This window comes from Sanguibacter sp. 25GB23B1, assembly GCF_040012415.1.
GTDB lineage: Bacteria > Actinomycetota > Actinomycetes > Actinomycetales > Cellulomonadaceae > Sanguibacter.
The window spans coordinates 1-57671 of sequence record NZ_JBDYKL010000027.1; the positions used below are offsets into that span (position 1 = coordinate 1).

Annotated in this window: 54 protein-coding genes (1 of these 54 running past the window's edge); 39 read left to right on the top strand and 15 right to left on the bottom strand. The window is 70.9% G+C overall.

The features are described from left to right. The first annotated feature begins 168 nt into the window (after positions 1-168). From ABKW26_RS14270 to ABKW26_RS14290, 5 genes are all read left to right on the top strand, one after another. Entirely contained in the window at positions 169-792 is a 624-nt protein-coding gene (locus tag ABKW26_RS14270; RefSeq protein WP_348594444.1) for an ATP-dependent Clp protease proteolytic subunit, read from the top strand. Positions 793-834: 42 nt separating this feature from the next. Continuing rightward, positions 835-1536 carry an ATP-dependent Clp protease proteolytic subunit gene (locus ABKW26_RS14275; protein ID WP_348594445.1) on the top strand — a complete coding sequence of 234 codons (702 nt, stop codon included), beginning with the start codon at positions 835-837 and terminating at the stop codon, positions 1534-1536. A gap of 175 nt (positions 1537-1711) precedes the next feature. After that, entirely contained in the window at positions 1712-2995 is a 1284-nt protein-coding gene (gene clpX / locus ABKW26_RS14280; protein WP_348594446.1) for an ATP-dependent Clp protease ATP-binding subunit ClpX, read from the top strand. A gap of 5 nt (positions 2996-3000) precedes the next feature. Next, the gene (locus ABKW26_RS14285; protein ID WP_348594447.1) at positions 3001-3366 is read left to right on the top strand and encodes a chorismate mutase; all 366 of its coding nucleotides are present in this window, start codon (positions 3001-3003) and stop codon (positions 3364-3366) included. A gap of 113 nt (positions 3367-3479) precedes the next feature. Beyond that, positions 3480-4679, top strand: a complete 1200-nt coding sequence (locus tag ABKW26_RS14290; protein ID WP_348594448.1) for a Vms1/Ankzf1 family peptidyl-tRNA hydrolase — start codon at positions 3480-3482, stop codon at positions 4677-4679. A gap of 99 nt (positions 4680-4778) precedes the next feature. Here ABKW26_RS14290 and ABKW26_RS14295 read toward each other — a convergent pair whose 3' ends face one another. The 6 genes from ABKW26_RS14295 to ABKW26_RS14320 all read right to left on the bottom strand — a co-directional run bounded on the left by ABKW26_RS14295 (position 4779) and on the right by ABKW26_RS14320 (position 13379). Next, positions 4779-5582, bottom strand: a complete 804-nt coding sequence (locus ABKW26_RS14295; RefSeq protein ID WP_348594449.1) for an amino acid ABC transporter ATP-binding protein — start codon at positions 5580-5582, stop codon at positions 4779-4781. Continuing rightward, on the bottom strand, positions 5579-6421 hold the full coding sequence (locus ABKW26_RS14300) for an amino acid ABC transporter permease (protein ID WP_348594450.1): 843 nt from the start codon (positions 6419-6421) through the stop codon (positions 5579-5581). Before ABKW26_RS14300 ends, ABKW26_RS14295 begins: the two co-directional genes overlap by 4 nt. A gap of 5 nt (positions 6422-6426) precedes the next feature. Then, positions 6427-7209, bottom strand: a complete 783-nt coding sequence (locus ABKW26_RS14305; protein WP_348594451.1) for a transporter substrate-binding domain-containing protein — start codon at positions 7207-7209, stop codon at positions 6427-6429. A gap of 198 nt (positions 7210-7407) precedes the next feature. Continuing rightward, positions 7408-9237 (bottom strand): AMP-dependent synthetase/ligase, encoded by a 1830-nt coding sequence (locus ABKW26_RS14310; RefSeq protein ID WP_348594452.1) that lies wholly within the window; start codon positions 9235-9237, stop codon positions 7408-7410. Continuing rightward, the gene (valS, locus tag ABKW26_RS14315; RefSeq protein ID WP_348594453.1) at positions 9230-11941 is read right to left on the bottom strand and encodes a valine--tRNA ligase; all 2712 of its coding nucleotides are present in this window, start codon (positions 11939-11941) and stop codon (positions 9230-9232) included. The genes ABKW26_RS14310 and valS overlap by 8 nt, the downstream gene beginning before the upstream one ends. 61 nt (positions 11942-12002) lie before the next feature. After that, positions 12003-13379, bottom strand: coding sequence for an aminotransferase class I/II-fold pyridoxal phosphate-dependent enzyme (locus tag ABKW26_RS14320; protein ID WP_348594454.1), 1377 nt, complete (start codon positions 13377-13379; stop codon positions 12003-12005). Positions 13380-13435: 56 nt separating this feature from the next. Here ABKW26_RS14320 and ABKW26_RS14325 point away from each other — a divergent pair, with 56 nt between their 5' ends. The 13 genes from ABKW26_RS14325 (at position 13436) to ABKW26_RS14385 (ending at position 25494) form a co-directional block, all read left to right on the top strand. Next, a complete protein-coding gene (locus tag ABKW26_RS14325) occupies positions 13436-13564 on the top strand; it encodes a hypothetical protein (RefSeq protein WP_348594455.1) in 129 nt (42 codons plus the stop codon). After that, positions 13561-14409, top strand: coding sequence for a nitrilase-related carbon-nitrogen hydrolase (locus ABKW26_RS14330; RefSeq protein ID WP_348594456.1), 849 nt, complete (start codon positions 13561-13563; stop codon positions 14407-14409). Before ABKW26_RS14325 ends, ABKW26_RS14330 begins: the two co-directional genes overlap by 4 nt. A gap of 58 nt (positions 14410-14467) precedes the next feature. Further along, on the top strand, positions 14468-15883 hold the full coding sequence (gene hydA / locus ABKW26_RS14335) for a dihydropyrimidinase (RefSeq protein ID WP_348594457.1): 1416 nt from the start codon (positions 14468-14470) through the stop codon (positions 15881-15883). Between the two features lie 72 nt (positions 15884-15955). Further along, positions 15956-16987: a TIGR03842 family LLM class F420-dependent oxidoreductase gene (locus tag ABKW26_RS14340; protein ID WP_348594458.1), complete on the top strand. Its 1032-nt coding sequence runs from the start codon at positions 15956-15958 to the stop codon at positions 16985-16987. Next, positions 16984-17862 carry an ABC transporter permease subunit gene (locus ABKW26_RS14345; protein WP_348594459.1) on the top strand — a complete coding sequence of 293 codons (879 nt, stop codon included), beginning with the start codon at positions 16984-16986 and terminating at the stop codon, positions 17860-17862. The genes ABKW26_RS14340 and ABKW26_RS14345 overlap by 4 nt, the downstream gene beginning before the upstream one ends. Then, positions 17859-18737: an ABC transporter ATP-binding protein gene (locus tag ABKW26_RS14350; protein WP_348594460.1), complete on the top strand. Its 879-nt coding sequence runs from the start codon at positions 17859-17861 to the stop codon at positions 18735-18737. The genes ABKW26_RS14345 and ABKW26_RS14350 overlap by 4 nt, the downstream gene beginning before the upstream one ends. Further along, the gene (locus ABKW26_RS14355) at positions 18734-19510 is read left to right on the top strand and encodes an ABC transporter permease subunit (protein ID WP_348594461.1); all 777 of its coding nucleotides are present in this window, start codon (positions 18734-18736) and stop codon (positions 19508-19510) included. The genes ABKW26_RS14350 and ABKW26_RS14355 overlap by 4 nt, the downstream gene beginning before the upstream one ends. A 73-nt stretch (positions 19511-19583) precedes the next feature. Then, positions 19584-20741, top strand: a complete 1158-nt coding sequence (locus tag ABKW26_RS14360) for an ABC transporter substrate-binding protein (protein ID WP_348594462.1) — start codon at positions 19584-19586, stop codon at positions 20739-20741. A gap of 6 nt (positions 20742-20747) precedes the next feature. Then, positions 20748-22067, top strand: coding sequence for an aspartate aminotransferase family protein (locus ABKW26_RS14365; protein ID WP_348594463.1), 1320 nt, complete (start codon positions 20748-20750; stop codon positions 22065-22067). Further along, a complete protein-coding gene (locus tag ABKW26_RS14370; protein ID WP_348594464.1) occupies positions 22064-22852 on the top strand; it encodes an SDR family oxidoreductase in 789 nt (262 codons plus the stop codon). Before ABKW26_RS14365 ends, ABKW26_RS14370 begins: the two co-directional genes overlap by 4 nt. Positions 22853-22958: 106 nt before the next feature. Then, complete coding sequence (locus tag ABKW26_RS14375) at positions 22959-23243, top strand: hypothetical protein (RefSeq protein WP_348594465.1); 285 nt, start codon at positions 22959-22961, stop codon at positions 23241-23243. Beyond that, positions 23240-24838, top strand: a complete 1599-nt coding sequence (locus tag ABKW26_RS14380; protein WP_348594466.1) for a WXG100 family type VII secretion target — start codon at positions 23240-23242, stop codon at positions 24836-24838. Before ABKW26_RS14375 ends, ABKW26_RS14380 begins: the two co-directional genes overlap by 4 nt. Continuing rightward, on the top strand, positions 24835-25494 hold the full coding sequence (locus ABKW26_RS14385; protein ID WP_348594467.1) for a hypothetical protein: 660 nt from the start codon (positions 24835-24837) through the stop codon (positions 25492-25494). The genes ABKW26_RS14380 and ABKW26_RS14385 overlap by 4 nt, the downstream gene beginning before the upstream one ends. A 22-nt stretch (positions 25495-25516) precedes the next feature. Here ABKW26_RS14385 and ABKW26_RS14390 read toward each other — a convergent pair whose 3' ends face one another. After that, the gene (locus ABKW26_RS14390; protein WP_348594468.1) at positions 25517-27529 is read right to left on the bottom strand and encodes a DEAD/DEAH box helicase; all 2013 of its coding nucleotides are present in this window, start codon (positions 27527-27529) and stop codon (positions 25517-25519) included. A gap of 126 nt (positions 27530-27655) precedes the next feature. Here ABKW26_RS14390 and ABKW26_RS14395 point away from each other — a divergent pair, with 126 nt between their 5' ends. Genes ABKW26_RS14395 through cofC form a run of 3 tightly spaced genes read left to right on the top strand, consistent with a single transcriptional unit; the run spans position 27656 to position 30131 of the window. Beyond that, complete coding sequence (locus ABKW26_RS14395; RefSeq protein WP_348594469.1) at positions 27656-28654, top strand: TIGR03557 family F420-dependent LLM class oxidoreductase; 999 nt, start codon at positions 27656-27658, stop codon at positions 28652-28654. Further along, a complete protein-coding gene (locus ABKW26_RS14400) occupies positions 28651-29481 on the top strand; it encodes a coenzyme F420-0:L-glutamate ligase (protein ID WP_348594470.1) in 831 nt (276 codons plus the stop codon). Before ABKW26_RS14395 ends, ABKW26_RS14400 begins: the two co-directional genes overlap by 4 nt. Continuing rightward, on the top strand, positions 29478-30131 hold the full coding sequence (gene cofC / locus ABKW26_RS14405; protein ID WP_348594471.1) for a 2-phospho-L-lactate guanylyltransferase: 654 nt from the start codon (positions 29478-29480) through the stop codon (positions 30129-30131). Before ABKW26_RS14400 ends, cofC begins: the two co-directional genes overlap by 4 nt. 3 nt (positions 30132-30134) lie before the next feature. Here cofC and cofD read toward each other — a convergent pair whose 3' ends face one another. From cofD to ABKW26_RS14425, 4 genes are all read right to left on the bottom strand, one after another. Further along, on the bottom strand, positions 30135-31139 hold the full coding sequence (gene cofD / locus ABKW26_RS14410; RefSeq protein ID WP_348594472.1) for a 2-phospho-L-lactate transferase: 1005 nt from the start codon (positions 31137-31139) through the stop codon (positions 30135-30137). Positions 31140-31212: 73 nt separating this feature from the next. Next, the gene (locus ABKW26_RS14415) at positions 31213-31662 is read right to left on the bottom strand and encodes a hypothetical protein (RefSeq protein ID WP_348594473.1); all 450 of its coding nucleotides are present in this window, start codon (positions 31660-31662) and stop codon (positions 31213-31215) included. 84 nt (positions 31663-31746) lie between these two features. Then, positions 31747-32031 carry a hypothetical protein gene (locus ABKW26_RS14420; protein ID WP_348594474.1) on the bottom strand — a complete coding sequence of 95 codons (285 nt, stop codon included), beginning with the start codon at positions 32029-32031 and terminating at the stop codon, positions 31747-31749. Between the two features lie 91 nt (positions 32032-32122). Continuing rightward, positions 32123-32713: an HhH-GPD-type base excision DNA repair protein gene (locus ABKW26_RS14425; protein WP_348594475.1), complete on the bottom strand. Its 591-nt coding sequence runs from the start codon at positions 32711-32713 to the stop codon at positions 32123-32125. 153 nt (positions 32714-32866) lie between these two features. On the opposite strand from ABKW26_RS14425, the gene ABKW26_RS14430 reads away from it, so the two are divergent. Beyond that, positions 32867-33286, top strand: a complete 420-nt coding sequence (locus ABKW26_RS14430) for a CoA-binding protein (RefSeq protein WP_348594476.1) — start codon at positions 32867-32869, stop codon at positions 33284-33286. 24 nt (positions 33287-33310) lie between these two features. On the opposite strand, the gene ABKW26_RS14435 is transcribed toward ABKW26_RS14430, so the two are convergent. From ABKW26_RS14435 to proC, 4 genes are all read right to left on the bottom strand, one after another. Then, on the bottom strand, positions 33311-34099 hold the full coding sequence (locus ABKW26_RS14435; protein ID WP_348594477.1) for a putative F420-0 ABC transporter ATP-binding protein: 789 nt from the start codon (positions 34097-34099) through the stop codon (positions 33311-33313). Then, positions 34096-35259, bottom strand: coding sequence for a putative F420-0 ABC transporter permease subunit (locus tag ABKW26_RS14440; RefSeq protein ID WP_348594478.1), 1164 nt, complete (start codon positions 35257-35259; stop codon positions 34096-34098). Before ABKW26_RS14440 ends, ABKW26_RS14435 begins: the two co-directional genes overlap by 4 nt. Before the next feature lie 15 nt (positions 35260-35274). Next, entirely contained in the window at positions 35275-36276 is a 1002-nt protein-coding gene (locus ABKW26_RS14445; RefSeq protein WP_348594501.1) for a putative F420-0 ABC transporter substrate-binding protein, read from the bottom strand. 246 nt (positions 36277-36522) lie between these two features. After that, positions 36523-37359, bottom strand: a complete 837-nt coding sequence (gene proC / locus ABKW26_RS14450) for a pyrroline-5-carboxylate reductase (protein WP_348594479.1) — start codon at positions 37357-37359, stop codon at positions 36523-36525. A gap of 291 nt (positions 37360-37650) precedes the next feature. On the opposite strand from proC, the gene ABKW26_RS14455 reads away from it, so the two are divergent. The 17 genes from ABKW26_RS14455 to ffh all read left to right on the top strand — a co-directional run. Next, the gene (locus ABKW26_RS14455) at positions 37651-37842 is read left to right on the top strand and encodes a hypothetical protein (protein WP_348594480.1); all 192 of its coding nucleotides are present in this window, start codon (positions 37651-37653) and stop codon (positions 37840-37842) included. Positions 37843-38006: 164 nt separating this feature from the next. Next, positions 38007-41291 (top strand): isoleucine--tRNA ligase, encoded by a 3285-nt coding sequence (gene ileS, locus ABKW26_RS14460; RefSeq protein WP_348594481.1) that lies wholly within the window; start codon positions 38007-38009, stop codon positions 41289-41291. After that, positions 41288-42688: a folylpolyglutamate synthase/dihydrofolate synthase family protein gene (locus ABKW26_RS14465; protein ID WP_348594482.1), complete on the top strand. Its 1401-nt coding sequence runs from the start codon at positions 41288-41290 to the stop codon at positions 42686-42688. Before ileS ends, ABKW26_RS14465 begins: the two co-directional genes overlap by 4 nt. Before the next feature lie 83 nt (positions 42689-42771). Beyond that, on the top strand, positions 42772-43767 hold the full coding sequence (dhaK, locus tag ABKW26_RS14470; protein ID WP_348594483.1) for a dihydroxyacetone kinase subunit DhaK: 996 nt from the start codon (positions 42772-42774) through the stop codon (positions 43765-43767). 29 nt (positions 43768-43796) lie between these two features. After that, entirely contained in the window at positions 43797-44468 is a 672-nt protein-coding gene (gene dhaL / locus ABKW26_RS14475) for a dihydroxyacetone kinase subunit DhaL (protein WP_348594484.1), read from the top strand. Next, on the top strand, positions 44465-45163 hold the full coding sequence (gene dhaM, locus ABKW26_RS14480; RefSeq protein WP_348594485.1) for a dihydroxyacetone kinase phosphoryl donor subunit DhaM: 699 nt from the start codon (positions 44465-44467) through the stop codon (positions 45161-45163). Before dhaL ends, dhaM begins: the two co-directional genes overlap by 4 nt. A gap of 69 nt (positions 45164-45232) precedes the next feature. Then, positions 45233-45853 carry a TetR/AcrR family transcriptional regulator gene (locus tag ABKW26_RS14485; protein WP_348594486.1) on the top strand — a complete coding sequence of 207 codons (621 nt, stop codon included), beginning with the start codon at positions 45233-45235 and terminating at the stop codon, positions 45851-45853. A gap of 29 nt (positions 45854-45882) precedes the next feature. Then, positions 45883-47601, top strand: coding sequence for an MDR family MFS transporter (locus tag ABKW26_RS14490; RefSeq protein WP_348594487.1), 1719 nt, complete (start codon positions 45883-45885; stop codon positions 47599-47601). 4 nt (positions 47602-47605) lie between these two features. Beyond that, positions 47606-48058, top strand: a complete 453-nt coding sequence (locus ABKW26_RS14495) for a DUF4233 domain-containing protein (RefSeq protein WP_348594488.1) — start codon at positions 47606-47608, stop codon at positions 48056-48058. 37 nt (positions 48059-48095) lie between these two features. Next, positions 48096-48536: a nucleoside-diphosphate kinase gene (ndk, locus tag ABKW26_RS14500; protein WP_348594489.1), complete on the top strand. Its 441-nt coding sequence runs from the start codon at positions 48096-48098 to the stop codon at positions 48534-48536. Between the two features lie 26 nt (positions 48537-48562). Then, positions 48563-52114, top strand: coding sequence for a chromosome segregation protein SMC (gene smc, locus ABKW26_RS14505; RefSeq protein WP_348594490.1), 3552 nt, complete (start codon positions 48563-48565; stop codon positions 52112-52114). 95 nt (positions 52115-52209) lie between these two features. Beyond that, positions 52210-52674, top strand: coding sequence for a hypothetical protein (locus ABKW26_RS14510; RefSeq protein ID WP_348594491.1), 465 nt, complete (start codon positions 52210-52212; stop codon positions 52672-52674). Between the two features lie 59 nt (positions 52675-52733). Beyond that, entirely contained in the window at positions 52734-53933 is a 1200-nt protein-coding gene (gene ftsY, locus ABKW26_RS14515; RefSeq protein ID WP_348594492.1) for a signal recognition particle-docking protein FtsY, read from the top strand. A gap of 136 nt (positions 53934-54069) precedes the next feature. After that, on the top strand, positions 54070-55380 hold the full coding sequence (locus ABKW26_RS14520) for an ammonium transporter (protein WP_348594493.1): 1311 nt from the start codon (positions 54070-54072) through the stop codon (positions 55378-55380). After that, positions 55377-55715, top strand: coding sequence for a P-II family nitrogen regulator (locus ABKW26_RS14525; RefSeq protein ID WP_348594494.1), 339 nt, complete (start codon positions 55377-55379; stop codon positions 55713-55715). Before ABKW26_RS14520 ends, ABKW26_RS14525 begins: the two co-directional genes overlap by 4 nt. A 30-nt stretch (positions 55716-55745) precedes the next feature. Then, positions 55746-57593 (top strand): [protein-PII] uridylyltransferase, encoded by a 1848-nt coding sequence (locus ABKW26_RS14530; RefSeq protein WP_348594495.1) that lies wholly within the window; start codon positions 55746-55748, stop codon positions 57591-57593. Positions 57594-57646: 53 nt separating this feature from the next. Further along, positions 57647-57671, top strand: the 5' end (the start) of a protein-coding gene (gene ffh, locus ABKW26_RS14535) for a signal recognition particle protein (RefSeq protein ID WP_348594496.1). The gene runs 1553 nt beyond the window's last position; the window shows 25 of its 1578 coding nt (coding positions 1-25); the start codon lies at positions 57647-57649; its stop codon lies off the right edge, out of view.

Consider the following 57671-nt stretch of genomic DNA (forward strand, 5'->3'; position numbering starts at 1 on the left):
CGCCTCTCGAGGCGGGGGCCGGCGTCGTCTGTCCCCGCGTGCGGCAGGGGAGCGGTGCGCACCGACTGCGCCCAAAGCGAAACACCGCAGTTCAGGGACGATCCAAGGGTGTGCGGCGCGTTAGGGTCACTGCAACGCACAGCAAGCAGTGAAGCGATGGGAGATGGCGTGAACGAGCAGATGCCGATGGCAGCACGCGGTGATGTGGCCGGACTGGGTTTGAACGACAGCATCTACAACAGGCTCCTCAAGGAGCGGATCATCTGGCTCGGGTCAGAGGTCCGTGACGAGAACGCGAACGCCATCTGCGCACAGATGATGCTGCTCGCGGCCGAGGACCCCGACAAGGACATCTACCTCTACATCAACTCCCCGGGCGGCTCGATCACCGCCGGCATGGCCATCTACGACACGATGCAGTTCATCCAGCCGGACGTCGCCACCGTCGCGATGGGCATGGCGGCCTCGATGGGCCAGTTCCTGCTCTCCTCGGGTGCCAAGGGCAAGCGTTACGCGACCCCGCACGCCCGCGTCATGATGCACCAGCCCTCCGGCGGCATCGGCGGGACCGCGACCGACGTGCGCATCAACGCCGAGCTCATCCTCCACATGAAGCGCGTTCTCGCCGAGCTCATCGCGAGCCAGACCGGCAAGAGCGTCGAGCAGATCCACACCGACTCCGACCGTGACCGCTGGTTCACGGCCCCCGAGGCTCTCGAGTACGGCTTCATCGACCACGTGGTGACCCACGCGGGCTCGGTGGCCGGCGGTGGCGGCACCGCGACGTCCTGAGCCCGCGCGTACGCAACCGTTGAGACATCGAGGAGCAACCACATGAGCAGCATTGAGTCCCAGTTCATCTCGACCGCACAGCGCCTCGCCGGCGCGGGTGGACGCGCGATGCCCTACGGTGCGCCGTCGTCCCGCTACGTCCTCCCGCAGTTCGAGGAGCGCACGGCGTACGGCTTCAAGCGCCAGGACCCCTACACGAAGCTCTTCGAGGACCGCATCATCTTCCTCGGGGTCCAGGTCGACGACGCGTCCGCGGACGACGTCATGGCCCAGCTTCTCGTGCTGGAGAGCCAGGAGCCGAACCGCGACATCATCCTCTACATCAACTCGCCCGGTGGCTCCTTCACCGCGATGACGGCGATCTACGACACGATGCAGTACATCACCTCGCAGATCCAGACCGTCTGCCTCGGCCAGGCGGCCTCGGCCGCGGCGGTGCTCCTTGCTGCGGGTGCTCCCGGCAAGCGGCTCGCGCTCCCCAACGCCCGGGTGCTCATCCACCAGCCGGCGATGGAGGGTGGCGGCTACGCGCAGGCGTCCGACATCGAGATCCACGCCAACGAGCTCATCCGCATGCGGGAGTGGCTCGAGGGCACGATCGCGCTCCACACGGGACGCGACGAGGCACAGGTCCGCAAGGACATCGAGCGCGACAAGATCCTCAGCGCCAAGCAGGCCGTGGAATACGGTCTCGTCGACCAGGTGCTCGAGAGCCGCAAGGCGCTCACCCTCACCAAGCCCTGATCCACCTTTCGCCCGGGGGTGATTCGGGTACCATCGGAGCGCCATGCTGACATCGGCGTTCCGGTGGTGTGGAATGGATGCAACGAACATCTCTCCGTAGTGCGCGCCCACAGGGCGCGCACAGCGCGAGGTGTCGATCCGGCCCATCCGGGGGCGGACCGGGAGGAGATCTACAGTGACCCGAATCGGTGACGGCGCAGACCTGCTGAAGTGCTCTTTCTGCGGGAAGTCCCAGAAGCAGGTCAAGAAGCTCATCGCTGGGCCGGGCGTGTACATCTGCGACGAGTGCATCGACCTCTGCAACGAGATCATCGAGGAAGAGCTCACCGAGGCCGCCGAGATCGGCATGGTCGAGCTGCCGAAGCCGAAGGCGATCTTCGACTTCCTCGAGCAGTACATCATCGGCCAGGACGGAGCCAAGAGGTCCCTGTCCGTCGCGGTGTACAACCACTACAAGCGGATCCAGGCAGGCGAGGGCGTCCGGTCCGTCGGTGAGGACTCGAGCCAGGTCGAGATCGCGAAGTCGAACATCCTGCTCATCGGCCCGACGGGCTGCGGCAAGACGTATCTCGCCCAGACGCTCGCGAAGATGCTCAACGTGCCCTTCGCGATCGCCGACGCCACGGCGCTCACCGAGGCCGGGTACGTCGGCGAGGACGTCGAGAACATCCTCCTCAAGCTCATCCAGGCGGCCGACTACGACGTCAAGAAGGCCGAGACGGGCATCATCTACATCGACGAGGTCGACAAGATCGCCCGGAAGTCCGAGAACCCGTCGATCACCCGTGACGTGTCCGGCGAGGGCGTGCAGCAGGCGCTCCTGAAGATCCTCGAGGGGACAACGGCGTCGGTCCCACCGCAGGGCGGTCGCAAGCACCCGCACCAGGAGTTCATCCAGATCGACACGACGAACGTCCTGTTCATCGTGGCCGGTGCCTTCGCCGGCCTCGAGGACATCATCTCCTCGCGCGCCGGCAAGCACGGGATCGGCTTCGGTGCCCCCCTGCACTCCGCGTCGGACGAGACGGGCGTCTACGAGGACGTCATGCCCGAGGACCTCCTGAAGTTCGGACTCATCCCCGAGTTCATCGGCCGCGTCCCGATCATCACGACGGTGACGCCCCTGGACCAGAGCGCCCTCGTGCGGATCCTCACCGAGCCCCGCAACGCGCTCGTCAAGCAGTACCAGCGGATGTTCGAGATCGACGGGGTCGAGCTCGAGTTCACCGAGGATGCCGTCACCGCGATCGCCGACCAGGCGCTCCTGCGGGGCACCGGGGCGCGTGGGCTGCGCGCCATCATGGAAGAGGTCCTCCAGCAGGTGATGTTCGAGGTGCCGAGCCGTGACGACGTCGAGAAGGTCGTCATCTCCGGTGCGGTCGTCCTCGAGAACGTCTACCCGACGCTCGTGCCGCGTGCGTCGAGGTCCAAGGACACGCCGCGCGAGAAGAGCGCCTGAGCACCGTGGGACCGTCCGCCCACCCAGAGCAGAGCACAGACCCGACCCAGGACCCGGAGATCCGCGAAGAGATCCTGCGGTTGAGATCGAGCATCGACAACGTCGACGGGGCGATCGTCTACCTGCTCGCGGAACGGTTCAAGTTCACGCAGCGCGTCGGTGAGCTCAAGGCCGAGGGCGGCGTCGCGCCGGCGGACCCGCTGCGGGAGAAGATGCAGATCGAGCGGCTGACGTCGATCGCCACCGAGGCCGGGCTCGACCCGGCGTTCGCCGAGAAGTTCCGGGAGTTCATCGTCTCGGAGGTCATCCGGCACCACGAGCGCATCGCCGCAGCCCACGGTGACGCCGGAGTGCTCGACACCTACTTCTGAGGTGAGCCCACCGGTACGCGGTGGCGGTCGGGTGGCATGTGGCAGAGACTGGAGTGCCAGCGGTCGACCCGCGAGGGCCGACCGTCCCTCGACGGAAGGCACAAGGTGTCTGCATGAAGATTGACTGGCTCAAGCCCCTGCTCGGGACCCCCGGTCCGTTCGTCACCGTCTACATCGACGCGACCCGGTCCGGCGACGGCAGCGGGGAGGTGGAGAACAGGTGGAAAGGGCTGCGTCGCTCCCTCGAGAAGGACGGGGTCGACGCAGCTGCGATCGACGTCATCGAAGACGAGATCGTCCGGCCCACCCGTGTCGGAGGCCCCCACGGCAGAGTCGTCATCGCGACCGCCGACGAAGGCATCCTCGTCGACCGGATCATCAAAGACCCTCCCGCGGTTCAGAAGGCCGCCTACGGGCCGGTTCCGGAGCTGCTGCAGGCCGCTCGCGCAGCGGACGACTCCGTGGACTACCTCCGGGTGGTCGTCGACCGGCTCGGCGCGGACCTCACGTGGTCCGAGGCCGGAGGTCACATGCCCTACCACGAGGCCGAGGCCGTCGAAGGCGGCCATGACGTCGTGAACAAGGTGAACACCGGTGGACTCTCGCACAAGCGCCTCGAGTCCCGGGCGGAGGACTCCTGGGAGCGCAACGCCGAGATCGTCGCGGCGGAGATCGAGCGGCAGGTCGTCGGCCACCGCCCCGAGCTCATCCTGCTGACCGGAGACGTCCGGGCCGTGGCGCTGCTGCGCGGAGCGCTCGGAAAGAAGACCCTGGAGCTCACCGTCGACGTCGCGGGCGGCGCACGCGGTCCGGGCGTCAACGAAGGCGCGTTCGAGGCGCAGGTCACGCAGGCGCTCGACGAGTTCCGCGAACGGCGCCGCAGCGAAGCGCTCGAGGAGTTCCGTGAGGAGCGTGGCCGCAACACCGGCGGGGTCAGCGGGCTGCAGAACGTCGCCGACGTCCTCGCCAGGGGCCAGGTGCGTGAGCTGCTCCTCGCCGACGAGTACGGACCGGACACGGACCTCGGCCTGCAGCAGGTCTGGGTGGGTCCGGACCCTCTCCAGATGTCTGTCACGGCGGAGGGGCTGGCCCAGCTCGGTGTCGTCGAGGGCGCGTACCAGCTCGCAGCCACGGTCGCTCTCATCCGTGCTGCGCTCGGCCAGGACGCTGGCCTGACCTTCGTCCCGGCAGACTCGGTCAGCCTCATGGACGGCGTCGGAGCCGTCCTGCGGTGGCACGACGAGAGCACGCCGAGCGACGGTGGTGCACCCAGCCTGTCCTCCGACGCGGGGCGGCTGCGCACGGTGGGTTGAGGCACCGTGGTCTGAACCACGGTGGATCGAGCCGGAGACGCACGATCGGGGGACGGAGCCACGAGGCTCCGCCCCCCGATCGTGTGCTCCTCGTCGTGGCTAGAGGTCGCCGGGGTGCTGGTGCGTCGGGTCGAGGACGCGCTCGAGGAACGAGCGGGTCCTCTCGTGGGTCGGTGCGCCGATGACCTGCTCGGGCGGACCCTGCTCGACGATCATGCCGTCGTCCATGAACACCACGCGGTCGGCGACCTCACGGGCGAACGCCATCTCGTGCGTGACGACGAGCATCGTCATGCCCTTCTCGGCGAGGGCGCGCATGACTGACAAGACGTCTCCGACGAGCTCGGGGTCGAGAGCCGACGTGGGCTCGTCGAAGAGCATGAGCTCCGGGTCCATGCTCAGTGCGCGAGCGATCGCCACGCGCTGCTGCTGACCTCCCGAGAGCTGTGCGGGCATGGCGCTCGCGCGGTCCTCGAGACCGACGTGCGCGAGGTTCGCCTGGGCGATCTTCTCCGCGTCGGCACGGGAGCGCTTGAGCACCCGGCGCTGGGCGATGGTGCAGTTCTCCAGGACCGACTGGTGGGTGAAGAGGTTGAACTGCTGGAAGACCATCCCGACCTTCTGGCGCACGGCGTCGATGTCGACGTCCGGGTCGGTCGTCTCGGTCCCGAGCACGGTGACGGTCCCGGCGGTGGCGACCTCGAGCTGGTTGACGCAGCGCAGCAGGGTCGACTTCCCTGACCCTGAGGGACCGATGACACAGACGACCTCACCGGCGGCGACATCGAGGTCGATGCCCTTGAGGACCTCGCGTGCGCCGAAGCTCTTGCGCAGGCCTCTGATCTCGACGACCGCTCCGGCGTCGGTGTCCACGTGCAGCTCCTTCGTCTCGGGCACGCTCATCGGCGTGACCCCTTGCCGGTGCGGTTCTCGAGCCACCGTGCGAGCAGGCCGAGCGGGATGGTGATGCACAGGTACCCGAAGCCGGCCACGAACAGGCCGGTCGTGCCGCCGCCCGATGCGCTGACGAGGGCGTCTCGACCGATCTTGGTGAGGTCGAACTGCGACGCGGCCAGCCCGAGGACGAAGATGAGCGAGGTGTCCTTGGTGAGGAGGATGATCTCGTTGGTCATCGGGGGCAGGACGATGCGGAACGCCTGGGGGATGACGACGGTCGCGAGGGTGCGGCCGCTCGACATGCCGAGCGACCGGGCCGCTTCGACCTGGCCCTTGGGTACGGCCTGGATCCCTGCCCGCAGGGTCTCGGCGATGTACGCCGCCGAGACGAGCCCGAGGGCGAGCGCCGCCTTGAGGGTGAGCGAGTCGATCCGGACGCCGAGGGCGATGGGGACCGCGTAGCCGAAGGAGAAGACGACAAGGAGCGCGGGGATGCCGCGGAAGAACTCGATGTACGCCGTCGCGATCCATCGGTACGGCGCGACGGACGAGAGCTTCATGAGCGCGAGCACCGTGCCGAGGCTCAGCCCGATCGCGAACGACGCCGCCGTGTACACGAGGGTGTTCTTGAAGGCCAGCGGCACGCGCGGCAGCAGATCCTTCGCGGCCTCGATGTTGAAGACGCTCTGGCTGATGCGTTCCCAGTCGATGAGGAGGAAGAGCGTCACGACTGCGGCGACGAGGATGGCGTACTGGACCCCGCGGAAGATGCGCGCCCGCCGTCGCGGGCTCATGCGTGCCCGGTGGGGTGCCGGCCGCGCGACGGCGGGTGCTGGGGAAGTCATGATCGTCAGCCCTCGGACGGGGTGATGCCGATCCACTCGGCGTAGATGTCGTCGTACGTGCCGTCGTCCTTGATCCGCGTGAGCGTGGCGTTGACGGACTCGAGGAGCTCGGTGTTGCCCTTCTGCACGCCGAGGCCGTAGACCTCGCCGGTCGCGAAGTTGTTGGCGATCTCGAAGCCTTGCTCGACGTACGGCAGGAGGGACGCGACGTCGTTGATGACCGCGTCGACCTGGTCGGCCTCGAGCGCCTGGATCTGCGTGCCGAGGTCGTCGTACTCGGTGGTGGTGAGGCCGTTCTCCTGCGCCCACGTGGCGCCTGTCGTCGCGACCATGACGGAGATCCGCTGGCCGGCGAGGGACTCGACGGAGGACAGCTCGGAGCCGGCCGGCACGAGGAGGCCCTGGTCGGCGTCGAAGTACGGGTCGGAGAAGTCGATGTTCAGGGCACGCTCGTCGGTGATGGTGATGCCCGAGGCGACGATGTCGCACTGGCCGGCGCTGAGCGCCGCACCGGACTGGATGCCCTCGAACGGGGTGCTGACGGTCGTGAGCTCGAGCTCGAGGTCGGCGGCGATCTCCGCGACGATGTCGATGTCGAGGCCGACGACCTCGCCGTCGCGCTCGAACTCGAAGGGCTCGTACGGCGGGTTGGTGCACAGCGTGAGCGTGCCCTCCTCGACGAGCGGGATGCCGCCTTCGCTGTCGGAGCCGGTGTCCGTCGAGCTGCAGCCTGCGATGAGCAGGACGGCGATGGCTGCGGCCGGGATGATCGATCGTGACGTGTTCATGAGCCCCTCGAACCGTAGGAAGGCCGTCTGCCGAGCCGGGGAGCAGAGCCCCGCGGTCGGCGGACGACGGTCACGCACGCCCCGTCGGCGTGCGAGAAATCGACAAGTGGTCGGCGTCGTCTCGCATTCGAGTGTTGTCGATGGCTTCGACGATCGCGACCGGAGAGCGCACCATAGCAGGGTGCTTGGTCAGTCGTGTTACACGCTTCCGGCCACCGCGCTCGGCTCGTTCGTCGTGTAGAGCGCGGTGATGTCGGCGGCGAAGTCCCTGACGACGAGAGCGCGGCGGACCTTGAGCGACGGCGTGAGGTAGCCGTTCTGCTCGGTGAAGTCCGTCGTGAGGACGCGGACCTTGCGGATGGACTCGGCCCGGGAGACGACCTCGCTCGCTCGTGCGGCGGCCCGGTCGAGGGCCTCGAGGACGACGGGGTGCACGGCGGCGGTGGCGACGTCCATGGTCGGCAGCCCGTGCGTGCGCAACCAGCCGGGGAGCATCTCGTCGTCGAGCGTGACGAGTGCGGCGATGAACGGTTGCTGGTCGCCGACGACGATGCACTGGCTCACGAGCGGGTGCCCGCGGAACCTGTCCTCGAGGAGTGCGGGTGCCACGTTCTTGCCGCCGGCGGTGACGATGATCTCCTTCTTGCGGCCGGTGATGCGCAGGAAGCCGTCGTCGTCGAGCGTGCCGAGGTCTCCGGTGCGGAACCATCCGTCGACGAGGGCCTCGGCGGTCGCCTCGGGGGCGTTGCGGTACCCGCGGAACACGTGCTCGCCGCGGACGAGGATCTCGCCGTCGTCAGCGACCCGGATGGTCGCCCCGGGGAACGGTGGTCCGACCGTGCCGACCCGGGTGCTGCCGGGCCGTCCGACGGTCGTCGCGGACGTGGTCTCGGTGAGCCCGTAGCCCTCGAGGACGGTGAGCCCGATGCCACGGTAGAAGTGTCCGAGACGCTCCCCGAGCGGCGCGCCGCCGGAGATCGCGTACCGCGCCCGACCACCGAGCGCGCCGCGGAGCTTGCCGTAGACGAGGGCGTCGGCCACCTTGTGCTGCGCACGCAGCGCGAGCGAGGGCGGAGCCGGGGTGTCCCAGGCGGTCGAGACGTCGACGGCGACCTTCGCGGCCCAGCGGAAGAGCTTGAGACGGGCTCCGGTGCCGGCCTTCTGCTCGGAGGAGTTGTAGACCTTCTCGAACACGCGCGGGACCGCGAGGAGGAACGTCGGACCGAAGGAGGCGAGGTCCGGCAGGAGGGTGCGGGTGTCCGACGTGTGCCCGATCACGGCTCCGGAGGTGACGCACAGGACCTCGATGAAGCGCGCGAAGACGTGGGCGAGAGGCATGAACAAGAGCGTGCGCGAGCCGGGCGCTGCGCACACGTCCCGCAGGCCCTCGACGCCGTTGCGGGTGAGGAAGACGAAGTTGCGGTGCGTGAGCTCGGCGCCCTTGGGCCGCCCGGTCGTGCCCGACGTGTAGATGATCGTCGCGAGGTCGTCGCCGCGGACGGCGGTGCTGCGCGCTGCGATCTCGGCGTCGTCGACCCCGAGACCTGCGGTGCGCAGCGCGCCGACTGCGTCCTCGTCGATGACGAGGACGTCGCTCAGGTCGGGGAGAGCCGTGCGTGCGTCGGCGACGATCGCTGCATGGGCGGCCGTCTCGACGAGCGCGAGGCGTGCGCCGGAGTCCTCGAGGATCCAGCGGACCTGCTCGACCGAGCTCGTCTCGTACACAGGGACGGGGATGCCGCCGACCGCCCAGACGGCGAAGTCGAGGAGCGTCCACTCGTACCGCGTCCGAGACATGATCGCGACCCGGTCGCCGACCGCGGTCCCACGCGCGATGAGGCCCTTCGCGACGGCGGTGACCTCGTCGGCGAAGGACTGGGCGGACATCGCGGTCCACGTCGAGCCGTCGTCGACCTTGCGCTCGACGAGGGTGCCCGGCCCCGCCGAGCGTACGCGGTCGGCGAGCAGAGTGTTGATGGACGTCTCGGGCGGGATGTCGACGAGGCTCGGCGACGCCTGCTCACGCATTGCGGGCCGGCTTCGGCTCGGCCTCGCCGAGCTCCGAGCGCACCACGACGATCCCGCCCTGGACGGACGGGTCACCCTGGTCGGGGCTCGCGACGGTCAGCGTCAGAGGGCCGGTGACCCGCCCGGCGCCGAGGATGTCGACGCGCGCCGACTCGATCGCGGGGAGGTACGCGTCGGGGACGGCGAGGTCCACGAGGACGATCGGGGTGCGCATGGACACCTTCGCCCCGGACTTGATCTTGCGCAGGGACGCGAGCGCGTGCCCGGCGGCCGTGAGGACGGTGACGTCCGCGTCGCCGGCGGCGGTGCGGAGCCCGTCCGAGACGGGCCATGCCGCGTGGTGCACCGAGCCCTGGCGCCACCAGGACCACACCTCTTCGGTCGCGAAGGGCAGGACCGGGGCGAAGAGACGCAGGAGCGTGTCGAGCGCGATCGCGAGGCCGGTGCGGGCGGAGAGCGTCGCGGCGGACACGCTCGCGTCACCGGCGCCGTAGGCGCGGTCCTTGACGAGCTCGAGGTAGTCGTCGCAGAAGGTCCAGAAGAAGGTCTCGGACACCTCGAGCGCCCGCGTGTGGTCGTAGGACTCGAGGGCGGCCGTGGCCTTGTCCACGACGTCCGCGAGGCCCGCGAGCATCGCACGGTCGATCGGCTCGGTGACGAGCGACGGGTCGAGCGAGAGGTCGTCGTCGCCGGCGAAGGACAGCGCGAACTTGCTCGCGTTGAGGACCTTGATCGCGAGGCGTCGGCCGATCTTCATCTGCCCGACCTCGAACGCCGCGTCGGTGCCCAGGCGTGCCGAGGCAGCCCAGTAGCGGACGGCGTCGGAACCGTGCTCCTCGAGCAGGCCCATGGGCGTGACGACGTTGCCCTTGGACTTGCTCATCTTCTTGCGGTCCGGGTCGAGGATCCAGCCGGAGATCGCGGCGTTGGCCCAGGGGAGCGACCCGTGCTCGAGGTGGGCGCGGACGACGGTCGAGAAGAGCCACGTACGGATGATGTCCTGGCCCTGGGGACGCAGGTCCATGGGGAACACGCGGGCGAAGAGGTCGGGGTCGGTCAGCCAGCCGCCGGCGATCTGCGGGGTGAGCGACGACGTCGCCCACGTGTCCATGATGTCGGGGTCGCCGATGAAGCCGCCGGCCTGCCCACGCTGGTCGGCGGTGTAGCCGGCCGGGGTGTCGGAGGACGGGTCGATCGGCAACGAGGCCTCGTCCGGGATGATCGGCGCGTCCCACTGCGGCTCGCCGTGGGCGTCGACCGGGAACCAGACCGGGATGGGCACGCCGAAGAAGCGCTGGCGGGAGACGAGCCAGTCGCCGTTGAGGCCGCCGACCCAGTTGGAGTAGCGCACGGCCATGAACTCGGGGTGGAACGTCAGCTCGTCGCCGCGAGCGAGGAGGGCCGCGTTGAGGTCGGCGTCACGACCGCCGTTGCGGATGTACCACTGGCGGCTCGTGACGATCTCGAGGGGCTTGTCGCCCTTCTCGAAGAAGTTCGCCTTGCGCTGCGTCGCGACGGGCTCGCCGTGGAGGTCGCCGGACTCCCGGAGGGCGTCGACGACCGCTGTGCGTGCGGAGAAGGTCGTCTTGCCGAGCATCTCGCCGAAGAGCGCCACGCCCTGCTCCGACGTGATCCAGTCCGGCGTCTCGCGGGTGATGCGCCCGTCTCGGACGAGGATGGAACGGGTGGGCAGCTGGAGCTCGCGCCACCACTGGACGTCCGTGAGGTCACCGAAGGTGCAGCACATCGCGATGCCGGCGCCCTTGTCCGGCTCGGCCATCGTGTGCGCGAGGACGGGGACCTCGACGCCGAAGAGGGGCGAGGTGACGGTCGTGCCGAAGAGGTGCTGGTACCGCTCGTCGTCCGGGTGCGCGATGAGCGCGACGCAGGCGGGGAGCAGCTCGGGGCGCGTCGTCTCGATGACGACGTCCGTGCCGTCCGGCGCGTGGAACGCGATCGTGTGGAAGTGCCCCGGGTAGTCGCGCGCCTCGAGCTCGGCCTGCGCGACGGCGGTCTGGAACGTCACGTCCCACAGGCCCGGTGCCTCGGCCTGGTACGCCTCGCCGCGGGCGAGGTTGCGCAGGAACGCGGTCTGGGCCGTGGCCTGCGCTGTGCGGCCGATGGTCTGGTAGTGGTGCTGCCAGTCGACCGAGAGGCCGAGGTAGCGCCACAGCGACTCGAACTCCTTCTCGTCCTCGGCGGTGAGGCGCTCGCAGAGCTCGACGAAGTTCTTGCGGCCGATCGGCTGCTGGTCCGCTGCCTTGACGCTCTTGCCCTCAGCACCCTGCAGCGGCGGCTCGTAGCCCTCGACGTAGGGGAGCGACGGGTCGCAGCGGACACCGTAGTAGTTCTGCACGCGACGCTCGGTGGGCAGACCGTTGTCGTCCCAGCCCATCGGGTAGAAGACCGACTTGCCGCGCATGCGCTGGAAGCGGGCGACGACGTCCGTGTGGGTGTAGCTGAAGACGTGCCCCACGTGCAGGGAGCCGGAGACGGTCGGCGGCGGTGTGTCGATCGAGTAGACGTCCGCGCGGCTCGCCGAGCGGTCGAACGTGTACGTGCCCGACTCGGTCCACGCGGAGTCCCAGCGGGTCTCGAGGCCGTCGAGGCTGACCTTGTCGGGGACGGTCCCGACCCGGGCCACCAGCGACGCGTCGGGCTCGGAACCGGTGGTGGGCGTGGGGAGACCAGCAGATGCGCTCATGGGTCAACATCTTCCCAGATGTCGGGGCTCGGCACGCACACCGGGCAACCGGGCCTGCCGGTCAGGGCGACGACGTCGAGGCGGCAGCGAGCGTGGCCCCGAGCGCGGCGTAGGAGTCACGGACCGGCCCGAGGCTGATGCGCAGGTGCGGTGACGACGGGACGCGGTGCCCACCCGCGGGGGTCGGGCCGTCGGTGAGAGCGCTGAACGGTGCGCCGGGAGCCGCTCGGATGCCGGTGGCGGCGAGATGGAGGAGCGCGGCACGCTCGTCGGCCACCGGCAGCCACATGTTCAGACCGTCTCCAGCGCGCAAGGTCCCGCCCGCGCCGGAGACCGCCCGCGCGAGCTCGCGCTGGCGCACGCGATACGTCTCGCGGGCGAGGGCGACGGCCGCGCGGGCGCTCGTGTCGGTGAGGAGCTCGAGGAGGACAGACTGGAGCATCCGGCTCGTCCAGCCGGGCCCGAGCATGCGCCGGGCGATGATCTTGCGCAGGACGGGCGCAGGCCCGCCGACCGCGGCGATCCGCAGGTCGGGTCCGTGGGACTTGGAGTAGCTGCGGACGTGCACCACCCGGCCGGGCAGGTGCGGACCCAGGCTCACGGCCGTCGCCCTCGAGATCCCGGCGCTGTGGTCGTCCTCGAGGACCATGACGTCCGCGCCGTCGCGGTGGGTGCGCAGCACGTGCGCGAGCTCCTCGGCGCGGTCCTGCGTGAGGGACGCACTCGTCGGGTTCTGTGCCCGAGGCTGGAGCAGGACGACCGCAGGGCGGGAGTCGAGCGCGGCGGCGAGGAGCTCGGGACGCATGCCGTGCTCGTCGACCTGGACGGGGACGCGCTCGGCACCGAGGAGATCGAGCAGGTCGAAGAACGGCGGGAAGCCGGGGTCCTCGACGACGACGCGCGTGCCCAGGCCGGCGAGCACCTCGAGCGTGCGTGCGACACCGTCCATCGCGCCGTCGACGACGGTGAGCTCCTCCGGCTCGAACGGCCACTCCGCCCGCAGACGTCGCTCGAGCGGCGCGACGACGGCAGGCCCGAGGTAGCTCGACGTCGTCGCCGCGTGCGTCCGGCGTGCGAGGTGGGCGAACGCGGCACCCACGGGCGGGAGCAGCAGAGGGTCGGGCGTCCCCGAGGAGAGGTCGAGGCGGTAGGGGACCTGGTCGCTCGCCGCGAGGTCCTGGTAGCGCGGCGGGAGCCAGGCCGAGGTCTGGTCGAGCACGTACGTCCCCGCCCGGCCGCGAGAGCGGACGAGCCCTGCCTCGGAGAGCGCGTGCCACGCACCGCTGACGGTCGCCGGGCTGACGTGGAGCTGGGCCGCCACGTCACGGACCGTCGGGATGCGAGAGCCGGGGCGCAGCTCGCCCGAACGGATGAGGCGACCGACCGTCGCGGCGATGCCGGCAGGGCTGCGGTCGACGACGAGCTCGGAGAGGTCCATCGCCCGAGTCTGGGACCTCGGACGACGTCCCTGAGGCCGAGCACCAGGGAATTTACGTGACCGACATCAGCGCGGTCGACAACAGCCCGCACGGTAACCCGAGCGAAATGTTCAAGCCCCAGGGTGACACCAACGACGCGGAAGCCACCACCCCCGCAGCAGCCCGACCCGAGGAGCGACGTTGAGCATCGTCAGAACAGCACTGACCCAGACCCCGTGGACCGGCGACAAGGAGTCGATGATCGCCCGGCACGAGGAGTTCACACGCCAGGCGGCCGCCGAGGGTGCCCAGATCATCTGCTACCAGGAGCTCTTCTACGGCCCCTACTTCGGCATCACGCAGGACCCGAGGTACTACGAGTACGCGGAGTCCGTCCCCGGACCGACCGTCGAGCGCTTCCAGGCTCTCGCCAAGGAGCTCTCGATCGTCATCGTCCTGCCCGTGTACGAGGAGGACCAGCCCGGCGTCCTCTACAACACGGCCGCCGTCATCGACGCCGACGGCACCTACCTCGGCAAGTACCGCAAGCACCACATCCCGCACCTGCCGAAGTTCTGGGAGAAGTTCTACTTCCGTCCCGGCAACCTCGGGTACCCGGTGTTCGACACCGCCGTCGGGAAGGTCGGCGTGAACATCTGCTACGACCGCCACTTCCCCGAAGGATGGCGCGCGCTCGCCCTCAACGGTGCGCAGATCGTGTTCAACCCCAACGCGACCGCACCCGGCATCTCCAACCGTCTCTGGGAGATCGAGCAGCCCGCAGCAGCCGTCGCGAACGGGTACTTCGTCGTCGCGACCAACCGCGTGGGGCTCGAGGACAACGAGTACGGCGACGAGGCCGTGAACTTCTACGGCAGCTCCTACGTCGTCGGGCCCGACGGCGCCTTCGTCGGCGAGGTCGGCTCGTCCACCGAGGCCCAGATGTTCGTGCGGGACATCGACCTCGACCAGATCCGCGTCGTGCGTGAACGCTGGCAGTTCTTCCGTGACCGTCGACCCGACGCGTACGGGCCGCTCGTCGCCCCCTGACGGCCACGACCCACCGCGCCGGCGCCCGCCGGGCACCCGCTGACGAGAAGGAGAACGCATGTACACGCTCATCACCGGCGGCACCGTCGTCAGCTCGACGGGCTCCGGCCTCGCGGACGTCCTCGTCGAGGACGAGACGATCGCCGCCGTCCTCGCGCCCGGCTCAGCCGTGCTCGGGGAGACGTTCCTCGCCGGGATCGACCGCGTCATCGACGCGACCGGCAAGTACGTGGTCCCGGGTGGCATCGACGCGCACACCCACATGGAGATGCCGTTCGGCGGCACGTCCGCCTCTGACACCTTCGAGACCGGCACCCGCGCGGCGGCGTGGGGCGGCACGACGACGATCATCGACTTCTCCGTCCAGTACGCCGGCCAGGACGTCCTCACGCAGTTCGCGGCCTGGCACGAGAAGGCCGCGGGGAAGTGCGCGATCGACTACGCCTTCCACCAGATCCTCGGCGGCGTCGACGACGTCTCCCTCGCCGCGATGGACACGCTCATCGACGAGGGCGTCTCGAGCTTCAAGCTCTTCATGGCCTACAAGGACGTGTTCCTCTCCGACGACGGCCAGATCGTCCGTGCCATGCAGCGCGCCGCCCACAACGGGGGGCTGCTCATGATGCACGCCGAGAACGGCAGCGTCATCGACCTCCTCCAGCACCAGGCGCTCCAGCGCGGGGAGACCGGACCGCTGCACCACGGCCTCACGCGACCGTGGCAGACCGAGGAGGAGGCCACCTACCGGGCGATCCGCCTCGCCGACCTCACCGGGGCGCCCCTCTACGTCGTCCACGTCTCGGCGAAGCAGGCCGTCCAGCGGATCGCCGAGGCCCGGGACACCGGGCAGAACGTCTTCGGCGAGACGTGCCCGCAGTACCTGTGGCTCTCCCTCGAGGAACAGCTCGGCGCCCCCGGTTTCGACGGCGCCAAGTGGGTGTGCTCCACGCCGCTGCGCTCGCGGGCGGAAGGTCACCAGGAGCACATGTGGCAGGCGCTGCGGACGAACGACCTCCAGCTCGTGAGCACCGACCACTGCCCGTTCTGCATGAAAGGGCAGAAGGAGCTCGGCGTCGGGGACTTCACGAAGATCCCCAACGGCATCGGTTCGGTCGAGCACCGGCTCGACCTCGTCTACCAGGGCGTCGTCACCGGCAAGATCTCGCTCGAGCGGTGGGTCGAGATCTGCTGCACCACCCCCGCGCGGATGTTCGGCATCTATGGCACCAAGGGAGTCATCCAGCCGGGCGCGGACGCTGACATCGTCGTGTACGACCCCGCCGGGCACACGAGCATCTCCGTCGACACCCACCACATGAACCTCGACTACTCCGCCTGGGAGGGCTTCGAGATCGACGGCCACGTCGACACGGTTCTCTCCCGCGGCTCCGTGATCGTCGACGCCGGTGAGTACCACGGCCGCGCCGGGCACGGCCGCTACCTCAAGCGCGGACTGTCGCAGTACCTCCTCTGAGCGTCCCCTCACCTGAGCAACCCCTCGCTCGAGCCCTCCACGCTCGAGCACCCCACGTCGAAAGGCCCCCGCATGGACTTCGGTGTCGTCCTGCAGACCAACCCGCCCGCCTCGCGGACGATCGAGCTGACCCGGCTGGCCGAGACCCACGGCTTCTCGCACGCGTGGACGTTCGACTCCCACCTGCTGTGGCAGGAGCCGTTCGTCATCTACGCGCAGATGCTCGCCGCGACGCGCAAGATCGTCGTCGGTCCGATGGTCACGAACCCGTCCACGCGCGACTGGACCGTCCTCGCCTCGCTCTTCGCGACGCTCAACGAGATGTACGGCAACCGGACCGTCTGCGGCATCGGGCGCGGCGACTCGGCCGTGCGCGTCCTCAACGGGCGTCCCTCGAACCTGGCGACCCTGCGCGAGTCGATCCACGTCATCCGCGAGCTCGCGAACAGTCGCAGCGTCGAGGTCAACGGCGCCACCCTGCAGTTCCCGTGGAGCAAGGGCTCCGAGCTGGAGATGTGGGTCGCGGCCTACGGCCCGCTCGCGCTCAAGCTCACCGGCGAGGTGGGCGACGGCTTCATCCTCCAGCTCGCCGACCCGGACATCGCCGCGTGGATGATCAAGGCCGTCAAGGACTCGGCCGAGAAGGCCGGGCGGGACCCGGACGCCATCCGCTTCTGCGTCGCGGCTCCCATGTACGTCGGCAACGGCGACTCGCCCGCCGAGCGCGCCCACATGCGTGAGCAGTGCCGGTGGTTCGGCGGCATGGTGGGCAACCACGTCGCGGACATCGTCACCAAGTACGGGGCGGACGCAGTCGTGCCGAAGGCGCTCACCGACTACATCGCCGACCGCCAGGGCTACGACTACAACGAGCACGGGCGCTCGGGGAACACCCACGCGGCCTTCGTCCCGGACGAGATCGTCGAGCGGTTCTGCCTCCTCGGCAGCCCGCGCGAGCACATCGAGAAGCTCGAGGCCCTGCGCGACCTCGGTGTCCACCAGTTCGCCGGCTACCTCCAGCACGACAACAAGGAGGAGACGCTGCGCCAGTACGGCGAGCGGATCATCCCGAACCTGTCCGACCACGTCGTGGCCAAGGCATGACGACCGGGGGCCGTGGCCGCCAGGTCGCCCTCGCCGCGACGGGTGGCGTGGCCGGGCTCGTGCTCTGGGAGGCTTACAAGGCTGTCGGACCGGAGACCGGCTTCTCCGTCGGGTCGGTCGCGCTCCTGCCACGGACCTCCGACCTCGCCATGCCCCACACGTGGGAGGTCGTCGCACGGTTCGGGCAGCCCACGTCGTCGGCCCCGGACGCGCCGACCGTCCTCGCCGATCTCGTCGCCGCCAGCGCCACGACCCTGGGGATCGCGCTCGCGGGCTGGCTCGTCGGCGTCGTCGTCGGTGTGCTGCTCGCGCTCGCCATGACCCGGCTGCGGGTGGCGCAGGACGCGCTCCTGCCGTGGATCATCCTCAGCCAGACCGTCCCGCTCGTCGCCCTCGCCCCGCTCGTCGCGGGCTGGAGCGGCTCGATCGCCGTCGGACCCTTCGAGTGGACCCCGTGGATGTCGGTCGCGCTCATCGCCTCCTACCTCGCGTTCTTCCCGGTCGCGGTCGGCATGCTCAAGGGCCTCACGTCGCCCGAGGTCATCCACACCGACCTCATGCGCTCCTACGACGCGGGCTGGCTGCGCACCGTGTGGTCCCTGCGGCTGCCGGCGAGCGTCCCCTACGCGCTCCCGGCGCTCCGGCTCGGCGCCGCGGCCGCCATCGTCGGTGCGATCGTCGCCGAGGTGTCGACCGGGACGGACGGCGGCATCGGTCGCCTCGTCATCACGTACGCGCAGTCCGCGAGCGGGGACCCCGCCAAGCCGTGGACCGCGATCGTCGCGGCCTCGCTCCTCGGCCTCGTCGCCGCGGGCCTCGTCTCGCTCCTCGGCCTGGGGCTGCGCCGCTACCGCTTCTCGGAGGTCACACCATGAACGAGCTCACCACCCACGAGGCACATCACGCGGCAGAGCCCGAGGTGTCTGCTGCCGGTCCGGCAGCCGCTGTCGTCGCGCGCGGGGTCGGCAAGACCTTCCGCAGCGGCCGAGGGACGGTCGTCGCCCTCGACGGGGTGGATCTCACGGTCGCCGCCGGTGAGATCGTGTCGCTCATCGGCCCGTCCGGGTGCGGCAAGTCGACGCTCCTGCGCCTCGTCGCGGACCTCGACCACCCCACGTCGGGCACGCTCGAGGTCTTCGGTCGCAGCGCTGCCGACGCCCGTGCGAACCAGGACTACGGCATCGTCTTCCAGAGCGCGGGTCTCCTGCCGTGGCGCACGGTCCGGGCGAACGTCGAGCTCCCGCTCGAGCTCCACGGCACGGGCCGGGCGCAACGGCGGGTGCGGGCGCTCGAGCTCCTCGACCTCGTCGGGCTCGGGGACTTCGTCGACAGCTACCCGCACCAGCTCTCCGGCGGCATGCAGCAGCGCGTGGCGATCGCCCGGGCGCTCGCCGAGGAGCCGAGCCTGCTCCTCATGGACGAGCCCTTCGGGGCGCTCGACGAGATGACGCGCGAGCGCATGCAGAGCGAGCTCCTGAGCATCTGCGCGCAGACGCGAGCGGCGGTCGTGTTCGTCACCCACTCGATCCCGGAGGCCGTCTACCTCTCCGACCGCGTCGTCGTCATGTCTCCCCGCCCCGGGCGGATCACGGGCATCGTGCCGGTCGACCTGGGCGGCGCGGGCGACCGCGTCGACGGGCTCCGCGAGGACACCGCGTTCTTCACCGCCGTCACCCGGGTGCGCGAAGCGCTGCACGACGGGTCCGGGCACAGCGCCCCGGCGGGGCGGCGCGGGGGAGACGTCCGATGACGGCCGCCGCAGGCTGGCGCACCGTGAGCCGCTGGGTCGCGCCCGTGCTCCTCGGCATGCTCGTCCTGGTCGCCTGGGAGTCGTTCGTCGTGCAGCGCGACATCAAGCCCTACCTGCTGCCGAGCCCGTCGGCGATCTGGGAGCAGGCGGTCCTCTCCCGGTCGCTCGTCGGTGACGCGATGCTCGCGACCGGCCGCAACGTCGTCGTCGGCCTCGTCGCCGGGACGGTCCTCGCCGTCGCGCTCGCGCTCGTGGCCGCCCGCAGCCCGCTCCTCGACGGCGTCGTGTCGCCCGCCGCCGCGGCAGCCGGCGTCATGCCGATCGTGGCCCTCGCGCCGGCGCTCAACACGATGTTCGGCACGACGTCGACGACGCCTCGCCAGATCATCGTCGCCGTCGTCGTCTTCGCGCCCGTCTTCGTCACGACGCTCAAGGGGCTCCGCCAGGTCCAGCCCGTCCACGTCGACCTCCTGCGCGCCTACGCCGCCACGCCGTGGCAGCTCGCCCGCACCGTGACCATCCCCGGCGCGCTCCCGTACCTCTTCACCGGCATCCGCATCGCGTCGTCCGTCGCGGTCATCTCCGCGGTCGTCGCCGAGTACTTCGGTGGGCTCCAGGACGGTCTCGGCTCGCGGATCACGTCCGCAGCGGCGAACAGCGCCTACCCGAGGGCGTGGGCCTTCGTCCTCGGCGCCGTCGTCCTCGGCCTCACCTTCTACCTCCTCACCCTCCTGCTCGAGCGCGCAGTGCATCGCGGTCGCGCCGCCTCCTGACCCTCCCGACCGTCACCCCACCCCTGCAGGTCACCCTCCAGCACGACACCCACCAGAGCACGGAAGGACCACCATGAGCCGTTCCACCACCCGAGCGATCGGGACGATCACCGTCGCCACCACCCTCGCCGCCCTCGCGCTCGCCGGCTGCAGCACCACGGAGTCGTCCTCCGAGGAGACCGGCACCACCGCGGAGGGCCTGACGGAGGTCAGCCTCCAGCTCCAGTGGTTCAGCCAGGGCCAGTTCGCCGGGTACATCGCCGCGCGCGACAAGGGCTTCTACGAGGACGCCGGCCTCGACGTCGAGATCCTCGAGGGCGGCGTCGACATCGTGCCGCAGACCGCGCTCGCCAGCGACCAGGTCGACTTCGCGATCGCCTGGGTGCCCAAGGCGCTCGCCTCGCGTGAGCAGGGGGCAGGCATCACGAACGTCGCCCAGGTCTACCAGCGCTCCGGAACGCTTCAGGTGGCGTTCGCGGAGAGCGGCATCACGAGCGCAGCCGACCTCACCGGGAAGAACGTCGGCAACTGGGGCTTCGGCAACGAGTTCGAGCTCTTCGCCGGCATGGCCGAGGCCGGCCTCGACCCGGCGAGCGACGTGACGCTCGTCCAGCAGCAGTTCGACATGAACGCGCTCCTGGCCGGCGACATCGACGCGGCCCAGGCGATGACGTACAACGAGTACGCGCAGCTCCTCGAGGCCGAGAACCCCGCCACCGGTGAGCTCTACACCGCGGAAGACTTCACGGTCGTCGACTGGAACGACGAGGGCACCGCCATGCTCCAGGACGCCATCTGGGCGAGCACCGAACGCCTCGCGAACGACCCCGCGTACGAGGAGACGACCGTCGCGTTCCTCAAGGCCTCGCTCCAGGGATGGATCTACTGCCGCGACAACGCCGAGGAATGCCGCGACATGGTCGTGGCCGCCGGCTCCCAGCTCGGCGCCAGCCACCAGCTGTGGCAGGTCAACGAGGTGAACAAGCTCGTGTGGCCGTCACCGGACGGCATCGGGACCATCGACCAGGCCGCCTGGGACCAGACCGTCGACGTCGCCCTGACGACCGTCAACGACCAGGGCTCGACCGTCATCACCACGGCGCCCGACGCCGAGGCGTTCACGAACGAGTACGTCGAGCAGGCGCTCGAGCAGCTCGAGGCCGACGGTCTCGACATCACCGGTACGGGCTTCGAGCCGATCACCGTCGAGCTCGAGGCCGGGGGCGAGTGAGGGCGCATGACGACAGCACACGCACCGGCTGACGACGCCCTCGCCCTCGACCGCGCCCACGTCTTCCACTCCTGGTCCGCACAGGGTGCCCTCGCGCCCCTGACGATCGCCGGCGGGCTGGGCTGCGAGGTCTGGGACTCCACGGGCCGCCGCTACCTCGACTTCTCGTCCCAGCTCGTCAACGTCAACATCGGCCACCAGCACCCTCGCGTCGTCGCCGCGATCAAGGATCAGGCGGACCTCCTGACGACCGTCGCTCCGGGCCACGCGAACCTGGCCCGGGGGCGCGCCGCCCAGCGCATCACGCAGCGCGCCCCCGCGGGGATGAGCAAGGTGTTCTTCACGAACGGAGGCGCCGACGCGAACGAGAACGCCATCCGGATGGCCCGTCTGCACACGGGCCGGGACAAGATCGTCTCGGGCTACCGCTCCTACCACGGCAACACCGGGGCCGCGGTCGTCGCGACCGGCGACTGGCGGCGCGTCCCCAACGAGTACGCGCGCGGTCACGTCCACGTCTTCACGCCGTACCTCTACCGGACGGACTTCTGGGCCGTCGACGAGGCACAGGAGTGCGAACGTGCGCTCGCCCACCTCGACCGCGTGCTCCGGTGCGAGGGGCCGTCGTCCGTCGCGGCGATCCTCCTCGAGACGGTCCCCGGGACCGCCGGCGTCCTCACCCCTCCGCCCGGCTACCTCGCCGGCGTCCGCGCGCTCGCCGACCGGTACGGCATCCTCGTCATCCTCGACGAGGTCATGGCGGGCTTCGGTCGCACCGGCTCGTGGTTCGCCTTCGACGACCACGACATCCGTCCCGACCTCGTGACCTTCGCCAAGGGCGTCAACTCCGGGTACGTCCCGGCCGGCGGCGTCATCATCTCCGACGAGATCGCGGCGACCTTCGACGAGCAGGTGTTCCCGGGCGGTCTCACCTACTCCGGCCACCCGCTCGCCATGGCCTCGATCGTCGCGACGCTCGACGCGATGGCCGACGAGCGGGTCGTCGAGAACGCCCGCCGCGTCGGCGCCGAGGCGATCGGACCGGGCCTCGCGGCGCTCGCCGCGTCGCACCCGAGCATCGGTGACATCCGAGGCAGCGGCGTATTCTGGGCGCTCGAGCTCGTCGGCGACCCCGGTACGCGGGAGCCCGTCGGCCCGCAGGCGATGGCGCTCGTGCGCGCCGGATGCCTCGACCGTGGGCTCCTGCCCTTCACCGCCGACAACCGCATCCACGTCGTGCCACCGTGCGTCGTGACGGCCGACGAGGTCGCCACCGCGCTCGCCGTGTACGACGAGGTCCTGACCACACTCGAGGAGTCCCTGTGACCACCAGCAGCACCCAGCCGCCCACCGATTCGGCCCGACCGCGCCGCGCAGTGGTCACCGGCGCGTCCTCCGGGATCGGCGCCGCGACCGTCGAGCTCCTGCGCTCGCGCGGGTGGGACGTCGTCGCCGTCGCCCGGCGGGCGGACCGGCTCGACGCGCTCGCGGAGCGCACGGGCGCCGTCGCGGTCCAGGCGGACATCACGTCCGACGACGACGTCGCCCGGCTCGTCGAGACCGTCGTCGCCGGGGGCCCGGTGGACGCGGTCGTCAACAACGCCGGGGGAGCACTCGGCGCCGACCGCGTCGCCGACGCCGACCTCGACCTGTGGCGCCGGATGTACGAGCTCAACGTCCTCGGCACCTTCCGCGTCGTCCAGGGCTTCCTCCCCGCGCTGCGCGAGAGCGAGGGCGACGTCGTCGTCATCACGTCCACCGCCGCCCACGAGCCCTACGAGGGCGGGGGCGGCTACGTCGCCGCGAAGTACGCGGAGCGTGTCGCCGCCCGGACGCTGCGCCTCGAGCTCGTCGGCGAGCCGTTGCGCGTCATCGAGATCGCCCCGGGGATGGTCCACACCGACGAGTTCTCCCTCACCCGCTTCGGCGGTGACCAGGCCAAGGCCGACGCCGTCTACGCCGGGGTCCCCGGCCCGCTGCTCGCCGGGGACGTCGCCGAGGTCGTCCGGTGGAGCCTCGAGCAGCCGGCCCACGTGAACATCGACACGCTCGTCGTGCGTCCGCGCGCACAGGGCTCGTACACGAAGACGCACCGAGTGACGACCGACTGAGGCGGGCGGTCGGGCACTTGTCCCCATCGCGGGGCCCAGCCTCGTGCGGTTGCATGGGCACACGACGAGCACCGGGGCTCGCAGACGGACCGAGAGGGGGAGACGGATGAGCGAGGTCTGGGTGAACGAGGCCGGGCTCGACGCCCTCGCGACGGGTGTCACGACGGCAGGCGAGACCCTCTCCACGGGGCGAACCGCCCACGCCTCCGCCGCCGGGGGTGACCTCGGCCTCGCGACGGCGCGGCACGAGGCTGCGGTGGACCGCTGGCAGGGTGGGCTGTCCACCGCTGTCGCAGCGCTCGCCGAGACCGCCGCGGCGATCACCGCGAGCGCCGCTGCGTATCGCGCGAGCGACGAGGACCAGTCGATCGTCTTCACGGGTGTCGAGTGAGCACCGCCGTGTACCGGGCAGTGTCGTCGATCGACTGGAACGCCCGCGTCCGCGACCTCTGGGCGTTCCTCGACGACGTCCAGTCGATGGGCTTCTCGTTCGACCCGCGTGACATCCTCGACAACCTCTCGGTGCTGTGGGACCTCGTCAACAAGGGCTGGGACCTCATGACGGAGCCACCGCCGGGCGACCCTGAGGCAGCCCGAGCGGCGGCGACGCGCTGGTCCGACCTCAAGGCGTCCCTCGACGCGGTCTCGGACGCTCTGACGACACAGCGCTCGAGCATCGGTGACAGCTGGACAGGGACGGCGGCGAGCGCCTGCCGGACGTCGCTCACCGCGCTCGGCACGTCGCTCGACGAGTCGGCGGAGCTCGCCGACACTGCACGTCGGACGCTCGAGACGTACGCGGACGAGCTCGAGAGCGCGCACGCCCGCCACGCCGAGGTGGGCGAGAACCTCCGCTCGGCAGGCGCTCGGATCGGGCCCTGCAGCCCCTGGGATGTGGCCGACATGCTGCGCGACATCATCGGTGACGTGTGCGACGCGGTGCGTGCCGCGATCGCCGCGTACTCCGGAGCGGCGGAGGCCGCGCAGGTGTGCGACCACGCACTCGACATCGTCACTGGCTCGATGCCGTTCCCGGACGGCGTGGTCGGGCTGACGGCCGTCGACTCGATCAACCTCGTCGACAGGCAGGGGAGCGAGACCCGTCCCTTGGTGGGCGACACGGCGCGCCGAGCGCAGGAGGCGTACGACGCGCTGTCCCCGGCCGACCGCGCGGCGGTCGACGCGCTGCTCGCCGGCGCGCCCGGCCCGCAGCACAAGGCATGGGTCCTCGCGGCGCTCGCGGGTGGGAGCGATGTCGCGACACTCGGCCGGTTCGCGGACCGCATCGTCGGCATGCCGGCGGGCGATCTGCCTGCGGTGCTCGACCCGACGAGCTCGGGGGTCACGGGCCAGGAGACGACCGGCAGCCCGAGGGTGCCGGTGCTTCACCAGACCACCGACACGACGTGCGGATCGGCGTCCCTCATCGTCGCGCGGATGCTCGCCGACCCGGTGTACGCGCTCCGGATGCTCGACGGATACGATGCCGTGACCGGCACCACCGTCCCTGGCGGTTCCACTCCTGACGGCATCGCGGAACGGTTCGCGACGGAGGAGCAGGCCGTCCAGGGTCGGACCAACTCGGTGACCGACCGCTCCGGCGGGTGGAAGATGCCCTGGCCGTCAGCGATCGGCACGTCTCCGTGGGGCGCGAGCGAGGAGATGAACAACGGAGCCGGCATCCCCGGAACGGGCTACCACGTCTCGATGATCGACTCGGACAGCCCAGCGGACGCGCAGCGCGCCTACGACCAGGTGGCGAGGGCCGTCGACAGCGGGCGCCCGGTCCCGCTCTACACGGGCTCGGACAACGCGCCCCGCCACGTGGTCCTCGTCGTCGGGCGTGAGCCCGACGGTGACCTCCAGATCTACAACCCGGCCCTGGGGACCGTGAGAACGGTGAGCGAGGAAGGGTTCGTCTCCGGCGGGGACGAGCTCTTTGACGCCGGGTCATGGCGGCGTCCGTGGGCCGTGGTCACGCCGTGAGCCGTGCACAGACCTCGCGCACACGGCGGACCCCGGCTCGGGTGGCGCCGGTCGTCGTGCTCACGGCTGCGCTCCTCGTGCTCACCGGCTGCGAACCAGACGCACCCGCGGCGAACGATCTCGACAGATCACGTGCTGCCGCCCTGGTCGAGGTGCTGTGGTTCAACGAGGACTGGGCGAACCCCGGCGGCCCGGCGGTCACCGGGCCTGACCGCCCGTACGAGCGTCCGTACACGAACTGGTACGAGGATGGAGAAGGCACCCCGACCGAGGCGGTGCGTGCGCACGTCGCTCGCGCGCGGGCCGCCGGGTGGGTACCCGTCTACGGTCTGTGCGACGACCTGGTGCAGGACGAGACCGACGAGGGCGAACCGTTCACGAGATCCGACGAGATCGTCGTCCACCTCGCGCGCACGCTGCCCGACGGCAGTCCCGCCAACGCAGAGATGCTCGCTACCCGTACGGGTGCCGGGAGGTTCGACCTCGGCGTGGACGTCTATGCGCTCTACCACCTCGACACCGTGACCCCCGAGCCATTCGAGGAGGTGAGTCTCGACTCGCTGCTGTGCGTGGGGGAGGACGGCGATCGGGAGACCGTCGGCACCCCGATGCCGCTCGAACGGATCGGCACCATGGCCGGCCCGTCCTGGGAGTGAAGGAGGTCGTCACCGTCCTCGCTCACGCGCCCAGGTCGTCCGCGCTCCACCCGGGCTCCAGGACGAGCGTCGTCGCCGCGACCTCCCCGACGAGGTCGAAGAAGCCTTCGTGCGCCCCGCTCTCCGGGTCCTCGACCGTCTCGGACGCGTAGAGGATGACGAAGTCGACCGGCCGCCCGTCGTCCTTCTTGCGGATCACACGTCCGAGACGCTGCACCATCTGACGGCGGGACCTGCTCGCGGTCATGACGATCCCGAGGTCGACCGTGGGCAGGTCGATGCCCTCGTCGAGCAGCTTCGGTGCGGCGAGCGCTTGCAGCCGACCGGTGCGCAGGGCGGTGATGGCATCCAGACGCTCCGCGTGGTTCATGCCGCTGTGCATCGCCGAGGCCGAGACGTCCCAGGAGCGCAGCCTCCTCGCCGCTTCCTCGGCGGTCGTCGTCGACTGCGTGAAGAGCACAGCACCCTGGGATGCCCGCACGGCCTCGGCGAGCTCCTCGACGGCATCGAGCTTGCCCTCGAGCTCGGCGAGGTGCGTGCGGCGTTCCCGCATCGCGCCCGAGGCGCTCCGCGCCGCGAACCCCAGCCTCCCGGGGATGCCCGAGAGCCGGGCGAGCTGCTGCGAGATGTCGCCAGCTCCCTGGAGCGCCCCAGCAGCCCGGAGCGTCTTGAGACCGTTGGAGATCTTCTGGCCCAGGACCTCGTAGGTGACCGCTTCGTCGTCGGACATGGCCACCGGTGCCATGATCAGGCGGAAGGGCGCGACGACGCGCTCGCGGACGGCCCGGTCGAAGCCGACGGAGAGGACGGTCCGGCCGAAGTAGGGCGCGAGGACGCGGCCGATCGCGTCGTCCGAGCGTTCGAGCGTCGCCGTGAGCCCGAGCCTGCGACCGTAGCCGCTGCGCAGCGCGTGCTGGTAGGAGTCCGCCCCGTACCGGTGGACCTCGTCCGCGACGAGGAGGGAGTCGCCCGAGAGCACGCTCAGGTCCGTCTTGGTCGCCGAGTGCACGACCGCGATCGTCACGTCGGCGTGCTCCGGGCGACCGCGGGCCGTCCCGCCGAGCGTCGCGACGCGCAGGTGCGGGAGGAAGTCCGCGAAGCGTCGGACCCACTGGTCCTGCAGGTCGATCGTCGGGACGAGGACCGTCGACCGCTCGCCGGCGCGTGCGGCGTGGGCGACGGCCTCGAGGCCGACGTGCGTCTTGCCGGTGCCGGTGACGGCCTCGACGATGCCCTCGCAGCCGTTCGCGTACCAGAGGGACATCGCCTCTCGCTGCCAGCTCATGAGACCGAGCTCCTCGCCCGGCGCGGGGCGTGCGGCAGCGGAGGGGCGAGGCGGTGGGAGCGGTGTGGCCGGGGAGTCCGCCACGAGTGCGGCGTACGCGTCGCGGTCCTGAGCCGCCCGGGCGGACCGTCGCGAGGGGACGGTCTCGCCGGGAGCGGTCCCGACGGCTGCCTGGGCGGGCGCTGTCGTCGCCAGCCGCCATCGCGGCACCGTGGAGTCGTCGCGCTCGAAGGTGCCGACGTCGCCGTAGAGGACCGCGTTGACCTCCACCTTGGCGGCAGTCGCTCCGTCGTGGGTCTTCAGCCACAGCGCGATCTCTCGTGCTGACGAGTGAGGCGCGTCGGTCAGCGCGCGGGCGACGGCGAGCGACAGGGGAGTGCTCGTAGGGTCGGCGGTCGTCGAGCTCACGAGGGACGCGGACTGCAGACCGGGTTCTCCACCCGGGGTCGTCGCGCCGTGGACTCGACCGAGGAAGGTGAGCTGACCGTGGACCGCGGCGACGGCCCGGCCGTCCTCGTCGACCCACACGCGCCCGCCGGACGGCTTGATCGCCAAGAGCTGCGCGGTGATCTCCTGCGCTGCGTCAGCTCCGACGATCACGTCCAGTGTCACGCCGTCGCTCATCCGGGTCATCGTGCCCGACGGGACGAGCCGCCAGCGGTCGAGACCCGCCGGGCCGTCCCACGGGTCACCGGGGGCGAGAGCCTCGGCATCGGTGAGCCGTTCGGGCCCTGGTGTTCGGAAGCTCACGTGCCCTCAGCTCAGATCTTCGACGTCGTGCGCCCCACCCTACGGACAGGAGGCATCACGCCCGGCGCGCCGACCGACTCGTGGAAGGTAGGCGGGACCGGCGGGACCAGGTACTAGGCTGTCGTGATGGACCTGACCATCGGCTATGCAGCCATGCTCGAGCAGTTTCATCCGACCGACATCATCGCCCTCTCGGAGTACGCGGAGACACAGGGCTTCAGCGGGGTGATGGCTGCCGACCACTTCCAGCCGTGGGTGCCTCAGCAGGGACAGAGCGCGTTCGTGTGGAATGTGCTCTCCGCCCTCGGTGAGCGCACCAAGGGCGACCTCGGCCCCGGCGTGACTGCCCCCACGTTCCGGTGGCACCCGGCGATGGTCGCGCAGGCGTCGGCGACGCTCGCGGCGATGTATCCCGGGCGCCACTGGCTCGGTCTCGGATCGGGTGAGGCGCTCAACGAGCACATCATCGGCCAGTACTGGCCCGAGGCACCCGAGCGCATCAACCGCATGTTCGAGGCGATCGACGTCATCAAGAAGCTCTTCGCCGCGAGCCTGGCCGGCAAGGATGTCAAGCACTCCGGGCCGTTCTACAAGCTCGAGTCGACGCGCCTGTGGACCATGCCCGAGGTCGCCCCGGAGATCCTCGTCGCGACGGCCGGCCCGGTGACCGCCAAGCGGGCGGGCAAGCACGCCGACGGCCTCATCACCGTCGGTGCGCCGCTCGAGAAGATCTCGATGCTCTTCGGCAAGTTCGACGACGGTGCTCGCGAGTCCGGACGCGACCCCGAGGGCATGCCGAAGGTGCTCCAGATCCACCTCTCGTGGGCGGAGACCGACGAGGAAGCCATGGTCAACGCGATGACCGAGTGGCCGAACGGCGGCATGAAGTTCCCCAAGGCCGACATCCGGTCGCCTTTCGAGTTCGAGCAGATCGCGAAGCTCGTGCGCCCGGAGGACTTCGAGGGCCGCATGGTCATCTCGAGCGACCCGGACGTCCACCGCGAGAACATCCAGAAGTACGTGGACCTCGGCTTCGACCGCATCTACCTCCACAACGTCGGCCGCAACCAGCGCGAGTGGATCGACGTGTTCGGCCGGGACGTGCTGCCCAAGCTCGTCCGGTGAGCGAGGGCTCGACGACCGGGTCGCTCCCAGCGCCCGAGATCCGGGTCTGGGCTCTCGACGGCATGCCCGAGATCGCCCCGGGCGACGACCTCGTCGCCCTCGTCGTGGCGGCGGTCGCGGACCGGTCCGCCGCGGTCCGCGGGCTCGAGGACGGCGACGTCGTCGTCGTGACGAGCAAGATCGTCTCGAAGGCCGAGGGGCGCGTCGTCGCGGCCGAGGACCGTGAGCAGGCGATCACGGACGAGACGGTCCGCGTCGTGGCGTCGCGGGCGCACCCGGGGGGCGTGACGCGCATCGTCGAGAACCGTCTGGGCCTCGTCATGGCCGCGGCCGGCGTCGACGCGAGCAACACGCCCGAGGGGACGGTGCTGCTCCTGCCCGCCGACCCGGACGAGTCGGCTCGTCGCCTGCGAGCGGGCCTCGCGGAGCGCCTCGGGGTCCGCGTCGGCGTCATCGTCACGGACACGGCCGGGCGGCCGTGGCGTGCGGGCCAGACGGACATCGCGATCGGGGCGGCCGGGGTGCAGGTGATGGACGACCTGCGCGGTCAGACCGACACCCAGGGTCGTCCGCTCACCGTGACGGTCGCTGCCGTGGCGGACGAGATCGCCGCCGCCGCCGAGCTCGTCAAGGGCAAGGCGAGCGGGCGGCCCGTCGCCGTGGTGCGTGGTCTCGCCCACCTCACGCTCGACGACGACGGCCCCGGCGCGCGGGCGCTCGTCAGGCTCGGGACGGAGGACATGTTCGCCCAGGGCAGCGCGGAGGCCTATGCGCAGGGTTGGAAGGACGCGGTCGACGGAGGCCCGAGCGAAGGCACGCACCGGTGACCTGGACCCTGGTCGTCCCGGTCAAGGTCGTCTCGCTGGCGAAGACTCGTCTCGCCGGTGACCTCGACCCCGGAGAACGCGTCGCTCTCGTGCGGGCGATGGTCCTCGACACCCTGGCGGCCGCGTGCGCCACCTCCGCGGTGAGCCGGGTGCTGGTCGTCACGGACGACCAGCAGGTCGTGACCGATCTGCGTGCGACCCACACGGCGCGCGTCGGCATCGTCCCCGAGCCCGTGCCCGCGCAGGGCCTGAACGCTGCGATACGCGCGGGGATCGCTCACGCCCGCTCGACGGCGCCCGTCCCGGTCGCCGTCCTGCTCGGTGACCTGCCCGCGCTCCGCCCGGAGGACCTCGACGCGGCCTTGCTCGCGGCGTCCAGGCACGCTCTCGGCGTGGTCGTCGATGCCGACGGGACCGGTACGACTCTCCTCACGGCGGCAGCCGGCGTCGAGCTGATCCCGGCCTTCGGCGTCGGCTCGGCGGCAGAGCACCGCCGGCGCGGTCACGTCGAGCTCGACGTCCCGGTGCGGTCCGGCCTGCGGCACGACGTCGACGTGCTGACGGACCTCGTCGCCGTCGCCGCGCTCGGCCCCGGCCCGAGGACGGCCGAGGTGCTCGCCGGTCTGGTCGGACGGCTCGCGGGGGTCTGAGCGCTACCCGACCCCGACGAGGTCGAGGGCCGCAGCGGCCATCTGCGCGGTCGCGGCGACGTCGGTCATGAGCAGCGGGACCGCGCGCGTGCGGATCCCCGCCGCCTCGAGCCCTGGGACGGCGTCGGCGTCCACGTCGTCGACGAGCCAGCCGTCGAGGATCCCGCCGGCGGATCCCGTGGCGCCGTACCAGAGGGCGACAGCGGCGGCGTTCGTCTCGACGCCGATCGCGGTCAGGCACGCGTCGGCCATCCCGCGCAGGGCCGCGCCCCCGATGATCGGCGACACCCCGACGACCGGCGCGGGTCCGGCGCGCAGCGCCTCACGGATGCCCGGGACGGTGAGGATCGTCCCGACGGACACGACCGGGTTCGACGGCGGGAGGAGGACGAGGTCCGCGGTCGAGATCGCCTCGAGGACCTGGGGCGTGGCCGACGCGGAGTCGAGACCGACCTGCTCGAAGCGGCGCGCCGGGAGACCTGCGCGGTGGCGCACCCACCACTCCTCGAAGTGGATGCGACGCTCGGGGTCGTCCTGCGTGCCGGATCCGACGACGACGTGGGTCTCGACGGGCTGGTCGCTCATCGGCAGCAGCGTGACGCCGGGCTCCCAACGACGGCAGAGGTGGGCCGTCGCCTCGGTGAGCGTCTTGCCCTCCTGCAGGAGCTGGGTGCGGGCGAGGTGCGTCGCGAGGTCGAGGTCGCCGAGGGTGAACCAGTCCCAGCCGAGGTCGTAGGCCGCGAGGTCGTGAGAGACCCGGCTCGACTCGTCCTGCCGCCCCCACCCCTGACCCTCGTGGATCGCCCCGCCGAGGGTGTACATGACGGTGTCGAGGTCCGGGCACACGCGGACCCCGTGGAGCCACATGTCGTCGCCGGTGTTGGCGACGACGGTGACCTCTGCTGTCGTCCCGCCCACCCCGTCCGGGTAGCGGTTCGCGAGCAGGTGCAGGAGACCTCGGGTGAAGCGAGCGCCGCCGACGCCACCTGCGAGGAGTGTGATCTTCATGGGTGGAGGCTATCGAAGGTGGTGCCGGCCCCGGACGGGCCCGGCCTCGAGCAGCACCGGTGGTCGCGCACCCTCAGGTGTCCCGTTCCCCGTCCGACCGAACCGTCGTGACGAAGGCGACGGCGACGTAGGAGCACTTCGAGAAGTCGATCGAGGGATCGCGCATCTGGGTCGGGTCGATGACGACGGCAAGAGCGACGGGGAAGTCGACCATCGTCGGGTGGAGCGCCTGACCGACGATCCGGGGTGCCATGACGAGCCCGAAGACGGTCGCTCGCACGGTGCCGTCGGTCTCGACGTGGACGCACTGAGGATCGAGTCCTGCGACGGGTATGCCCTGGGCTGCGAGGGCGTCGACCGTGCTCGTGAACCTCAGCGGTCTGGTCGCCACCGCGAGCGCGTAGTCGGGGCGGTCGGGTCCCGGCAGCATCCGCAGGAGCCGCGCGGTCACCGGCAGCTGGTCGGTCAGCTCCTCGGGACCGACGTCGAACGAGGTGATCTCCACATGGGGGCCGGCGGTCATGTCGCTCCGTGGGGCAGGTCGGTCAGGGACGGGTGCGTGCCCGAGTGTGGCACGGACGGTGGGCCGACCAGCGCGCAGCAGCTCTCACGACTGGGGGTCGGAGGTGCCGTCGAGGAGGCGCTGGACCGCCTCGACGGCCTCGGCGGCCGCCCCGCCGTCACCGGCCGCTGCCGGTTCTGTGGGAGCGGCGTCCGGATCGGTCGGTGCTCCGTCCTTCGGGGTGGACGTCGATGCGCTGGGCGTGGGCTCCGGGGCTTCGTCGCCGGAGCACGCGGTGAGACCGAGCGCCGTCGCGAGACTGATCGTGAGGGCTGCCTTGATCGTCCTGCGGATCGTGGTGGGACGCTGGCTGAGGGGATGGGAGGTCATGCGGCGACCGTAGGCGGCGCGACATCGGGCCCACCCTCCCTTACCGCGATCTGTGGACGGGCGTTCGTCCTGCGCGGCCTGTGGGCGACCTCTATCCCTTGGCGCTCTTCGCCGCCTTGGCTGCGGCCTTCGCCGCCTGTTTCGTCGCGCGGACCTCACCGAGGCTCGTCGGGTCGGTGACGTCGGCGATGGACCGCCGTGCGCCCTCGTCGCCGTAGGCCCCCGCAGCCTCGCGCCAGCCGGCAGGCTCCACGCCGTACTGCTTGCCGAGCAGCGCGACGAAGATTCGCGCCTTCTGGTCGCCGAACCCGGGTAGCGCCTTGAGGCGGCGCAGGAGCTCGGCACCGTCAGGGTCGCCGTCGGTCCAGAGCCGGGAGACGTCGCCGTCGTACGTCCCGACGAGCGCTTGCGCGACGCCCTGGATCCGCCCGGCCATCGACCCGGGGTAGCGGTGCACCGCCGGTGGCGTGGCGCACAGCGCGACGAACTCGTCCGGGTCGGCGTCCGCGACAGCGCGCACGTCGAGGCCACCCATCCTCTGGGCGATCGTGGACGGTCCGGCGAACGCACTCTCCATCGTCACCTGCTGGTCGAGGAGCATCCCGACGAGCAGCGCGAACGGATCGCTCGTGAGCAGGTGGTCGGCCTCCGGATCACCGGTGAGCCACAGGTCCTGTGCCATGAGCCCATCCTGCCAGGCGGCCGGACCGACGACTCGGCGAGCAGCGGCCGGACAGGGATCCACGACGTGCGGGTGGCACTCGCCGGGCGCTGACCTTCCGCCCGTACGTCGGGGCGAGGACCACGTGCATGCCGCGTGTGGTTTCGTAGGACCATGACGCACTCCAACGACGACGCCGTGATCCGCCGACTCCTCACCACACCGGGGAGGTGGGCGGTCGTCGGCCTCTCGGACAACCGTGCGCGCGTCGCCTACGACGTCGCCTCGTACGTCCAGGGCCTCGGGATGGAGATCGTGCCCGTGCACCCGAAGGCGCAGACGGTGCACGGTGCACCCGGTTTCGCGACCCTCGCCGACGTTCCGGGCCCGGTGGACGTCGTCGACGTGTTCGTCCGGTCCGAGCTCGCCGGCGAGGTCGTCGACCAGGCGATCGCCATCGGAGCGAGGGCCGTGTGGCTCCAGCTCGGGGTCGTCGACGAGGCCGCGGCCGCCCGTGCCGCAGCAGCCGGTCTCGACGTCGTCATGGACACGTGCCCCGCGATCGAGGCACCGCACCTCGGCATCCAGGTCTAGCCCCGGGCGGACGACACCGACGGCTCAGCGGCCGCTGAACGTCAGCACGGGCCTGCCGCTCACCGGGTGCCGCAGGATCTCGGTCCGGACCCCGTACACGTCGTCGACGATCTCCGGCACGAGCACGTCCGCGACCGCGCCGGCAGCGACGACCCGTCCGGCGGACAGGAGGATGACGTGATCGCACGCGCCGGCGGCGAGGTTGAGGTCGTGGAGAGCCGCGAAGACGGTGACACCGTCGGCGGCGAGCTTGCCGAGCAGGGCCATGGTCGCCAGCTGGGCGGCGATGTCGAGGTGGTTCGTCGGCTCGTCGAGAAGGAGGACTGCGGGCTCCTGGGCCAGCGCCCGTGCGACGTGCACCCGCTGACGCTCACCGCCCGAGAGCGTCGAGAGGTCCCGCTCCGCGAGCTCGACGAGGCCGAGCCGCTCGAGCACGGCGCGGGCGACCTGCCGGTCTGCGGCACTGTCGCCCGCGAGCAACGACCGGTGGGGGATGCGCCCGAGCAGCACCGCGTCGAGCACGGTGAGCGCAACGTCTGTCGTGGCGTCCTGCTCGACGAACGCGAGCATGCGTGCCCGCTCACGCCGTCTCGTCGCGAGGAGGTCCGTGCGACCGAGGGTCACGGTGCCGCCGTCAGGGTCCTGGACACCCGCCACGAGCCGCAGGAGGGTCGACTTCCCCGAACCGTTCGGCCCGAGCAGCCCGGTGACCGACCCGGCCGGGACCGTGCAGTCGACGCCGTCGACCACGAGCGTGCCACCGACGGACCAGCTGACCCGCGAGGTCGAGAGGTCAGCAGCAGGGTGTGTCATGTCGACCTCTTCCCACGCCACAGGACGAGCGCGAAGACCGGCGCCCCGATCGCGGCCGTCACGATGCCGACCGGCAGCTCGCGCGGTGCGAAGACGGTGCGTGCGGCGGTGTCCGCCCACACGAGGAATGTCGCACCGAGGAGGGCGGAGAGAGGCAGGAGCAGCCGGTGGCGCACTCCCGCGACGAGCCGGACGACGTGCGGGAGGATGAGCCCGACGAAGCCGATCGACCCGGAGACCGAGACGAGCGCCCCGGTGAGGAGCGCCACCGCCACGAGGAGGGCCCAGCGCGTGCGGTTCACCGAGACGCCGAGAGCCGAGGCGGCCGTGTCCCCGAACGTGAAGGCGTCGAGCACGGAGCCGGTCGCGGCGAGGACCGTGCCGAGCACGAGGAGCGCGCCGGCCGCGATCGCCACGGACGTCCACGTGGCGCCCGCCACCGAACCCATGAGCCAGGAGAGGATCTCGCGATAGGAGTCCCCTGTGGCGGACCAGAAGATGATGAACGACGTCCCGGCCGCGCAGAGCTGGCTCACGGCGAGACCGGCGAGGATCGTGCGGGTCGGTGTGATGGACCCCATCGCACCGGCGAGGAGCAGGGCGGCTGCCAGTGCCGCGACCGCACCGACGAACGCGGCGACCGGCAGCAGCACGGCACTCCCGAGGACGAGCACGCACACCGCTCCGAGCGACGCGCCGGAGGACAGGCCGAGGAGATAGGGGTCGGCGAGCGGGTTGCGGGTCACGGACTGCATGACGACCCCGCAGAGGGCCAGGCCTGCGCCGACGGCCGCTGCCGTGAGGACCCGGGGGAGGCGCAGCTGCCACACCATCCCGTCCTGCAGCAGCGGGACGGCGTCGAGGCGGAGCACGCTGCCCAGCCCGAGGTGGTGCGCGACCGACCGCCACACGTCGCCGGCGCGGATCTCCGTCGGGCCGATCGTCACGGCCACCACGACGGTGGCGACGAGTGCGACGACCGCGCCGGCGAGCCACGCGATCGAGCGGACGTGCTCACGACGTCGCGGTCCACCGACGGGCGCGCGGTCCGCGCCGGTCGAGGACGGCGCGGCAACGGTACCGGTCGCCGTGCCGGCCTGCCGGGAGTCGCCGGGTGCCGAGGGAGCCCCCCGCCCTGGCGCGTCGTGCACGGTCGTCATCGATGGCGCTCCAGCTCAGTCTGCGGTGGTCTCGAGCGAGGCGAGCTGCTCGCTGAGGTGCTCCACGGCCCACACGCTGCGGACGCCCGCCTCGGTCGCCGGGAACGGCACCTCGAGGTAGCGGCCCTCGCGCACCGCCGTGAGGTTCGCGGTGGCGGGGTTGCCCTCGAGCATCTCGATCTTCGAGTCGGCGCTGTTCCAGGGAGAGTCGACGAGGATGATGACGTCGGGGTCGGCGGCGATCGCCTCCTCCCACGAGAACGGGCTCCAGGTGTCGTGGATCTCGGCAGCGATGTTCTCCACCCCGACGGCGTCCATGATCATCTGGGGGGCGCCGATCCCGGCGCCCACGTAGGGGATGTCCGAGCCCGAGGAGTACCACAGCGCAGTCAGGCCGCGGTCGTCGGCGACGACCGCGTCGAGGTCCGCACGCTGGCTCGCGACGAGCTCGGCTGCGTCGGCCGAGACGTCGAACACCTCGCCGACCTCCTCGATCTCGGCGAAGACGTCGTCGAAGGTCAACGGGTCCGGCTGGTAGTCGGCGTCCTTGCAGGCCGAGGGAGCGACGTACGTCGCGATGCCGAACGCGGCGAACGAGTCGCGCGCGCCCGCCCCCTCGGCGGTGACGTTCGACTCCCACCCGGCGTAGACGAGGTCGGGTGCGAGCGCGAGGACGGCCTCCTGGCCCGGCACCTTGTCCGACAGCGGTGTGTCGATCGCGGGGTTCGCCGCGGCGTCCTCCGCGAGCCAGTCGGCCACCGGACCGTCGGGGTACGCGGTGCCGACGACACGGTCGCCGACACCGAGCGCCAGGAGCATCTCGGTGGTGCTCGACTTGATCGTCACGACCGCGGTCGGTGCCGTGTCGAAGGTGACCTCGACGCCACAGTTGTCGAGCGTCAGCGGATACGCGGTCGAGGCCGAGGCCGAGGTGGTCGCGTCGGCCTCGGGGGTCGGGCTCGTCCCGGCGTCGGAGGAGCACGCGGCGGTCGTCAGGGCGAGGAGGCCGACGACCACGGCGGTGGTCGCGCGGCGCGCGGTCGTCCCTCGCTCAGGGGCCCGACGAGGGGTCAGCGAGGTGGGGCGGGGGCCGGTCAGGGGCACGTGGGATCTCCGGGGCAGGGAAGCGTCATCGGGAGGGCGCGGCTACCGCGCGCCGGAGATCAGCGGTCCAAGTCAGGAGCCGCGTCACCGAGCCACATCAGGCCCGGGATCGTCACGCCAGGATACGCCGCACGAGGAGCGGGCCGCACCGGCCGCCGCTCAGGAGCCCGCGGCCAGCTCCTGGTCGCGGGCGATGGTCTCCGTGACGCCGTGCACCACGGTGGCCAGGAATCCGCGGTCCTCCAGGGCGACGAGACCTGCGACCGTCGTGCCACCCGGAGAGCACACCGTGTCGATGAGCTCCCAGGGGGTGCGGTCCGACTCGAGGACCATCTGCGCGCTCCCGAGGACGGTCTGCGCGGCGATCCGCGTCGCGAGGTCCTTCGCCATGCCGGCCTTGACCGCGCCCCGTGCGAGCGAGTCGATGAAGAGGTACGCGAACGCGGGTGCGCTGCCGGCGACGGCCGTGAACGTCGAGAACTGGCCCTCGGGAAGCTCGATCGCGTCGCCGACCGCCGCGAACATCCCGAGCACGAGCTCGACGTCCTGGGCGGTCGCGGCCGTGTTCCCGCAGACGGCGGCCATGCCGGCACCGATCATCGCGTTGACGTTGGGCATGACCCGGACCACGGCCTGACGCGGCCCGGTCGTCGCAGGGGTCGTCCCGGCGGCGAGCAGCTCCTCGATCCGGGCGAGAGGAGTGCCCGCCGCGATGGACACGACGACACGGCGCCTGTCGCCGATCTGCGCCGCGAGCGGGGTCAGCACGGCGGGCAGGACCTGAGGCTTGACGGCGAGGACGACGACGTCCGCGAGCTCGACGAGATCGGCGTTCGAGGCGGCCACGCGCACACCGAGCTCGTCGCCGAGGGCGTCGCGCTTCGCGGCGTCCGGGTCGAACACGACGATGTCGGCCGCACTCAGGAAGCCGTCGGAGAGGACCCCGCGGACGATCGCGGTGGCCATGTTCCCGGTGCCGATGAATCCGACGGTCATGTCTGCCTGCCTTCTCCTGGGTGGACGTGCGCCCTCACCGTATCGGGTGTTCGTCCCGGGTCTTGCCCCCGTGCGTGCACGCCTGGCATGATGCTCCCGTGACTTCCGCCGACCGCACCGACAGCGCCCGCATCCTGCGTGCGTCGTCCGCCGTCCCGGTCGTCGTCTGTTCTGCTGCGTGTTGTTGAGGCCATCGCCTCCGACCGCCCTGCCCGACGCTGCCTGACGACCTCTCCGCGAGGGATCGGTCTCGCCCGCGCCAGGCGCCGCCAGAACCCGCAAGGACAACCCATGGTCACGCTCGACGTCCTCTCCGCAGCCCCCCTCACGATCGAGATGCTCGTCTCTCGCGACATCTCCGCATTCTCCGAGCGCACCACGCGCACGCGCAGGTACGATGGACTCACAGGCGTCGACCCGGCCATCACCGGTGAGCCTCCGGAAGAACAGGCAGCACGGCGCTCGCGCCGCGTGCCCCAGTAGAACCGGACGGGTACGGCCCGTCACAGCCAGCACGACCAGCAGAGCGGTCGCGCGCTTCGTGCGTGCGGCAAGCGGGGTGGTACCGCGGCTCGGCGCCCAGCGCCCGGAGTCGTCCTCGCAGATGAGTGCACGACCCGGACCACCCGCTACAGGAGCCGCACCTCATGGCCTATCCGTTGCACCGTCCCGACCAGTCGGGCGTCCCTGCCTCGCCGAACCTCCCTGCCCTCGAGGAGACCGTCCTCGCGTACTGGGCGCAGGACGGCACGTTCCAGGCGTCGATCGACGCCCGCCCCGCCGGCGTCGACGGAGCGAACGAGTTCGTCTTCTACGACGGCCCACCGTTCGCCAACGGCCTCCCGCACTACGGGCACCTCCTCACCGGCTACGCGAAGGACGTGGTGCCTCGCTACCGCACGATGCGCGGTCAGCGCGTCGAGCGCCGGTTCGGGTGGGACACCCACGGGCTGCCCGCCGAGCTCGAGGCCGAGCGGATCCTCGGGATCACGGACAAGTCCCAGATCGAGGCCATGGGCATCGACACGTTCAACGCGGCGTGCCGCGAGTCCGTCCTGCGATACACGGGGGAGTGGCAGCAGTACGTGACCCGCCAGGCGCGCTGGGTCGACTTCGAGCACGACTACAAGACCCTCGACGTGACGTTCATGGAGTCGGTCATCTGGGCCTTCAAGCAGCTCTACGACAAAGGCCTGGCCTACGAGGGCTACCGGGTCCTGCCGTACTGCTGGCGCGACGAGACACCGTTGTCCAATCACGAGCTGCGCATGGACGACGACGTCTACCAGTCTCGTCAGGACCCGGCGCTGACCGTCGGGGTGCGGCTCGAGACCGGTGAGCTCGCGCTCGTCTGGACGACGACCCCGTGGACCTTGCCGTCCAACCTCGCGATCGCCGTCGGTCCCGACGTCGAGTACGTCGTCGTCGCCCCAGGGGAGTCCTCCGCGCTCGCGGGCCAGGAGGTCGTCATCGGTGCTGCGCGCCTCGGTGCGTACGCGAAGGAGCTCGGCGAGGACGCCCGCGTGCTCCGGACCCTCACGGGCACCGAGCTCGCCGGGCGCCGCTACACACCGATCTTCGACTACCTCGCAGGTGACCCGGAGAACGCCGCAGCGCACCAGGTCCTCGTGGCCGACTTCGTCACGACCGAGGACGGCACAGGGCTCGTCCACCTCGCCCCCGCCTTCGGCGAGGACGACATGGCCGTCTGCCTCGAGGCTGGTATCAAGACCGTCGTCACGATCGACTCGCGCGGTCGCTTCACGAGCCTCGTCCCCGACTACGCGGGCCAGCAGGTCTTCGACGCGAACCCCGCGATCATCAAGGACCTCAAGGACGGGACGGGCCCGCTCGCACGGACGGACGCCGCCGTGCGCGCCGTCGTCGTGCGCCACGAGACCTACCAGCACTCGTACCCGCACTGCTGGCGCTGCCGGAACCCGCTCATCTACAAGGCGGTCTCCAGCTGGTTCGTGAGCGTCACGACGATCCGCGACCGCATGGTCGAGCTCAACCAGGAGGTCACCTGGACGCCGGAGCACATCAAGGACGGGCAGTTCGGCAAGTGGCTCGCCGGTGCCCGTGACTGGTCGATCTCCCGCAACCGGTACTGGGGGACGCCCATCCCGGTGTGGGTCTCCGACGACGAGGCCTACCCGCGGGTCGACGTCTACGGGTCGCTCGCCGACCTCGAGGCGGACTTCGGCGTGCCCGTGACCGACCTCCACCGCCCCTTCATCGACGAGCTGACGCGCCCGAACCCGGACGACCCCACGGGCCGGTCCACGATGCGCCGGATCACCGACGTCCTCGACGTGTGGTTCGACTCGGGCTCGATGCCGTTCGCCCAGGTGCACTACCCGTTCGAGAACGCGGACTGGTTCGAGCACCACTACCCCGGCGACTTCATCGTCGAGTACATCGGACAGACACGCGGCTGGTTCTACACCCTGCACGTCCTCGCGACCGCGCTCTTCGACCGGCCGGCGTTCCGCAACGCGGTCTCGCACGGCATCGTCCTGGGCTCCGACGGTCGCAAGATGAGCAAGTCGCTGCAGAACTACCCCAGCGTGTCGGAGGTCCTCGACCGCGACGGCTCGGACGCCATGCGGTGGTTCCTCATGAGCTCGCCGATCCTGCGCGGCGGGAACCTCGTGGTCACCGAGGAGGGCATCCGCGACTCGGTCCGCCAGGTGCTGCTCCCCGTATGGAGCACGTATTACTTCTTCACGCTCTACGCCGGCGCGGCGCAGGACGGTGCAGGCGTCACGGCACGACGGGTCGAGACCGCGGAGGTGGCCGACCTGCCGGTCATGGACCGCTACCTGCTGGCACGGACCCGCGACCTCGTCGCGACCACGCAGGCACAGCTCGACGCGTTCGACGTCGCCGGGGCCTGCGAGAGCGTGCGCGAGTACCTCGACGCCCTGACGAACTGGTACGTGCGGACCCAGCGGGACCGCTTCTGGGAGGAGGACGCGAACGCGTTCAACACCCTCTGGACCGCGCTCGAGACGCTCAACCGCGTCATGGCACCGCTCGCCCCGCTGCTCACCGAGGAGATCTGGCGCGGCCTCACCGGCGGGCGCAGCGTGCACCTCACCGACTGGCCGGAGCTCGTCACCACCGACGGCGTCGCGACCGGTCTCGGGACCGTGCTCGTCGCGGACGCCGACCTCGTCGAGACGATGGACCGCGTGCGATCCGTGGTCTCGCTGAGCCTGGGGCTGCGCAAGGCCCACCAGATGCGCGTGCGCCAGCCGCTCTCGCGCCTCACCGTCGTCGTCGACGACCCCGCCTCGCTCGAGCCGTACGCCGCCCTCGTGGCGGGTGAGCTCAACGTCAAGACCGTCGAGCTCGTCGGGCTCGGGGACGACGCGGCTGCGGCCTTCGGGGTCTCCCAGCGACTGAGCGTCAACGCGCGCGCCGCGGGCCCGCGTCTCGGACGAGGGGTCCAGGACGCGATCAAGGCGGCCAAGTCCGGGGCGTGGCGCACGACCGACGACGGCGGCGTCGTCGTCGAGACCACGAACGGTGACGTGCCGCTGGTCGAGGGGGAGTACGAGCTCTCGACGGTTGTGGGTGAGGGCTCCGGCGAGACCGGGACGGTCGCCGCTGCCGTCCTGCCGGCCGGGGGCTTCGCCGTCCTCGACCTGCGGCTCGACGACGCGCTCCTCGCCGAGGGATACGCCCGCGACGTCGTCCGCGACGTCCAGGACGCCCGGAAGTCCACCGGGCTCGACGTCGGTGACCGGATCGTCCTCACCCTCGACGTGCCCGAGCAGTGGCTCGCCGCCGTCACGAAGCACGAGGAGCTCATCGCGAGCGAGACGCTCGCGGTGCAGGTCGTCATCACGTCGTCGGGGACCGCCGAACGGTCCGTGTCCGTCGAGAAGTCCGCCGCACCAGCCGAGAAGGACACAGACGCATGAGCAGCCGCAAGGACGGGCGCCGGCGTGACCCGGGCCCCGAGGTTCCCCCGGAGGTCCGCCAGGAGCTCGACGGCATCTACGCCGCGATCATGGCGCGGGCGCCGGAGCACGACATCGAGCCCTCGCTCGACCGCGTCCGCAAGGTGTGCGAGCTCCTCGGCGACCCGCAGAAGGCGTACCGCGTGGTCCACCTCACCGGGACCAACGGCAAGACGTCGACGTCACGCATGCTCGACTCCCTCGTCCGGGAGCACGGGCTGCGGACCGGACGCTTCACGAGCCCGCACCTCACGTCCGTCACCGAGCGCATCGCCATCGACGGCGAGGCGGTGAGCGCCGAGCGCTTCATCGAGGTCTGGCGGGACGTCGAGCCCTACGTCGAGATGGTCGACACCGAGTCCAGGGCCGCGGGCGGCCCGCGTCTGAGCTTCTTCGAGGTGCTCACGGTCATGGCGTTCGCCGCCTTCGCGGACGCGCCCGTCGACGTCGCGATCATCGAGGTCGGCATGGGCGGTACGTGGGACTGCACGAACGTCGCCGACGGCGAGATCGCGATCATCACGCCCGTCTCGGTGGACCACGAGCGCTGGCTCGGCCACACGGTCGTCGAGATCGCCGGGGAGAAGGCAGGGATCATCAAGGACGGGGCCACGGTGGTGCTCGCCGAGCAGACCGAGGACGCCGACGGTGTCATCCTCGCGGTCGCGGCCGAGCGGGGCGCACGCGTCCTCCGAGAGGGTGTGGACCTCGAGGTCCCCGAGCGGTTCCCCGCCGTCGGCGGTCAGCTCGTGAGCCTGCGCACGCCCGCCGGCCTGTACACGGAGGTCTACCTCCCGCAGTACGGCGCGCACCAGGCGCACAACGCGCTCCTCGCGCTCGCGGCGGCCGAGGCCCTGCTGTCCGGTGGCCGTGCTCTCGACGGCGAGCTCGTCGGCGCGGCGTTCGCCGCAGCCGACTCGCCGGGGCGGCTCGAGGTCGTCCGTGCCAGCCCGACCATCGTCGTCGACGCAGCCCACAACCCGGCCGGGGCCCAGGCGCTGGTGGACGCGGTGGAGGAGTCCTTCGACTTCACGCGCCTCATCGGGGTCGTCGGGATCCTCGCGGACAAGGATGCCGAGACCATCCTCTCGATCCTCGAGCCGATGCTCGCGGAGATCGTCGTCACCCAGTCGTCCTCGGTGCGCTCGTACGACGTCGACGACCTGGAGGAGATCGCCAACGACATCTTCGGCGAGGAACGCGTCCACAGCGTGGCGCGGCTCGACGAGGCGCTCGACCTCGCGGCCGGCCTCGCCGAGAACGAGGACACCATCGGGGTCGGGACGGGTACGGGCGTCCTCGTGGCCGGATCGGTCGTCCTCGCCGCGGAGGCGCGGCTGCTCCTCGGTCGAGGCTGACGAGGGGGCGAGGGCTCGGCCTCTGCGCAGCACGGTCGGCGGTGCTTGAATGGCACTGGGATCCACCTGGGGAGAGCCGAACAATGAAGAAACTCATCAACGCACCAGAAGACGTCGTCACGGAGTCCGTCGAGGGTTTTGCGTGGGCGCACGCGGACATCGTCGAGATGCGCACCGACCCGCTCTTCGTCGTCCGGCAGGGCGGTGCCCGGGAGGGCAAGGTCGGGCTGGTCTCGGGCGGCGGCTCGGGTCACGAGCCCCTGCACGCGGGCTTCGTCGGCCTCGGCATGCTCGATGCGGCGGTGCCGGGGACGGTCTTCACGTCGCCGACCCCCGACCACGTCCTCCCGGCCCTCGCCGCGGCAGACTCCGGGCGGGGCGTCCTGGCCATCGTCAAGAACTACACCGGTGACGTGCTCAACTTCGAGACGGCGGTCGAGCTGGCCGAGATGGACGGGATCGAGGTCGCGACCGTCGTCGTCGACGACGACGTCGCGGTGAAGGACTCGCTCTACACGGCCGGTCGTCGTGGCGTGGCGGGCACCGTGGCGGTCGAGAAGATCGCCGGGGCCGCGGCGGAGCGCGGGGACGACCTCCAGGCCGTCGCGGCGATGGCTGCCCGGGTCAACGCGAACGTGCGGTCGATGGGTGTCGCTCTCACCGCGTGCACCGTCCCGCACGTCGGCGGTCCGAGCTTCGATCTCCCCGACGACGAGGTGGAGATCGGCATCGGCATCCACGGCGAGCCTGGCCGACGTCGGATCCCTGCTGCGTCGGCCGACGACATCACCGCGATGCTCGTCGAGCCCGTCGTCGAGGACCTCGGCCTGGCTTCCGGGGAGAGCGTGTTGCTGTTCGTTAACGGTATGGGAGGCACGCCGCTCTCCGAGCTCTACGTGGTCTATCGTCAGGCACGCCGGCTCCTCGAAGGGCGGGGCGTCGTCGTCGCACGGTCGCTCGTGGGCGACTACGTCACCTCGCTCGACATGCAGGGTGCGTCCGTCACCGTCCTGCGGCTGGACGAGGAGCTCATGGCTCTGTGGGACGCGCCGGTGCACACGGCCGCGCTGCGGTGGTGAGGGCTGTCGAGAGAAGGACTGAGGCAGGAATGGCGTTGGACGTGGCATGGGCACAGCGGTGGGCACGAGAGAGTGCGGCGGCGATCCTCGACGCGAAGGACGAGCTCATGGAGCTCGACCGCCAGATCGGGGACGGTGACCACGGGGAGAACCTCAACCGGGGCTTCCAGGCCGTCGTCGCGAAGCTCGACGCGCAGGCGGTACCCGACGCGTCCGCTCCGGAGGCCGGCGCCCCGGTCATCGGGGACGTGCTCAAGCTCGTCGCGACGACGCTCATGTCGTCGGTCGGAGGCGCGTCCGGACCGCTGTACGGGACCGCGTACCTCAGGGCCGCCAAGGTGACCGGACTGTCCGAGCTCGACGCCCAGGGGGTGGTCGCTCTCCTCGAGGGTGCGCTCGAGGGCATCACGTCCCGCGGCAAGGCGGTGCCGGGGGAGAAGACCATGGTCGATGCGTGGACGCCGGCCGTCGAGGCGGCGATCGCGGCCGCCGACGGGGGTGGGACGCCCGAGGACGTCCTCGCTGCAGCGGCGGAGGCCTCCGCCGCTGGGTCCGTCGCGACCATCCCGCTCGTCGCGACGAAGGGTCGCGCCAGCTATCTGGGAGAGCGGAGCGCGGGTCACGAAGACCCCGGCGCGGCGTCGAGCACGATCATCCTGCGGGCCGCGGTCCGTGCCGCCATCGCCGGGGCAGCGGCGTGACCGCTCACGTCGCCCTCGTGCTCGTCTCGCACTCGCACGCACTGGCCACCGGCGCGGTCGAGCTGGCTGAGCAGATGGCCCCTGACGTCGACCTCGTCGCCGTGGGCGGCCTGCCGGACGGGGGCGTCGGCACGAACTTCGAGCGGGTGGCCGACGCTGTCCGGGACGAGCTCGCAGCGGGCAGGGACGTGGTGCTCCTCGCGGACCTGGGCTCGGCGATGCTCACGGTCGACTCGGTCCTGGAGCTGCTCGAGGACGAGGGCGCGGAGCGAGCCCTGCTCGCAGACGCGCCCTTCGTCGAAGGTGCGGTCGCTGCCGCGGTGACCGCACAGGGTGGGGGAGACCTCGCTGCGGTCCTGGCGTCGGCCGAGCGTGCGGGCACGACCTTCGCCCCGCGCGCTGTCGAGACCCGTGCACCGAGCACGGACGCGAGCGCAGGGACGGCGACCCGGACCGTGACGGTGCGCAACGCGCTCGGTCTGCACGCGAGGCCGGCGGCTGTGCTCGCACGGATCGTCTCCGAGCTCGACGCGACGCTGCTCGTGGACGGGGTCGACGGCGCGAGCGTGCTCGAGCTCATGAAGCTCGGTGCCACGGGTGGTCGGGTGCTCTCGTTGCAGGCGACGGGTGCGGACGCGCAGCGGGCGGTCGATGCGGTCGCCGAGGTCGTGGAGTCCGGTTTCGGCGAGGCGTGAGGGACGACACACCCTTCGCGACGTCAGGTGCATTGACTGCAAAACTGCACTGACTGTAGTTTTTCTTTCGTGATCAGCTCATCGTCCGACGCGACCTCCGAACCCGGGCTCCGGGAACGGAAGAAGGTCGCACGCCGGGAGGCGCTCGTCAGCGCGAGCCACCGGCTCGTGCGGGAGCACGGCCTCGACCACGTCACCGTCGAGATGATCTGCGACGCCGTCGGCGTCTCCCCGCGGACCTTCTTCAACTACTTCGAGTCGAAGATCGACGCCGTGCTCGGCATCGAGCCCTGGGTGCTCGATCCCGAGGTCGCGGCGACCTTCGTCGCGGGCGGACCCACCGGGCGGACCCTCGACGACTGCGCACACATCGTCGCGAGCGTGCTCACCAGCTCACCCGTCGACCACGACCGCATGGGTGACGTCATGGAGCTCGCCCAGCGCGAGCCGGCGCTCGTCGTCCGTCAGCTCGCATGGTTCGAGCAGCACAAGGTCGAGGTCGAGAAGCTCGTCGCGCGCCGGAACGGCAACGACGTCCCGGGCCCGGCCGAGGAGATCGTCGGCTCGATGATCATGGTCATGACCCGCGGATCCTTCCGGTACTGGGACGCCTCAGGGCGCACCGGCGCTCCGTCCACCTGCTTGCCCACCGTCGTGGCAGAGCTGCGCCGGCTGCTCACCGACTCATGACCACCCCGAACCAGGAACAGGTACCACTGATGGCATCCGCCCCGCCCGCGCAGGCCGGTGCGACCGAGGACAAGCCCCTCGTCGTGCTCAACCAGCGCACCATCCTCACGATCTTCGGTGCACTCCTCGCCTCGATGTTCCTCTCGTCGCTCGACCAGTCGATCCTCGGGACCGCGATGCCGACGATCGTCGGTGAGCTCAACGGCGTCGAGCACCAGGGCTGGCTCATGACCGCCTACATCCTCGCGATCGCGATCGTCATGCCCCTGTACGGCAAGTTCGGTGACCTGTGGGGACGCCGCTGGCCGTTCCTCGTGGCCATCGGGCTCTTCACGCTCGCGTCCGTCGGTGCGGGCTTCGCGCAGAACTTCGGACAGCTCGTCTTCTGGCGCGGGGTCCAGGGCCTCGGTGGCGGCGGACTCATGATCCTCTCGCAGGCGATCATCGCCGACATCGTCCCGGCGAAGGACCGCGGAAAGTACATGGGTCCGATGGGGGCGCTGTTCGGCATCTCCGCCGTCATCGGCCCGCTGCTCGGCGGGCTGTTCACCGACCACGCAGACTGGCGCTGGTGCTTCTGGATCAACATCCCCATCGGCATCGCCGCGTTCGTCACCGCGTGGTTCACGCTCAAGCTGCCCACGCACCGCTCGGGCAAGAAGATCGACGTCGCGGGCATCTTCTTCATGGTCGTCGCGACGTCGAGCCTCGTCCTCGTGACGAGCTGGGAGAGCTGGAGCGGCCAGGACTCGTACGACTGGTCCCACACCGGGCTCGTCGCCCTCAGTGCCGCCCTCGTCGTCGCGGTCGTCGCGTTCGTGCTCGTCGAGCGGCGCGCCGAGGAGCCGCTCATCCCGCTCCACCTGTTCAAGAACCGGACCTTCGCCATCTCGACGGCCGTCGGTCTCGTCATCGGCATGGGCATGTTCGCAGCGCTGAGCTTCCTCCCGACGTTCCTCCAGATGTCGTCAGGCGCGGGCGTCACGGAGTCCGGCTTCCTCATGCTGCCGATGATGGCCGGGCTCATGCTCACGGCGATCGGCTCCGGAATCCTCATCACGCGCACCGGCCACTACAGGCAGTACCCGATCGCCGGCATGGCGATCGCGACGCTCGCGCTCGTCGCCCTCACACAGATCACCGGCGACACGTCGCTCGTCGTCTTCGGGATCATGCTCTTCGTCCTCGGTGCGGGCCTCGGACTCGTCATGCAGACGATCGTCCTCGCCGTGCAGAACGCGGTCGACCCGCACGAGATCGGGACGGCGACGAGCTCGAACAACTTCTTCCGCGAGATCGGCGCAGCGGTCGGCATCGCGGTCTTCTCGACGATCTTCACGGGTCGCCTCGCCGACAACCTCACCGACGTCGCGACATCGGTGCCGCCGGAGCAGACGGCCCTGCTCGACCCGAACGGCGTCACGCCGGCAGCGGTCCAGTCGTTCGACGAGCCGCTGAGGTCCGGTGTCGTGGACGCGTTCGCGGGCGCTCTCGCACCCGCGTTCTGGTACCTCGTCCCGCTCCTCGCGATCGGATTCGTGCTGACCCTCTTCCTGCGGGAGGTCGCGCTCTCCGGCGAGGCCGGGATGGTCGCCCGAGGCGAGGCCACGACGTCGGAGCCGGCCGCCGTGCTCGCCGGCGTCGCGGCGTCGACCGTGGAGGGCGAGCCGCTCGTCACCGTCGGGCGGTCCGGACCGTCGGAGGCACCGGACGAGGACGAGGGCCGTCGTCCGACCTCGGTATCCTGACGGGGTGAGCTCTCCAGACGTACCGGCCCCCGCAGACCCGAGCCCGTCGGTCCCGGGCGGCGGCGACGCCCCCGCCCGGGTCGTGGCGAAGAAGTCGGCCAAGATCCAGTTCGCGTCGACGATGCTCGTGCTCGAGGCGTTCGTCGTCGTGTTCGCGACGCTCGTGGCCTTCCGGCTCGTCGACGCTCCGGCCGGCCAGGTGTGGTTGGCCGGGGGTGTGCTCGCCGTCGTCCTCGTGGTCCTCAGCCGGCTCGTCGCCGCTCCCGGGGGGTATGTCGCGGGCTCCGCGGTCCAGCTCCCGTTCCTCGCCGTGTCGCTCGTCATCCCGCTCATGGTCATCGTGGCCGTGGTGTTCGTCGTCATGTGGGCGGTCTCGTTGTGGCTCGGTGCGAAGATCGACAGAGAGCGCGCGGAGTACGACGCCGCCCACCCGGGAGAAGTGCCACCAGTCCGCTGAGCACGCCCCTCGCTGCACAGCGGATAGGGTTGACCGCATGACTTCCACTTCGTCCCCAGCCGTCTCCCGCACGCTCGTCCTCGTCAAGCCGGACGGCGTCCGCCGCGGTCTCGCGGGCGAGATCCTCCGTCGCATCGAGGCGAAGGGCTACACGCTCGTCGCCGTCGAGCTCAAGCACGCCACGGAGGAGCTGCTCGCCCAGCACTACGCCGAGCACGAGGGCAAGCCGTTCTACGCGCCGCTCGTGGAGTTCATGTCCTCCGGGCCGGTCCTCGCCGTCGTCGTCGAGGGGCAGGGCGTCATCCAGGGATTCCGCTCGCTCGCGGGCACGACGGACCCCACCACCGCCGCACCGGGAACGATCCGCGGCGACCTCGGTCGCGACTGGGGGCTCAAGGTCCAGCAGAACCTCGTCCACGGCAGCGACTCGGACGAGTCCGCGGCACGGGAGATCGGGCTCTGGTTCCCCTCGCTCTGAGGGTCGTGCCCACTAGGCTCTGAGCCGTGCACCTCAAGACACTGACGCTCCGCGGGTTCAAGTCGTTCGCGTCCGCGACGACGCTGAGCTTCGAGCCCGGTGTGACGTGCGTGGTCGGCCCGAACGGGTCGGGGAAGTCGAACGTCGTCGATGCGCTCGCCTGGGTCATGGGCGAGCAGGGGGCCAAGACCTTGCGCGGCGGCAAGATGGAAGACGTCATCTTCGCCGGCACGTCCGGACGCCCGCCGCTCGGCCGCGCCGAGGTGTCGTTGACCATCGACAACGCCGACGGTGCGCTGCCGATCGAGTACAGCGAGGTGACGATCACGCGCACGCTGTTCCGTAGCGGCGGTTCCGAGTACGCGATCAACGGCTCGTCGTGCCGGCTCCTCGACATCCAGGACCTCCTCTCCGACTCGGGTCTGGGTCGAGAGATGCACGTGATCGTCGGACAGGGGCAGCTCGACCAGGTGCTGCGGGCGACGCCCGAGGAGCGCCGCGGTTTCATCGAGGAGGCTGCCGGGGTCCTCAAGCACCGCAAGCGCAAGGAGAAGGCGCTCCGCAAGCTCGAGTCGATGCAGGGGAACCTCTTGCGTCTCGGCGACCTCACCGCTGAGGTCCGACGGCAGCTCGGTCCGCTCGGCCGACAGGCCGAGGCCGCTCGCAAGGCCGCCGTCGTGCAGTCGGACCTGCGTGACGCTCGCGCGCGTCTGCTCGCCGACGACCTCGCCCAGCTCACGGCGTCGCTCGCGCAGGAGATCGCCGACGAGACGGCGTTGCAGGTGCGCGTCGCTGCAGTGTCGGCCGAGCTCGAGGCGGCACGGTCGGCCCTCGTCGCACTCGAGGAGGCGGCCGCCGAAGCGGCGCCCACCGTGCGTGAGGCGAGCGACACGTGGTACCGCCTCTCGTCCTTGCGCGACCGGATCACGGGCCTCCAGACCCTCGCGGCCGAGCGGCTGCGTCTGCTCGGGACCGCGCAGCCGCACACGTCCGGCTCGGACCCGCTCGACCTCGACCGGCAGGCGGCGCGAGCCCGGGCGTCCGAGGCGGACCTCGCCCGTGAGGTCGAGCTGCGGCGCGAGGCGCTCGACGAGGCGATCGGCGCGCGCCAGCAGAGCGAGTCTGCGGGAGCGGCTGCGGAGAAGGTCCTGGCAGACCTGTTGCGGGGCGAGGCGGACCGCCGTGAAGGGGTCGCCCGTCTCGCGGGTCAGCTCGCGGCCAAGCGGTCGCGCCTCGAGGCACGGCAGGCCGAGATCGACCGCCTGCACGAGTCCCTGGCCGAGGCGGAGCGCCGTGGGGCGAGGGCAGCCGCGCAGTTCGTCACGCTCGAGCACGAGGTCACCGGCGCGCAGGAAGGGGAGGAGCACCTCGACGCCGAGCACGAGCGTGCGACCGCGAGCCTCGAGGACTCCGAGGCTGAGCTCCGCCGGGTCGCCGAGGCGCGCGGGCAGGCGGAGCGGGACCACGCGACGTGGAGCGCCCGGAGCGAGACGCTCGAGATGAGCCTCGACCGCAAGGACGGGGCGGGAGCGCTGCTCGCATCGGACCTGTCGGGCACGGTCGGTTCCCTCGCCGCCATGCTCGCGGTCGACGCCGGCTACCAGGACGCGGTCGCGGCGGCGCTCGGCACCTACGCAGACGCCATCGTCGTCGAGTCGGTCGACGTGGCGGTCGATGCGATCCGGATGCTCAGGCTGGACGACGCCGGCCGGGCCGGGCTGGTCGTCGGCGGTCCGCAGGTCGACCTCCCGGCCGCGCGGGACGAGGACGAGCTCGTCGAGCTGCCGGACGGCGCGGCCTGGGCCCGGTCGGTGGTCCGCCCCGCCTCGGCCGTCGGGGCCGGCGTGGACGCGCTCCTGCGAGACGTCGTCGTGGTCGAGGACCTCGCGCAGGCGCGTGTCCTGGTGGCGGCGCACCCCCGGCTCCTCGCGGTCACGCGGTCCGGAGACCTGGTGGGTGCGCACCGGGCGTGGGGAGGGACCGCCTCTGCACCGAGCGTCCTGCACCTGCAGGCCGCGCTCTCCGAGGCGCGGACAGCTCTCGAGGACGCGAGCGCCCGGCTCGCGACCACGGCACAGGAGCAGGACGCCGCGCGCGCGTCCCGTGCGCAGGCACAGGCGACGTACGACGCGACGCTCGCACGGCTCAACGAGTCGGACGCGTCGCTCGCGGCGGTCGCCGAGCAGCTCGGGCACCTGGGCGCGACGGCCCGATCGGCTGCCGGGGAGGTCGCACGCTTCCAGGCGCAGCTCGACGCGGCGACGCTCGCGGGCGAGCAGGAGGAGTCCGACCTCGACGCCCTCACGCAGCGGCTGAGCGCGGCGCAGGCTGCGCCCGAGGTCTCCGAGGCCGCAGTCGACGACGCTGCGTCGGAGCGAGACGACCTGCTCGAGCGCGCCGCCGCGGCGCGGTCGCGGGAGATGGAGGCACGGCTGGCGCTGCGCACGAGCGAGGAGCGGGCCCGCGCGCTGGCCGGTCGCGCGCAGTCGCTCGAGCGCGCGGCAGCGACCGAGCGCGCGGCACGCGCCCGAGCTGCCGAGCGGGAGGCGGTCCGCGCCCGGCAGGCAGACCTCGCCCGCGCCGTCCGCGACGCGACCGTGGCTGTCCTGGGCCGGCTCGACCGGTCGCTCGCTCTCGCCCAGGAGCACAAGGACCAGGTCGAGTCCGACCGTGTGGACCGTGAGCGCGATCTTGCCGCGCTCCGGACCCGGACCGAGCATGGCGCGACGAGCCTGCGCGAGCTCACCGACGTGGCGCACCGGGACGAGGTGGCGCGGACGCAGCAGCAGCTGCGCATCGAGCAGCTCGAGACACGTTCGGTCGACGAGCTCGGCCTCGACCCGACGAGCCTCGTCGAGGAGTACGGACCTGACCGTCCCGTGCCGCCCGACGACCGTCCCTACGTGCGTGCGGAGCAGGAGAAGCGGATGCAGACGGCCGAGCGCGCGATGGCTCGGCTCGGACGGGTGAACCCGCTGGCGCTCGAGGAGTTCGCCGCGCTCGAGGAACGCCACACGTTCCTCACCGCGCAGCTCGCCGACCTCAAGAAGTCGCGCACGGACCTTCTCGAGATCGTGCGCGAGATCGACGAGCGGGTCGAGCAGGTGTTCAGCGCTGCGTTCCACGACACGCAGGCACAGTTCGTGGAGGTCTTCGCACGCCTGTTTCCCGGGGGCGAGGGGAGCCTCGTGCTCACCGACCCGTCCGACATGCTCACCACCGGCATCGAGATCGAGGCGCGCCCGGCAGGGAAGAAGGTCAGGCGGCTGTCCCTCCTCTCCGGAGGGGAGCGGTCGCTCACGGCGATCGCCCTGCTCGTCTCCATCTTCAAGGCGCGCCCGAGCCCGTTCTACGTCATGGACGAGGTCGAGGCGGCTCTCGACGACACGAACCTCGGTCGCCTCCTCCAGATCTTCGTCGAGCTGCAGCACGACAGCCAGCTCATCGTCATCACCCATCAGAAGCGCACGATGGAGATCGCCGACGCGCTCTACGGCGTGACGATGCGCGGCGACGGGGTGACGACGGTCATCAGCCAGCGGATCAGCCAGGACTCCCGGGAGACGGCCGAGGCGTGACCCACGCGTGGAGGTTGCGTGAGGGTCGGAGGAGGTTTCGGTCCGTGGCCGCGCCGCCGAGTCGATCCCGCCGGACCGCGTGCTAAGACTGGCGCATGGTGCAGATGTATGTGTGGTTGGTCGTGGCGATCCTTCTTGCGGTCGGAGTCCTGCTCCTTGCTGCTGCTGCGACGCGTGGCGACGGCTCCGGGAACGGCGACGGGGGCGGTCCGCGGACCCTGGCCGAGGCCGTGAGCCAGGTCTGGGGCGATTTCCGCGCCGGTGCGGCGACGCTGCGCGCCCGGCTCGGCCGAGGGCGGGCCTCGACGGCGGGATCGCCTGTCCGGGGTCGGTCCGGTGCACCTGGCCCGCGGCCGGGCGCGCCCACCCGCGTCCCCGTCCTGGCTGGACGGTCCGGCCCGGCCGAGCGCGACACGGCGCAGCGTGCCACGACCGATGCATGGTCCTTCGAGACCCCCCAGGAGACGACGATCGACGACTTCTTCGCGGCGACACAGACGTCGGCCCCCGCCTACCTCGACACCACCCAGGTGAGCCAGGTCCTGCATCGGCGGCGCTGAATCTCTGGGCGCACGCACTCGTGGTGCGGTCGACCGCCTCACCCTGAGAGACTTCAGACGTGAATGATCAGCTTCCTGTCTGGATAACACTCGCTGTCCTCGTCCTCGGCTCCCTCGGGTTCGTCGGCGTCTCCTCCGCGAACCGCCGCAAGCGGTCGGCGCCCGGCGACGAGGGGCGTGATCTCGACAGCGCCTCCACGCATGCCGGCGACGTGCTCGTCGACGACGGCGAAGCCCCGTCCGACGGGATCCTCGTCCCGCCGGACGCACCGGCGCACGCACCTCCGGAGCTCGCCGAACCGCAGGTCGAGGTCCCCGAACCGACGACGGGCCGACTCGTCCGGCTCCGCGACCGTCTCGCACGGTCGGGCTCGCCGCTCGGCACGCGGCTCCTCGCCGTCCTCTCGCGCGACCACCTCGGCGAGGACGACTGGGACGAGCTCGAGGAGACGCTCCTGCTGGCTGATGTCGGAGCCGGGCCGGCGACCGAGCTCCTCGACGCCCTGCGCACCCAGGTGCGTGTCCAGGGGGTCAAGGACGCTGCCGGGGTCCGTGCGATGCTGCGCGCCGAGCTCGTCTCCCTCGTCGACCCGACGCTCGACCGCACTCTCCACACCGCACCGACGCTCCACGACGACGGGTCGAAGACGCCCGCCGTGGTCCTCGTCGTCGGAGTCAACGGGACGGGCAAGACCACGACGGTCGGCAAGCTCACCCGAGTGCTCGTGGCCGAGGGGAGCGAGGTCGTCCTCGGCGCAGCCGACACGTTCCGCGCCGCGGCCGCAGACCAGCTGACCACCTGGGGCGCCCGCGTCGGCGTCGAGACCGTCCGCTCGTTCAAGGACGGCGCCGACCCGGCAGCGGTCGCCTTCGACGCGGTGCGGACGGCACGGACACGCGGCGCCGACGTCGTCCTCGTCGACACCGCCGGCCGGCTGCAGAACAAGGCCGGTCTCATGGACGAGCTCGGCAAGATCACCCGCGTCATCACCAAGGAGGCGCCGCTCACCGAGGTGCTCCTCGTGCTCGACGCGACGACCGGTCAGAACGGGCTCAACCAGGCACGCGTCTTCGCCGAGGTCGCGGGCGTGACGGGCATCGTCCTCACGAAGCTCGACGGCACGGCCAAGGGCGGGATCGTCGTCGCCGTCCAGCGCGAGCTCGGTGTCCCCGTCAAGCTCGTCGGTCTCGGCGAGGGACCTGACGACCTCGCGCCTTTCGACGCCGAGGGCTTCGTCGACGCGCTCCTGCAGGGCTGAGGTCACCCACGAAACACAACGTTTACGTGCGGAGCGATCTCGTCACCCCCGCGAAACACGTGCGGCCCTGCGCGGAAACCCATCTCCTTGAAAGTTGTACCCGACCGGCCGCCCGGCTGGGATAGGAGATGATCCGATGGAATGGGATACCGGAGCTACCGCGTGGATGCTGACCTCAGCATCTCTCGTGCTCCTCATGACGCCCGGCTTGGCGTTCTTCTACGGCGGCATGGTTCGCGCCAAGTCCGTGCTCAACATGATGATGATGTCCTTCGGCGCGATGGGCGTCATCGGCGTCATCTACGTGCTGTGGGGCTGGTCGATGTCGTACGGCAGCGACGTCGCCGGGATCATCGGCAACCCGTTCGACCAGTTCGGGCTCGACGGCACGATCTTCGACGCAGACGGAGCAGCTGTCGTCAGCACCCTCGGCAACTACCCGCAGGTCGTGGACGTCGCCTTCCAGGTGACCTTCGCCATCATCACCACCGCACTCATCAGCGGCGCCATCGCCGACCGCGTGAAGTACGGCAGCTGGATGGTCTTCACCGCGCTCTGGGTGACGCTCGCCTACTTCCCGATGGCCCACATGGTCTGGGGCGGCGGCTTCCTCTCGGCAGCCGAGAGCGGCCTCGCGGCCATGGTCTTCGGCTCGACCGACGGGGCAGCCGACGTCGCGCCGATCGACTTCGCCGGTGGCACGGTCGTCCACATCAACGCCGGTGTCGCCGCGCTCGTCCTCGTCCTGCTCATCGGGGCGCGCAAGGGCTTCGGCAAGGAGCCGATGCGACCGCACAACCTCCCCTTCGTCATGCTCGGCGCCGCGCTCCTGTGGTTCGGCTGGTTCGGCTTCAACGCCGGCTCTGCTTTCGGCGCGAACGAGACCGCAGGCCTCGCCTGGGTCAACACGACCACCGCGACCGCCGCAGGCATCCTCGGCTGGCTCATCACGGAGAAGATCCGTGACGGCCATGCCACCTCGCTCGGTGCCGCGTCCGGTGTCGTCGCAGGTCTCGTCGCCATCACCCCTGCGGCGGGTGCCCTCAGCCCGGTCGGATCGATCCTCCTCGGCGCGGTCGCCGGTGTGCTCTGCGCGCTGGCTGTCGGCCTCAAGTTCAAGTTCGGCTACGACGACTCGCTCGACGTCGTCGGTGTCCACCTCGTCGGCGGTCTCGTCGGCACCGTGGGTGTCGGCTTCCTCGCGACCGAGAGCGGCCTCTTCTACGGTGAGGGCGTGGAGCAGCTCGTCATCCAGATCCTCGTCGCCCTCGTGGCCGTCGTGTTCTCCGGGCTCGTGACCCTTGTCATCGGCCTCATCATCAAGAGCACGCTCGGATGGCGTGTGACCGAGGAAGCCGAGGTCGGCGGGATCGACCTCGCCGTCCACGGTGAGGGTGCATACGAGACCATCGGCGGCGGCCGGGTCATTACGGAGGTCAAGTCATGAAGCTCGTCACGGGGATCATCCAGCCTCACCGTCTCGACGACGTGAAGTCGGCGCTCGAAGCAGCCGGCGTGCGTGGGATGACGGTCAGCGAGGCCAGCGGCTACGGACGCCAGAAGGGGCACACGGAGGTGTACCGCGGTGCTGAGTACACGGTCGACCTCGTCCCCAAGGTCCGGATCGAGGTCCTCGTCGAGGACGACGACGCGGGCGTCGTCACCGACGTCATCGTCCAGGCAGCCCAGACCGGCAAGATCGGCGACGGCAAGGTGTGGACCGTCTCGGTCGACGACGTCGCACGGGTCCGTACCGGGGAGCACGGCGCTCAGGCGCTCTGATCCTCACCAGCACGAGAGCGGCGTAGGCACATGATGGTGGAGCACGGCTACGGCGCCGAGAACGATCCCGGCTCGGGTCCCCGACCCGACGACCGGGACCAGGAGGTCCCGCACCCCGCAGGGGTGCGGGACCTCCGCCCTGAACGGCTCGTGCTCGCGGAGCGCCTCATGCGGACCGACGGCGCGTCCGGGGGAGCGGTCTCCGGCCCGGAGAGACGACGCGCGCTGGGCGACCTCGTCGTCAGGCGTCTCGAGGACCTGTGGTCCGTCGCGTCCGACGGTGTCGACCCGAGCGGGATCGCGCTGGCTGCGGTCGGGAGCCTCGGCCGCGGGGACGCGGGTCCGATGAGCGACCTCGACCTCGTCCTCGTGCACGACGGACGGACCCACGGTCCGGACGAGCTGCGCTCGGTCGCCGAGAAGGTCTGGTACCCGATCTGGGACGCGGGTCTCGACCTCGACCACTCGGTGCGCTCTCTCGCCCAGTGCCGGCAGGTGGCCTCGAAGGACCTCCCTGCCGCTGTGGGCATGCTCGACGTCCGCCCGGTGGCCGGCGACGCGCTCGTGGTGCACCGTGCCACCTCCGCGGTCCTCATGGACTGGCGGTCGGCGGCCCGGCGCCGGCTCCCTGAGCTGCTCGCCTCGACGAAGGCGCGTGCGGACCGGCACGGCGAGCTCGCCTACCTCATCGAGCCCGACCTCAAGGAGGCGCGGGGAGGGATCCGCGACGCGGTCATCCTCTCCGCGCTGGCAGCGACGTGGCTCACCGACCGTCCGCACGGCGCCGTCGACCGTGCGTACGACCATCTCCTCGACGCGCGCGACGCCATCCAGCTGACCACGCGCAGGCACACGAACCGGCTCGTGCTGGCCGACCTCGACGAGGTCGCCGAGCTCTGCGGGTACCCGGACTCCGACGACTTCCTCGCGAGCCTGGCCGAGGCCGGTCGAGAGATCACCTACGGCCTGGACACGACGATCCGGCGCGCGCGCCAGGCTCTCCAGCGGCCGCTCGCTGCCGCCCGTCCCTTCATGATCCGGGGTCGCCGCGCGGCGCCGCGCCTCCGGTCGGTGGGTGACGGGCTCGTCGAGCACGACGGCGAGCTCGTCCTGGCGGTCGAGGCGAGCCCGGCCGCGGACCCCATGCTCGCTCTGCGCGCGGCGGCGACCGCGGCGCGCACCGGTCTGACCATCTCGCCCGTCTCGGTGACGAGCTTCGCGCAGTGCCCGCCGCTCCCTGTCCCGTGGCCGAAGCCCGCGAGGACGGCCCTGCTCACCGTGCTCGCGTCAGGCCCGGCCCAGATCCCCGTGTGGGAGGCGCTCGACCTCGCGGGTGTCGTGACGTCCTGGATCCCCGAGTGGCAGGGGGTGCGCAACCGGCCGCAGCGCGCGGCCGTGCACCGGCACACCGTGGACCGCCACCTCATCGAGACGGTGTCGCGAGCCCGGCGGTGGCGACGGACCGTCGCGCTGCCCGACGTCCTGCTCCTGTCGGCTTTCCTCCACGACATCGGGAAGCGCGCAGGAGCGGCGGACCACTCGACCGTCGGTGCGGACCTCGTGCCGACGATCCTGCAGCGCATGGGCTTCGAGGACCAGGTCGTGGCCGACGTCGCGCGCATGGTCCGCCACCACCTCACGCTGTCGCGGCTCGCGGTGAGCAGCGACCCGTCGGACCCGGCGACCATGGAGGAGCTGGCGGAGGCGGTCGACCACCGGCCGGAGCTGCTCGAGGTGCTGCGCGCGCTGACCGAGGCGGACGCGTCGTCCCTCGGCCCCACGGCCTGGACGGCCTGGCGTGAGCGTCTCGTCGACGACCTCGTCGCACGGACCCTGGAGATGCTCGGCGGGGGCGCTCGCGACGACGGGGAGCACTGAGCCGGTAGGCTGGTCCCTCTGCCACATCCAGCGACCGGTGAGGATTGCAAACGGTGTTCGCCACTCTGTCGGATCGTC

Bases quoted from the DNA above. Each gene is read 5' to 3' on its own strand.
- ABKW26_RS14275 (WP_348594445.1), top strand. From the start codon at position 835: ATGAGCAGCATTGAGTCCCAGTTCATCTCGACCGCACAGCGCCTCGCC.
- ABKW26_RS14290 (WP_348594448.1), top strand. From the start codon at position 3,480: ATGAAGATTGACTGGCTCAAGCCCCTGCTCGGGACCCCCGGTCCGTTC.
- ABKW26_RS14295 (WP_348594449.1), bottom strand. From the start codon at position 5,582: ATGAGCGTGCCCGAGACGAAGGAGCTGCACGTGGACACCGACGCCGGA.
- ABKW26_RS14300 (WP_348594450.1), bottom strand. From the start codon at position 6,421: ATGACTTCCCCAGCACCCGCCGTCGCGCGGCCGGCACCCCACCGGGCA.
- ABKW26_RS14305 (WP_348594451.1), bottom strand. From the start codon at position 7,209: ATGAACACGTCACGATCGATCATCCCGGCCGCAGCCATCGCCGTCCTG.
- ABKW26_RS14310 (WP_348594452.1), bottom strand. From the start codon at position 9,237: ATGCGTGAGCAGGCGTCGCCGAGCCTCGTCGACATCCCGCCCGAGACG.
- valS (WP_348594453.1), bottom strand. From the start codon at position 11,941: ATGAGCGCATCTGCTGGTCTCCCCACGCCCACCACCGGTTCCGAGCCC.
- ABKW26_RS14320 (WP_348594454.1), bottom strand. From the start codon at position 13,379: ATGGACCTCTCCGAGCTCGTCGTCGACCGCAGCCCTGCCGGCATCGCC.
- hydA (WP_348594457.1), top strand. From the start codon at position 14,468: ATGTACACGCTCATCACCGGCGGCACCGTCGTCAGCTCGACGGGCTCC.
- ABKW26_RS14340 (WP_348594458.1), top strand. From the start codon at position 15,956: ATGGACTTCGGTGTCGTCCTGCAGACCAACCCGCCCGCCTCGCGGACG.
- ABKW26_RS14345 (WP_348594459.1), top strand. From the start codon at position 16,984: ATGACGACCGGGGGCCGTGGCCGCCAGGTCGCCCTCGCCGCGACGGGT.
- ABKW26_RS14350 (WP_348594460.1), top strand. From the start codon at position 17,859: ATGAACGAGCTCACCACCCACGAGGCACATCACGCGGCAGAGCCCGAG.
- ABKW26_RS14355 (WP_348594461.1), top strand. From the start codon at position 18,734: ATGACGGCCGCCGCAGGCTGGCGCACCGTGAGCCGCTGGGTCGCGCCC.
- ABKW26_RS14360 (WP_348594462.1), top strand. From the start codon at position 19,584: ATGAGCCGTTCCACCACCCGAGCGATCGGGACGATCACCGTCGCCACC.
- ABKW26_RS14365 (WP_348594463.1), top strand. From the start codon at position 20,748: ATGACGACAGCACACGCACCGGCTGACGACGCCCTCGCCCTCGACCGC.
- ABKW26_RS14375 (WP_348594465.1), top strand. From the start codon at position 22,959: ATGAGCGAGGTCTGGGTGAACGAGGCCGGGCTCGACGCCCTCGCGACG.
- ABKW26_RS14395 (WP_348594469.1), top strand. From the start codon at position 27,656: ATGGACCTGACCATCGGCTATGCAGCCATGCTCGAGCAGTTTCATCCG.
- cofD (WP_348594472.1), bottom strand. From the start codon at position 31,139: ATGAAGATCACACTCCTCGCAGGTGGCGTCGGCGGCGCTCGCTTCACC.
- ABKW26_RS14415 (WP_348594473.1), bottom strand. From the start codon at position 31,662: ATGACCGCCGGCCCCCATGTGGAGATCACCTCGTTCGACGTCGGTCCC.
- ABKW26_RS14420 (WP_348594474.1), bottom strand. From the start codon at position 32,031: ATGACCTCCCATCCCCTCAGCCAGCGTCCCACCACGATCCGCAGGACG.
- ABKW26_RS14425 (WP_348594475.1), bottom strand. From the start codon at position 32,713: ATGGCACAGGACCTGTGGCTCACCGGTGATCCGGAGGCCGACCACCTG.
- ABKW26_RS14430 (WP_348594476.1), top strand. From the start codon at position 32,867: ATGACGCACTCCAACGACGACGCCGTGATCCGCCGACTCCTCACCACA.
- ABKW26_RS14435 (WP_348594477.1), bottom strand. From the start codon at position 34,099: ATGACACACCCTGCTGCTGACCTCTCGACCTCGCGGGTCAGCTGGTCC.
- ABKW26_RS14440 (WP_348594478.1), bottom strand. From the start codon at position 35,259: ATGACGACCGTGCACGACGCGCCAGGGCGGGGGGCTCCCTCGGCACCC.
- proC (WP_348594479.1), bottom strand. From the start codon at position 37,359: ATGACCGTCGGATTCATCGGCACCGGGAACATGGCCACCGCGATCGTC.
- ABKW26_RS14455 (WP_348594480.1), top strand. From the start codon at position 37,651: ATGGTCACGCTCGACGTCCTCTCCGCAGCCCCCCTCACGATCGAGATG.
- ileS (WP_348594481.1), top strand. From the start codon at position 38,007: ATGGCCTATCCGTTGCACCGTCCCGACCAGTCGGGCGTCCCTGCCTCG.
- ABKW26_RS14465 (WP_348594482.1), top strand. From the start codon at position 41,288: ATGAGCAGCCGCAAGGACGGGCGCCGGCGTGACCCGGGCCCCGAGGTT.
- dhaK (WP_348594483.1), top strand. From the start codon at position 42,772: ATGAAGAAACTCATCAACGCACCAGAAGACGTCGTCACGGAGTCCGTC.
- dhaL (WP_348594484.1), top strand. From the start codon at position 43,797: ATGGCGTTGGACGTGGCATGGGCACAGCGGTGGGCACGAGAGAGTGCG.
- ABKW26_RS14490 (WP_348594487.1), top strand. From the start codon at position 45,883: ATGGCATCCGCCCCGCCCGCGCAGGCCGGTGCGACCGAGGACAAGCCC.
- ndk (WP_348594489.1), top strand. From the start codon at position 48,096: ATGACTTCCACTTCGTCCCCAGCCGTCTCCCGCACGCTCGTCCTCGTC.
- ABKW26_RS14510 (WP_348594491.1), top strand. From the start codon at position 52,210: ATGGTGCAGATGTATGTGTGGTTGGTCGTGGCGATCCTTCTTGCGGTC.
- ABKW26_RS14520 (WP_348594493.1), top strand. From the start codon at position 54,070: ATGGAATGGGATACCGGAGCTACCGCGTGGATGCTGACCTCAGCATCT.
- ABKW26_RS14525 (WP_348594494.1), top strand. From the start codon at position 55,377: ATGAAGCTCGTCACGGGGATCATCCAGCCTCACCGTCTCGACGACGTG.
- ABKW26_RS14530 (WP_348594495.1), top strand. From the start codon at position 55,746: ATGATGGTGGAGCACGGCTACGGCGCCGAGAACGATCCCGGCTCGGGT.